Origin of the sequence: Proteus faecis, assembly GCF_030286765.1 — a bacterium.
Classification (GTDB): domain Bacteria; phylum Pseudomonadota; class Gammaproteobacteria; order Enterobacterales; family Enterobacteriaceae; genus Proteus; species Proteus faecis.
The window spans coordinates 173,015-230,685 of the sequence record NZ_JASVWV010000005.1 but is presented as its reverse complement, the minus strand read 5'-3'; the positions used below and the strand labels follow the sequence as shown (position 1 = coordinate 230,685).

Sequence of the window (57,671 nt, the reverse complement as noted above, 5' to 3'; positions counted from 1 at the left end):
CCACTTCAAGAAATGACAAAAATCTCTGCACGTTTAGAGAATACAATTTTAGTTAAGCGTGAAGACCGACAGCCTGTTCATAGCTTTAAATTACGTGGTGCTTACACCATGATTGCAGGGCTGACTCCTGAACAAAAGGCGAAAGGTGTTGTGACTGCTTCAGCGGGCAACCACGCTCAAGGTGTTGCTTTGTCAGCGAATCGAATGGGGGTAAAGGCATTAATCGTAATGCCAGTAGCAACGGCGGATATTAAAGTGGATGCTGTTCGCCAATTTGGTGGAGAAGCGCTACTTTATGGTGCCAATTTTGATGAAGCAAAAGCGAAAGCTATCGCACTGTCTGAAGAGATGGGATATACCTTTGTTCCACCTTTTGATCATCCTGCAGTAATTGCAGGACAGGCAACACTCGCAATGGAACTCTTACAACAAGATGTTCATCTCGATCGTATTTTCGTACCCGTAGGAGGGGGCGGTTTAATTGCTGGCGTGGCTGTATTAATCAAACAACTTATGCCAGAAATTAAGATTATCGGTGTTGAAGCAGAAGATGCGGCATGTTTAAAAGCAGCGTTAGAGGCTGGGCATCCTGTTGAATTAGCTCGGGTAGGCTTATTTGCAGAAGGTGTTGCTGTTAAGCGTATTGGTGATGAAACTTTTCGTTTATGCCAGAAGTATGTCGATGATGTGATTACTGTTGATAGTGATCAAATTTGTGCAGCAGTAAAAGATTTATTTGAAGATGTGCGTGCAATTGCAGAGCCTTCAGGCGCATTGGCATTAGCAGGACTTAAAAAATACGTAGAACAGCACCAGATCAAAGGTGAGCGTCTAGCTCATGTGCTTTCCGGTGCAAATGTGAATTTTCATGGGCTACGTTATGTTTCTGAACGCTGTGAGCTAGGCGAAAAACGTGAAGCGTTATTTGCTGTGACTATTCCAGAGCAAAAGGGCAGTTTTTTACGTTTTTGTCAGATCTTAGGGCAGCGTGTAGTGACAGAGTTTAACTATCGTTATAGCGATGCGGATCCTGAAAATGCACGTATTTTTGTCGGGGTACGTTTAAGCCAAGGTTTACAAGAGCGAAAAGAAATTTTACGCGAGCTAACGGCTTCAGGTTATCAAGTCGCTGATCTTTCTGACGATGAAATGGCAAAACTTCATGTGCGTTATATGGTGGGGGGACGTCCTAATAAATCGCTTAAAGAGCGTCTATTTAGTTTTGAATTTCCTGAGTCCCCGGGCGCTTTAATGAAATTTTTAAAAACATTAGGGGCTTATTGGAATATCACATTATTCCACTATCGTAGTCATGGCACTGATTACGGGCGTGTGCTGGTGGCGTTTGAACTCCCTGAAACCGAAGGTCGTTTCGAGCGACATTTAGATGCATTAGGTTATGAATATCATGATGAGACAGGAAATCCTTCTTTTCAGTTATTCCTGTCACCACAAACGACAAGTTTAGTTGTGGAGTAATCGCCAAAAAGCACTGATCACTGGCTCTTGAAGGCGTTTGTGTGATCCGCAAACGCCTAATTCGAAAGGTTCTACCATTGAAATATTATCCAATGAAGAGATGCGATTACGAACGGGCTCTGGGCAGTTATCAACGACAACTTGCGGAATAAGTGCAATACCACAACCTAACGCAACCATTGAGACAATCGCTTCATGTCCTGAAACAGTCGCATAAATTAAGGGATTATGGATGCGGTGGCGTTTAAACCATAATGCAATTCGTTGTCGTGATGGACCATGTTCAGGAATGATAAAGGGAATATTAAGCCAATCGGGGTTCTCTTGTGTTGCAAGATGGCGAACATTACAAGGCAGGGCTGGCACAATCAGTACTAATGGAATTTCCCCTATTTTTTCAAAGCAGATATTTTCAGGTAGCTTTTCAGGTTTTCCTGCAATACCTAAATCCGCTTCATCAGATAGCACTTTATCGACGGCATCAGCCGCATCTCCAGTAGTGAGTTTTATTTCAACTAATGGATTTTCTGCACGAAAACGGTCAAGAATAGGTGGTAAGTGGCTGTAAGCTGCTGTTACAGAACAAAATAGTCGTAGTTCACCAGAAAGGCTTGGGCTATTTTGGTTTAGCGTATGCTTCAGTTGCTTATATTGCAACAAAGTCTGTTGAGCATAGCGCTTTAATTGTTCGCCAGCATCAGTGAGCGTGACTTGTCGGTTATCACGTAAAAACAGTGGGTGACCTAAGCTCTCTTCAAGGCGTTGAATTTGGCGTGAGAGCGTGGAAGGGCTGACATGCATCGCTTGTGCCGTTTTGGTGAAGTGACAACTTTCAGCTAAATGTAGGAAGAGTTTGAGATCGCGAATATCCATTGTCATCCACCTTAGGTGATAAAAAAGAACGTTGCATTTTTTGCAACACTATCTTGTAAATATATCAATTTAAGCAATGGCTTTCATCCCCTATAGTAAAGTCATGTAGCACCTCACAAAGAGTGAGGATAATAATAGCAAACACATACACAACGATTTTGGAGTCCCTTATGGCAAATTATTTTAATACACTGAATCTGCGTCAGCAGTTGTCGCAATTGGGTAAATGTCGCTTTATGTCGCGTGAAGAATTTGCTGATGAAGCAAATTACTTGAAAGGCAAAAAAGTCGTTATCATCGGTTGTGGCGCACAAGGCCTTAACCAAGGTCTAAATATGCGTGATTCAGGCTTGAATATCGCGTATGCCTTACGCCAAGAAGCGATTGATGAGAAACGTGCATCATGGCGTCGCGCGACCGAAAACGGCTTTGAGGTTGGAACCTATGAAGCGTTGATCCCTCAAGCAGATTTAGTGGTTAACTTAACGCCAGACAAACAGCACTCTGCTGTTGTTCAAGCTGTTCAACCACTGATGAAATCAGGTGCAGCATTAGGTTACTCTCATGGTTTTAATATCGTTGAAGTTGGCGAAAAAATTCGCGATGACATCACCGTTGTGATGGTTGCACCAAAATGTCCGGGCACAGAAGTTCGCGAAGAATATAAGCGTGGTTTTGGTGTTCCAACACTGATTGCTGTTCACCCTGAAAATGATGCAAAAGGTGAAGGTATGGCCATCGCGAAAGCATGGGCAGCGGCAACAGGTGGTCATCGTGCGGGTGTTTTAGAATCTTCTTTCGTTGCCGAAGTAAAATCTGACTTAATGGGTGAGCAGACTATTCTGTGCGGTATGTTACAAGCAGGCTCTCTGTTATGTTATGACAAAATGGTTGCCGATGGTGTTGAACCTGGCTATGCAGGTAAATTGATTCAGTTTGGTTGGGAAACCATTACAGAAGCACTCAAGCAAGGTGGTATCACCTTGATGATGGACAGATTATCTAACCCAGCGAAAATCCGTGCCTATGCATTATCAGAGCAACTGAAAGAGATTATGGCGCCACTGTTTGCGAAACATATGGATGATATCATTTCAGGTAAATTCTCTGAAACGATGATGGTTGACTGGGCAAATGATGATAAAAACTTGCTGACATGGCGTGAAGAGACTGGAGCCAGCGCATTTGAAAATTATCCTGAATATGAGGGTAAAATCAGTGAGCAAGAGTACTTTGATCACGGTGTCTTAATGGTTGCAATGGTTAAAGCTGGTGTTGAATTAGCCTTTGATACCATGATTGAAGCAGGGATCTTTGCAGAGTCAGCTTATTATGAATCACTGCATGAGTTGCCATTAATCGCGAATACCATCGCTCGTAAGCGTTTGTATGAAATGAATGTGGTTATTTCTGATACCGCAGAATATGGCAACTATCTGTTCTCATTCGCTGTTGTTCCTATGCTGAAAGAGTTTATGACAACATTGCAATCTGGTGATTTAGCGAAGAAAGTTCAAGATAATGGAACAGATAATGCACAATTACGTGATATCAATGAAGCCATTCGTCAGCACCCAATTGAAGCGGTAGGTAAAACGTTGCGTGGGTATATGACGGATATGAAAAAGATTGCTGTCGGTAACTAATTTTTCGTCGCTCTTTACGCGATAAGTGCGTTGGCTACACTCGGTTACCCAAGCCACATACTCATGTATGCTCCTTGGGATAACCTCCTTTGCCACCTTCTTCTCTCGTAAATCGCTTAGAAAAATAAGCGTAAGATCCAAATTTATTGAAAACCGTGTTTCTTAATGAAATACGGTTTTTTGTTTTGATAATTTTAGGGAAAGTTGAAAGAGGGAATGACTCAAGACTTTGGTTGATTTCTGCTACAATTATTCCCCGTTATGTTCTTGGTTAATGAAGTTTGGAAAAAGTATGCGATTAAATCCTGGTCAGCAAAAAGCAGTGGAATATGTGTCAGGCCCTTGTTTGGTCTTGGCTGGTGCGGGCTCAGGTAAAACACGGGTTATTACCAATAAAATTGCACACCTTATTCGTCAATGCCAATACTCAGCAAAGCAAATTGCAGCGGTTACGTTTACCAATAAAGCAGCACGTGAAATGAAAGAGCGTGTTGCTCAAACCTTAGGTCGACAAGAAGCGAAGGGGTTAATGATCTCAACGTTCCATACCTTGGGATTAGAAATTATTAAACGTGAATATAAAGCACTCGGTATTAAAGCGAAATTTTCATTGTTTGATGATCAAGACCAATCCGCCTTGCTCAAAGAATTAACGGCTGATTTATTAGAAGAAGATAAAGATTTACTTTCCCAGTTAAAGAGCCAAATCTCTAACTGGAAAAATGACATGCTTACGCCAGAACAAGCAATGGGAATGGCGAGATCACAACAAGATCATACATTTGCCGAATGCTTCCGACGTTATGAACAACATTTGCGTAGTTGCAATGTGCTCGACTTTGATGACTTAATTAGCCGACCGACTATGTTATTGCGCACGAATGAAGAAGTGAGGGAGCGCTGGCAAAGACGTATCCGCTATTTGCTGGTGGATGAATATCAAGATACTAATACCAGTCAATATGAATTGGTTAAATGGTTGGTTGGCGAAAGGGCTCGCTTTACGGTTGTCGGCGATGATGACCAATCCATTTATTCATGGCGTGGCGCTCGCCCTCAAAATTTAGTGTTATTACAAAAAGATTTTCCACAACTTAATGTGATCAAGCTTGAGCAAAACTATCGCTCTTCTGGGCGTATTTTAAAATCAGCGAATATCTTGATTGAGAATAATCCCCATGTCTTTGAAAAACGACTCTTTTCAGAATTAGGTTATGGTGATGAACTGCGAGTTTTAACGGCGAATAATGAAGAGCATGAAGCTGAGCGTGTAGCTGGTGAATTAATTGCCCATCACTTTATTAATAAAACTAATTATAAGGATTATGCGATCCTTTATCGTGGTAATCATCAGTCTCGTATTTTTGAAAAATACTTGATGCAAAATCGTATTCCTTATCGTATTTCAGGTGAAACCTCTTTTTTTTCACGAGAAGAGATAAAAGATATTCTAGCCTATTTACGCGTTATTACTAATCCTGATGATGATGCCGCATTTTTACGTATTGTGAACAAGCCTCGTCGTGAAATCGGACCTATGACGATCCAAAAATTAGGTGAGTGGGCAAAAGTTCGAGATAAAAGCTTATACAATGCCTGCTTTGATTTAGGGTTAAGCCAAACATTAACAGGCCGAGGCTTGAATTCATTACAAGCATTTTCACAATGGATGTCGCGTATAGTACAAAAATCAGAACGAGAGCCACTATTAGCTGTGCGTGATTTATTGCATGAAATGGATTATGAAAGTTGGTTATATGAAACCTCAAGTAGTGCGAAAGCTGCAGAAATGAGGATGAAAAATATTAATCAGCTATTTTTATGGATGAGTGAAATGCTTGAAGGTGATGAATTACATGAGCCTATGACGCTTTCCCAAGTCGTTAACCGTTTTACCTTGCGTGATATGATGGAGCGAGGAGAAACAGAAGAAGAGTTAGATCAAGTTCAGTTAATGACGTTACATGCCTCTAAAGGTCTTGAATTTCCTCATGTGTTTTTAGTGGGAATGGAAGAGGGGATATTGCCACATCAAAGTAGCATTGATGAAGATAATGTAGAAGAAGAAAGACGTCTTGCTTATGTGGGAATTACTCGAGCACAAAAAACACTTACGTTTACGTTATGTAAAGAACGGCGTCAATATGGTGAATTAATCAAACCTGATCCAAGCCGCTTTCTTTATGAGTTACCTCAAGATGATTTGAATTGGGATACCAATAAAAAGAAAGTGTTAAGTGCAGAGGAAAAACAAGAGAAAGGGCAAAAAGGTGTTGCAGGATTAAGAGCGATGTTGGCAAGGCATAAACCGGAATAGCGTAGAGAACAGTAGATAAAATAAACCCCTTGGCATATTGATCGCCAAGGGGTTTTTATTTTTGTATAAGTAAAAAGGTTAACTTATACGAGAGCTATTTTGTTCTTCAATCATTAAAGACCAATGGACATAACTCTGAAGTTGGATCTCTTCTTGGAGATTTTCAGCACGCAATGGATGATCATTAAGCCATTGATATGGCAATGTAATAATGAGTTTTTCATCTTCAGTGCGTAATCGTAATTCTGGGAGCGTATCATCTCGGCGACGGCTAGCAAAAATGATGGCTAATCGCAGTAAACGCACTAGTCGATTGGCTTGAGTTATCGGCAGGGCATTTTGATGATTAAGGGGGGCAAGATCGATGATCCCAGTTTGGTTTTTTAGCAAAGAAGCTAATAAACGTCGTTGGGCAGGAGTATATCCTGGTAAATCAAGATGAGAGATCAGATAGCTTGCATGTGAAGGTGCTTGGCGGAAATCGACACTTAGGCCAATTTCATGTAATGCACTAGCGCTATTAAGCAATTCACGGCAACGATTATCTAACTGCCAACTTTTACTGACTTGGATAAAAAAGTGTTCTGCCAGTTGTTGAACTCGATGTGCTTGCTCAATATCAATTTGAAACCGGCGCTGGACATTACGAAGAGTACGTTGGCGGATATCTTGCTCAATAGGAAGATGCAACATTCCATAGACTAACCCCTCTCGCAATGCCCCACCTGCTAAGATCATATTGTCGATATGCAGTGTTTCAAATATGGCGATTAAGATAGCAAGCCCACTTGGAAACACTAAAGCGCGTTCAAAAGTAAGTCCTTCAATTTCCAGTTCTTCTAGTTTTCCACACTCAATGGCTTTGTATTTGAGTCGCTCAAGCTTAGGTAAAGTGATTAATTCATCCATACCTTGAGCAATCATGATCTCTTGTAATGCTTGTACAGTACCAGAGGCACCCACACACACTTGCCAGCCTTGCTCAATTAATTTATCTGCCACTGGGGCGAGTATCGCTTTGGCTGCGTCTTGTGCTTTAGCAAAATTTTCTTGGGTTAAAGAGCGATCAGTAAAATAGCGCTCTAACCAAGTGACACAGCCCATACTTAAGCTCATTAATTGCGTCGTTTTAGCACCCGTACCAGTTACCAGCTCTGTACTACCCCCACCAATATCGACGACTAAACGTTGCTCTGCACCACCAGTAGTATGTGCAACGCCACGATAGATAAGGCGCGCTTCTTCCTCACCACTGATAACATGAACAGTATTACCTAATATTTCAGACGCTTTTGCGACAAAAATATCCGCATTCTTAGCAATACGTAATGTGGCTGTTGCTACGACTCTGATTTGTTCAGCTGGAATATCACGTAGATATTCAGAAAAAAGTCGTAAACATTGCCAACCGCGTTCCATTGCCTGCTCTGACAATTCATTTTCACTGTTTAGGCCTGCAGCGAGTCGAACTTTACGTTTTACACGGGAAAGCACTTGTATAGAGCCCGCGATTTCTCGAACGACTAACATATGAAAACTGTTAGAACCTAAATCAATAGCAGCATAAAGTGATGAGGATTTCAGCATAATTTATGGATGACTCGGGCGTTTATTTCGGTTGTTACGTTGAGTATTATTTCCTCTATTATTTCGCGCAGACGCATTATTGCGACGAGGCTGACCTTGGCGAGGACGGTGACGGCGTTTAGGCTCAGGGAGATCAGTTAATAACGCATCACTATTATATTTACTCACAGGAATAGCATGTTGAATATAAGTTTCAATTGCTGGTAAATTCAGTGCATATTCTTCACATGCAAGGCTGATTGAGTTACCACTATTTCCAGCGCGTCCTGTTCTACCAATACGGTGAACATAGTCTTCACAATCATCAGGTAAATCATAGTTAAAAACATGAGTTACTGATGGAATATGAAGACCTCTAGCGGCAACGTCAGTGGCAACCAAAATATCAAGATTACCTTGGGTAAAATCTTCTAAAATGCGTAGACGTTTTTTCTGAGGTACATCACCTGTTAATAAACCAACGCGGTGTCCATCGGCGACAAGGTGTGCCCAAATGTCGTCACAGCGATGTTTTGTATTGGCGAAAATAATACAGCGATCTGGCCATTCTTCTTCAATTAATGTTTGAAGAAGACGCATTTTCTCTTCATTTGAAGGATAAAAGAGTTCTTCTTTTATGCTAAAACCTGTTTTTTGTTCAGGTTCCACTTCAACATATTCAGGATTATTCATCTGCTCAAAAGCCAGTTCTCTTACACGGTAAGAAAGCGTTGCAGAGAACAGCATATTCATACGCTCAGTGGCAACTGGCATACGGCGGAAGATCCAACGAATATCTTTAATAAAGCCGAGATCGTACATTCTGTCAGCTTCATCAAGTACCACAACTTGGATTGCGTTAAGGTTAATATGTCCTTGCTTAACGTAGTCAATTAAACGACCTGTTGTGCCAATAACAATATCGACACCATTACTTAATACTTTGAGTTGTTCGTCATAGCCATCGCCACCGTAGGCGAGACCCATTTTAATTCCTGTACTTTGCGCAAGCTCTTTAGCATCAGAATAAATCTGCACAGCTAATTCGCGTGTTGGCGCCATAATAAGTGCACGAGGTTGATTAGTTTCATGCCCTTCTTTAGCAGGGTGTGTTAAAAGATAATGAAACGTTGAGGTTAAAAATGCCAACGTTTTTCCTGTTCCTGTTTGGGCTTGCCCGGCAATGTCTTGACCTTTCACAGTGATAGGTAACGTCAATGCCTGAATTTGTGTACAATTAGAGAACCCTTTTTTTTCAAGGGCTTCTATCACTTTGGGATGCAAGGCGAAGTCGGAAAACTTCTTTTCTGTCAAATATGTTTTGCTCATAATGTAATAGAATATCAGTTATAGGTTGCATTACAAAAGTTTATCCGCTGAAATGCAGACAGACTTTTGTTATTTAATGTTACACTGGTACGGTCAATATTATTCTTTGGAGTAGAACAATGAGCGATAAAATCCTTCACTTATCTGACAGCAAATTCGATGCTGATGTATTAAATGCAACCGGCCCTGTGCTTGTTGATTTCTGGGCTGAATGGTGTGGCCCATGTAAAATGATTGCTCCTATTCTAGATGAAGTTGCAACAGAATACGCTGGTAAATTAACAGTTGCGAAGCTAAACATCGATCAAAACCCGCTGACAGCACCAAAATACGGTATTCGCGGTATTCCTACACTAATTTTATTCAAAAACGGTGCAGTTGCTGCGACAAAAGTAGGCGCATTGTCAAAAACTCAACTGAAAGAGTTTTTAGACGAAAATATCTAATTTGATTTAGATATCAAAAATAAAGTAGGACGTTTAGATCTTGTCAGTATTTCTGTTATTGACCGCTAGACGTCCGCTTCGAAGCATGGTAAGTTAGCGCCACTTACTTACATAATATATCGGATCTACTTGTCAATATGATTAGACATGATTAAATAAGTCTGAGATATTGAATATCAAGCGTGCAAAGTAATAGAATTGAATAACATGATATGATATTTAATCTAATATGATATTTAATATAAGTAATCTGAATTCATCTAACCAGTCAAGTTGCCTTAGAATAATCTATAGTATTCAAGGAATATAAATTTTTCCAAAGTATGTTCCTAACCCATAAGTTGAAAGTACACTCATGCATCACGAAAATGAATGTCACTTCTCTGGGATAAAGCAGACTGGTCTATATAGTATTAACACTCTCTAACATTATCATTTTAGTTATACCTTTATGTTAGAAAGTTATAATCTGTAATTTTACACATGACGAAACTGACAGCGATTCGCTGTTATACTATTCACGTTCATAGTTCGAGAGTTACCCCGAGTTATTAAGAACCCACCATTATGAATCTTACCGAATTAAAAAATACGCCGGTATCAGAACTGATAGCACTTGGCGAAAATATGGGGCTAGAGAACCTGGCTCGAATGAGAAAGCAAGACATTATTTTCTCTATCTTGAAGCAACACGCGAAAAGTGGAGAAGATATTTTCGGTGACGGTGTGCTGGAAATATTGCAGGATGGCTTCGGCTTCCTACGTTCCGCAGACAGTTCCTACCTTGCTGGTCCCGATGATATCTATGTTTCTCCAAGTCAAATTCGCCGTTTTAACCTTCGCACTGGTGACACCATCGCAGGGAAAATTCGTCCTCCTAAAGAAGGTGAGCGTTATTTTGCCCTCCTAAAAGTTAATGAAGTTAACTTTGATAAACCAGAAAATGCCCGCAGTAAAATCCTCTTTGAAAACTTAACACCTTTACATGCTAATAATCGTTTACGCATGGAGCGTGGTAATGGTTCAACAGAAGACTTAACCGCGCGTGTTCTTGACTTAGCGGCACCTATTGGCCGTGGTCAACGTGGTCTTATCGTTGCTCCACCAAAAGCAGGTAAAACCATGTTGCTGCAAAATATTGCAGCAAATATTGCTCATAACTACCCCGATTGTGTATTAATGGTACTTCTGATTGATGAACGTCCAGAAGAAGTGACAGAAATGCAACGCTTAGTTAAAGGTGAAGTTATTGCGTCAACCTTTGATGAACCCGCTTCTCGCCACGTACAAGTTGCAGAAATGGTGATTGAAAAAGCGAAGCGCTTAGTTGAGCATAAAAAAGACGTTATTATCCTGTTAGACTCCATCACACGTTTAGCGCGTGCTTATAACACTGTTGTTCCTTCATCAGGTAAAGTGTTAACAGGTGGTGTGGATGCAAACGCATTACATCGTCCTAAACGTTTCTTCGGTGCGGCTCGTAATGTTGAAGAAGGTGGTAGCTTAACTATCATTGCTACAGCATTAGTCGATACGGGTTCTAAGATGGATGAAGTTATCTACGAAGAATTTAAGGGTACAGGTAATATGGAATTACACCTGTCTCGTAAAATTGCTGAAAAACGTGTTTTCCCAGCAATTGATTACAATCGTTCTGGTACACGTAAAGAAGAGTTACTGACGTCTCAAGATGAGCTACAAAAAATGTGGATCTTGCGTAAAATTATTCATCCAATGGGTGAAATTGACGCAATGGAATTCCTCATTAATAAGTTAGCAATGACTAAGACCAATGAAGAGTTCTTCGACTTTATGAAACGTTCATAAAGTGTATTAACAAAGTGATTGAGCTGAGAATAGGATTAAAATAGTGTGCTCTATTACAGAATAAGTAATATCACCTCAATTTATATGCTGTTAAGCTCGTTTATTTTGTAAGAATGACGATATGATGAAAACGCCACAATAGTTGTGGCGTTTTTTGTTTTTTATGGATGTAATCCAAATTTAGATTGCAATATTTTAGTGAGATGTTGGTATATATATTGCATGTTTTGGTAATTGATAAAAATAGCGATGGCATCAATAAAAATAGTTAAGGAAAACTTATAATTGATGAGGGGTGGTGGGTTTTGAATAAACTCGTCGTGGTGAGGCTGGAAAAAGAATAAAAACACATGGAAGCGTAAAATAACCAGCTATATTTATTATAGAGAACCGTACTGTGGATATACTAAAAATGAGCACAAGCGTTTTTTATGTGTTCTTATTTTCTTTCGCATTTTTATTCTTGGCTCGTAAAATTGCAAAGAAAATTGGACTCGTAGATAAACCGAATTATCGTAAAAAACATCATGGATTGATCCCCCTAGTTGGCGGAATATCAGTCTATTTTGGTATTGTTTTCGCATTTTATATTTCAGATATCTATATTCCTCATAAGGAATTGTATCTGGCATGTGCGGGACTTCTTGTTTTTATCGGCGCATTAGATGATCGCTTCGATATAAGTGTCAAAATTAGAGCAACAATCCAAGCTTTTGTTGGGATCGTGATGATGGTGGGGGCGGGGTTAAAACTCGACACACTAGGTCATGCTTTTGGTCCTTGGGAAATGCATTTAGGGCCTTTCGGCTATATTGTTACACTTTTCGCGGTTTGGGCAGCAATCAATGCCTTTAATATGGTTGATGGTATTGATGGGTTATTAGGCGGTCTTTCTTGTGTCTCTTTTGGTGCACTTGGTATTTTATTATATCAAGGTGGCAACTCCGCTCTTGCATTCTGGTGCTTCTCATTTATCGCGGCAATTTTACCTTATATCTTTTTAAACTTAGGCGTTTGCGGTAAAAAATTCAAAGTCTTTATGGGCGATGCGGGAAGTACACTGATTGGATTTACTATTATTTGGTTATTGGTTGCATCCACACAAACTCAGCCTCGCCCAGTTAAAGCAGTAACTGCATTATGGATAATTGCTATCCCTCTTATGGATATGGTGGCAATTATGTACCGTCGTTTACGTAAAGGAATGAGTCCTTTCTCTCCAGACCGTCAACATATTCACCATTTGATTATGCGTGCAGGTTTTACCTCCCGCCAAGCTTTCATTCTGATTACATTGTCAGCCGCGTTATTAGCCGCGATTGGTATTATCGGTCAGAACCTATCATTTGTACCTGAATGGTTTATGTTGGCATTATTCTTGCTTGCATTTGTTATGTATGGTTATTGCATTAAACGCGCGTGGCGAGTCGCTCGTTTTATTAAACGACATAAGCGTCGCTTACGTAGAGCAACACAACAGCATTAATATAAGCAGAGGTTTTTTAACGTGATGAACTCGGAAAATAACGCCTCCCGACAGGGTGATCAGCCAGATAATGAACTCGATATTCGAGGTCTTTTTTGTGCACTTTGGTCAGGAAAAAGCTGGATTATAGGGTTCGCTCTGCTTTTTGCCGTGATTGCACTGGGTGCATCTTATTTGATGCAACCCAAATGGAGTGCGATCGCAATGACAGAGAAACCAACGATTAATAACTTAGGCAGTTATTATTCGCAATCTCAATTCTTGCGCAATCTTGATACACAGATTAATCCAGCGGCACAAACCTCCGCTTTAACTATTTCAGATGAAGCTTATCAAGAGTTTATTACTCAGGTTGCTGCATTTGATACACGTCGTGAGTTTTGGTTGCAAACGGATTATTTTAAACAGCGCAAAGAGAGTGATGAACAGGCTAATGCTGCATTATTGGATGAGTTAATTAACAATATTCAATTTACGCCTGCCGATGAGAAAAAATTAGTTAATGATCAACTGAAACTTATCGCAGAAACATCAAAAGAAGCGAGCCAATTATTAAATGAGTATATTGCTTTTGCTAATAAAAGAGCATCTACCCATCTTAATGATGAAGTGATAACAGCTTGGTCGACTAGAACTCAATCAATGAAAGCGCTAGTTAAACGCCAAGAAATGGCAGCTCAATCTGCGTATCAACGCCAAATTAACTTATTAGAGCAATCAATCAAAGTGGCTGAGAAACAAGGTATTTCTCAAAAACAAACCTCGATTGCGATTGATGAGTTACCGGATTCTAAACTGTTTCTGTTAGGTGTACCTCTGTTGCAATCACAGCTAGAAACTTTAATCGCCACAGGTGCTGATTTTGATAGTGATTACGATCAAAATACGGCAATGTTAGCGACCCTTACTGTGGGCGCAAAATTACAAGACAACTTCCAAACTTACCGTTTTCTACGTACCCCTGAAGATCCTGTAAAACGAGATAGCCCTCGTCGTGCCTTTATGATGGTACTTTGGGGCGCTATTGGCGTTTTAGTGGGTGCAGGTGTTGCATTAGTAAGACGCAGTTCATTAAAAAATAATAATTAAATTTTGTCATTGATGACAATAACGAGACATCAGGTGTTTCGGCACCTGATGTTGTGAGAATAAGGGCATATTGCTTTCCCAAAAATAAGCAATATAACAATGAAAAAAAGAGAGCCACTGTGAAAGTGTTGACTGTTTTTGGCACACGCCCTGAAGCGATAAAAATGGCACCTTTAGTGCACGCTTTAGCAAATGATGATTCGTTTGAAGCGAAGGTATGTGTTACGGCCCAACATCGAGAAATGCTTGATCAGGTATTAAATCTTTTTGAGATCAAACCAGATTACGATCTCAATATTATGAAACCAGGACAAGATTTAACGGATATTACCTGTCGTATTTTAGAAGGGTTAAAACCAGTATTAGCGTCATTTCAACCTGATGTTGTTTTAGTACATGGTGATACAACAACGACTATGGCTGCAAGTTTAGCCGCATTTTATCAACGAATTCCAGTCGGACATGTGGAAGCTGGATTACGTACTGGCAATCTTTATTCCCCTTGGCCTGAAGAGGCAAACCGCACCATTGCAGGACATCTTGCAATGTATCATTTCGCACCAACAGAAACTGCAAAATTAAATTTGGTACGAGAAGCGGTCGCGGATAAAAATATTTTTGTCACAGGAAATACGGTAATAGATGCGTTGTTTTGGGTAAGTGATAGAGTGATGGGCAATCAAACACTCTTAAATGAGCTTGCTGTACACTATCCATTTATTCAGCCTGACAAGAAAATGATCTTGGTAACAGGACATCGTCGAGAAAGCTTTGGTGGTGGTTTTGAACGGATCTGCCAAGCTTTAGCTGAAATTGCATTAGCACACCCAGATGTAGAAGTTGTCTATCCTGTTCACTTAAACCCTAATGTGAGTGAACCTGTTCAACGTATCCTTCATGGTATTGATAATATTAAGCTAATACAACCACAAGACTACCTCCCATTTGTTTATTTAATGAACCATGCTTACCTTATTTTGACCGACTCTGGTGGAATTCAAGAAGAAGCTCCTTCATTAGGTAAGCCAGTTCTTGTGATGAGAGACACGACAGAGCGCCCAGAAGCAGTTGAAGCCGGCTCTGTTCGTTTAGTGGGAACAGATACTAAACGTATTGTTAGCGAAGTAACCTCTTTATTGACAGACGAAAACGCTTATCACCAAATGAGTAAGGCGACAAACCCTTATGGTGATGGTCATGCCTGCCAACGTATTCTTGAAGCATTGAAAAAAAATCAGGTGACATTATGAGTTTTGAAACTATTTCTGTTATCGGCCTCGGCTACATTGGTTTACCTACAGCGGCAGCTTTTGCCTCTCGTAAAAAAAGCGTCATCGGTGTTGATGTTAATCAGCATGCAGTTGATACGATTAATAAAGGTCAAATTCATATTGTTGAGCCTGATCTTGATAAAGTCGTTAAACAAGCGGTTGAAGAAGGTCATTTAAAAGCCTATACCACGCCACAGCCAGCAGATGCTTACCTTATTGCTGTACCTACACCATTTAAAGGTGAGCACGAGCCTGATTTGGCTTATGTTGAAGCAGCCGCACGCTCTATCGCACCTGTACTGAAAAAAGGTGATCTTATTATTTTAGAATCAACCTCACCTGTTGGTTCTACTGAAAAAATGGCAGAGTGGTTAGCGGAAGCTCGTCCAGACCTAACATTTCCTCATCAACAAGGTGAAGATGCGGATATTGATGTTGCTTACTGTCCTGAGCGTGTATTACCTGGTCAAGTAATGATTGAACTTATCCGCAATGACCGTGTTGTGGGTGGTATGAACCGTAAATCGTCAGAGCGTGCAAGCGAGCTATACAAGATTTTCCTTGAAGGTGAATGTGTTATCACTAATGCGCGTACCGCGGAAATGTGTAAGCTGACTGAAAATAGCTTCCGTGATGTGAATATTGCGTTTGCTAACGAATTATCCCTGATCTGCGCTGAGCAAGATATTAATGTGTGGGAGCTAATTAGCTTGGCGAATCGCCATCCTCGCGTCAATATTTTACAACCCGGCCCAGGCGTTGGTGGGCACTGTATCGCTGTTGACCCTTGGTTTATCGTGTCACAAAATCCAAAACAATCCCGTTTAATTCACACTGCGCGTTTAGTTAATGATGGCAAACCTGTATGGGTTATTGATCAAGTTAAAGCTGCTGTTGCAGATTGCCTGACAGAGACAGGTAAACGTGCAAACGAAATTAAGATTGCCTGCTTTGGCTTAGCTTTTAAGCCTAATATCGATGACTTACGTGAAAGTCCTGCAATGAATATCACTAAACAAATCGCTGATTGGCACAGTGGTACGACATTAGCAGTTGAGCCAAATATTCATGAGCTACCAACAAAACTGAAGGGGATCACAGAGTTAGTATCAACAGAACAAGCACTGAAAGACGCTGATATTGTCTTAATGCTCGTTGATCACCAACAATTTAAAGCGATCCCAGGTAGTAAAGTGACTCAAAAATGGATTGTAGATACTAAAGGAGTATGGCGTTGAAACGCATTTTAGTTACAGGTGGAGCCGGTTTTATCGGCTCTGCTGTTGTTCGACATATTATTGAAAATACCAATGACAGTGTTGTTGTGGTAGATAAACTGACTTATGCCGGCAATTTAGAGTCATTAGCAACTGTCGCTGACAGTGAACGCTATGCCTTTGAGCACGTCGATATCTGTGATAGAGCTGAGCTTGATCGCTTATTTGCTCAATATCAGCCAGACGTTGTTATGCACTTAGCGGCAGAAAGCCATGTTGACCGTTCTATCGATGGCCCTGCTGCGTTTATTGAAACCAATATTGTTGGTACTTACACCTTATTAGAAGCGGCTCGCCATTTTTGGCAAGTCTTGCCTGAAGGGAAGAAAGCGGCATTTCGTTTCCACCATATCTCAACAGATGAAGTGTATGGCGATTTAGAAGGTACAGATGATTTCTTCACTGAAACCACACCTTATGCGCCAAGTAGCCCATATTCTGCCTCTAAAGCGTCAAGTGACCATTTAGTTCGCGCTTGGTTACGCACTTACGGTTTACCAACCGTGATCACGAACTGCTCAAATAACTATGGTCCTTACCATTTCCCTGAAAAATTAATCCCATTAATTATCTTAAATGCAATTTCAGGAAAACCATTACCTGTTTATGGTAAAGGTGAACAGATCCGCGACTGGCTCTATGTTGAAGATCATGCTCGTGCTCTCTATTTAGTCGCAACAACAGCAACACCGGGTAAAACTTACAATATTGGTGGACACAATGAGCGTCGCAATATTGATGTTGTTAAAACGATTTGTGCACTATTAGAAGAGTTATATCCAGCAAAACCGGAAGGTGTTGATCAATATGTCGATCTCATCACTTATGTGAAAGACAGACCGGGTCATGACCTGCGCTATGCGATTGATGCAGCAAAAATTGAAGCAGAATTAGGCTGGAAACCAGAAGAGACATTTGAATCCGGCATTCGTAAAACAGTTTTGTGGTATTTAAATAACGAAACTTGGTGGAAACGTGTGTTAGATGGCTCTTATGCAGGTGAACGTCTAGGGCTTGGGAACTGATTAAGTAAAGAAGGATAAATGATGAAAGGTATTATTTTAGCGGGTGGCTCTGGTACACGACTGCATCCGATAACCAAAGGGGTATCGAAGCAGTTATTGCCTATCTATGATAAGCCCATGATCTATTATCCGCTTTCAGTTCTGATGCTTGCCGGTATTCGAGATATTTTGATCATCACAACACCAGATGATATGACTTCATTTCAGCGCTTATTGGGTGATGGTTCTGCATTTGGTGTTCATCTTCAATATAAAATTCAGCCATCTCCAGATGGCTTAGCCCAAGCCTTTATTTTGGGTGAGGAATTTATTGGTGATGATCATTGCTGTTTAGTTTTAGGCGATAATATCTATTTTGGTCAAGGATTTAGTCCAAAACTGAAACAAGTTGCACAACGTGAACGTGGTGCAACAGTTTTTGGTTATCAAGTGATGGATCCTGAACGATTTGGTGTTGTTGAATTTGACGATGATTTTAAAGTGTTATCTATCGAAGAAAAACCGGAACAACCTAAATCTAATTGGGCTGTGACGGGGCTTTATTTCTACGATAACCGAGTGGTTGATTTTGCCAAACGAGTTAAACCTTCGATTCGTGGTGAGTTAGAAATTACGTCGATTAATCAGATGTATCTTGAATGTGGTGAACTTAATGTTGAACTACTGGGTCGTGGTTTTGCGTGGTTAGATACCGGAACTCATGACAGTTTAATTGAAGCCAGTACCTTTGTTCAGACCGTTGAAAAACGCCAAGGATTTAAAGTGGCGTGCCTTGAAGAGATCGCTTGGCGCAACGGTTGGCTCAGTGATGACCAAGTAAGAGAAAGTGCAAAATCACTGTCTAAAACGGGTTATGGTCGCTATCTATTGGATTTATTGCATGTCCGTCCTCGCCAATATTAATTATCTTGAGTGGGAAAGTGAGTATTTCTCCCTCAAAACAGGACGCCTTGAGTTTGATGCCCAAGCGCCTGCGTTAACAGGCGAACGGCTTGACGCTTTTGCTGTGGTTCAAGCTAAAGTCGCATCTTATGAGCTTTCTCTCATCGATAAACTCAGTCAATTAGGTTTTCAATTTGCGGAAGGTGAAATTGATTTTAAACTTTCAATTGGCACAGAAAATGCTTGTAAGAAAGCGACAGAATATTGTTTTAGAAAAGCCAATGAAGATGATATCGATTTATTGATGGCAACGGCTACAGAAGCTTTTGTACAAAGTCGTTTTAGAGCACCTTGGTATCAAGAAGGTGATAGTAGTCGTTTTTATGCATTATGGGTTAAAAAAGCGGTATTAGGTACGTTCGATGATATCTGCTTATTAACTTATGATGTTGAAAATAATGTCAGTGGTTTTGTCACGTTACGCTATCTATCTGAAAATGAAGCAAGAGTGGGATTATTAGCAGTAATGCCCAACAGAATAGGACAAGGCATTGGTAAGCAACTGATGTCGGTCGCGAAGTTTTGGTGTCAACAACAAGGTATTTCCACCTTATATGTTGCAACACAGATCAGCAATATCGCAGCTTCGCGTTTATACATACACAGTGGTGGCTTAATCGAAAGTACCACTTATTGGTTATACAGGGGATAATATGATTCCGTTTAATAAACCACCGGTTGTCGGCACCGAATTAGAATACATGAAACAGGCTATGGAAAGTGGCAAGCTTTGTGGTGATGGCAATTTCACAAAGAAATGTGAAAAGTGGTTAGAAGAACAATTTCATTGTCATAAAACGCTGTTAACACCCTCTTGTACAGCATCGCTTGAAATGGCTGCCATCTTATTAGATATCAAGCCTGGCGATGAAGTCATCATGCCAAGTTTTACCTTTGTTTCGACCTCTAATGCGTTTGTATTACGTGGAGCAACGATTGTTTTTGTTGATATTCGTCCAGATACCATGAATATCGATGAAACAAAAATTGAAGCCGCCATTACAGATAAAACCCGTGCTATTGTTCCTGTTCATTATGCTGGTGTCGCCTGTGAAATGGATACCATTATGGCGATTGCGAAAAGACATAATCTGTTCGTGATTGAAGATGCGGCACAAGGTGTTATGTCAACTTACAAGGGTAAGGCTCTTGGGACAATTGGCCATATTGGTTGTTATAGTTTCCATGAAACTAAAAATTACTCATCAGGCGGTGAGGGTGGTGCAACGTTAATTAACGATCCTGATTTAATCAATCGTGCAGAAGTTATTCGTGAAAAAGGGACTAACCGTAGCCAATTTTTCCGTGGTCAGGTAGATAAATATACTTGGCGTGATATTGGTTCTAGCTACTTAATGTCAGATTTACAAGCAGCCTACCTGTGGGCTCAACTTGAAGAAGCTGAAAAAATTAATGAGCGTCGTTTAGCATTTTGGCAAATTTACTATGATGCATTAACGCCATTAGCAGAAAAAGGCTTATTGTCACTTCCAATCGTGCCTGAAGGATTAGAACACAATGCGCATATGTTCTATATCAAACTGAAAGATATTGAGCAACGTAGTGCGTTTAATGACTATATGAAAGAGCATGGTGTCTTAACAGTATTCCACTATGTGTCATTACACACCAGCCCAGCAGGTATGAAATTTGGTCGCTTTGATGGTGAAGATATTTTTACAACACAAGAAAGTGAGCGTTTAGTGCGTTTACCTATGTTCTACAATATGACAGAAGAAGAGCAGCAGACTGTTATTGGTCATATTCGCAACTTTTTTGCTTAAATTATGTCATTAGCCAAAGCATCAATTTGGACTGCCGGATCAACCCTGATAAAAATTGGGGCTGGTCTGCTTGTCGTTAAGTTACTTGCAGTCTCTTTTGGTCCAACAGGCGTTGGGTTAGCGGGTAACTTTCGTCAATTAATTACCGTACTAGGCGTCTTGTCTGGTGCGGGTATTTTTAATGGTGTGACGAAGTTAATCGCACAATATCAAGATGATGATATTCAACGTAAAAAAGTGTTGGGTACTTCATCATCCATGATTTTGCTATTTTCCACACTATTGGCTATTTTATTTCTTCTTTTTTCTGCCCCCATTAGCCAAGTGTTATTTGGTGATGATTATCATCAATATCAGGATATTGTAAGAGCCGTTGCTTTTATTCAAATGGGGATAGCATATAGCAACTATTTTCTTGCTATATTAAAAGGTTATCGTGACGCAGCAGGCAATGCCTTATCTGTAATTGCCGGTAGCATTATTGGTGTTGTTGCTTATTATTTGTGCTATTTATTTGCGGGGTATCACGGTGCATTAATTGGACTAGCATTAGTCCCAGCACTTATTTTATTTCCTGCTACATTTTTAGTAGTAAAACGTAAACGCTTCGCTTTACGCGAGCTCAAACCTCATTGGGATAAGGCGATAGCAAGTCATCTTGGTAAGTTTACCATTATGGCAATACTGACCTCGATTACATTACCCGTCGCTTATATCATGATGCGTAACTTACTTGCTGAGCACTATAGCTGGGAAGACGTAGGGATTTGGCAAGGGGTGACCAGTATTTCAGATGCTTATTTGCAGTTTATTACCGCATCGTTCTCAGTTTATTTACTGCCAACACTCTCCCGATTAACGCAAAAGAGTGATATTACCAAAGAGATTGTTAAGTCACTGAAGTTTGTATTACCTGTGGTAGCGGTTGCGAGTTTTATGGTGTGGTTATTACGTGATTTCGCAATTTGGTTACTGTTTTCAGATAAATTTGTCGCTATGCGTGATTTATTCGCATGGCAACTTGTCGGTGATGTTTTAAAAGTAGGCGCTTATGTCTTTGGTTATCTCATCATAGCAAAAGCGGCACTGCGTTTTTATATCCTTACAGAAGTAAGTCAATTTGCTTTATTAACGCTATTTTCGCGTTGGCTTATTCCTGAACATGGCGCACTGGGTGCGGCTCAAGCCTATATGGCAACGTATATTATTTACTTCCTTCTCTGTAGTTCCGTTTTCGTGATTTATTGCAGGCGCAAATGACAACTTTGATTTACGTACTAGGTTCAGACATTGTGCATCATAACAACACAATGTTACGGTTTTTTAACGACCACCTCGTGACTGAGGCGGGGTTAACTTATAAACCTCGTTTTATCGTTGCCAGTAGAAATACTTCACTGCAAGAAAGCTACCCAGCTTTAGATATTGAGTGTTTAGCTGATAAGCAGCAGGTTGCTCAGAGAGTGGTTACATTGGCAAAAGCTGATACCCACCAACGATTCCTTTTTTTAGGTCAGTTTAATGCGCCTATTTGGTTGGCATTATTGACAGGCAAAATTAAACGTCATCAATTTTGGTGGCACATTTGGGGTGCTGATTTATATCAGGATTCTAAACAGCTAAAATTTAGACTTTTCTATCTTCTTCGTAAACTTGCTCAAAAACGTGTGGGGCGAGTATTTGGTACACGAGGTGATTTAAATTATTTTGCGCAATTTAACGTTAACATCCCTGCCAGTTTACTCTATTTTCCAACAAGAATGGATCCTGCGCTTACGGTGACAGAAAAAGCGCCTATTGATGAAAAACAACTTACCATTATTGTGGGTAATTCAGGGGATAGATCGAATCGCCACATTGAAGCTTTGCAGGCAATTTCAGAGCAATATGGAACACGTGCAAAAGTGATTATTCCAATGGGATATCCTGAAAATAATCACGTTTATATTGATGAAGTAACCCAAGCCGCTAGCCAGTTGCTTCCATATAATCAGGTTGAAATATTACGTGATAAATTGGTATTTGATGATTATTTAGCATTATTGAAAACATGTGATTTAGGTTATTTTATTTTTCATCGACAACAAGGTATTGGCACACTTTGTCTGCTTATTCAATTTGCGATCCCTTTTGTTATTAGCCGTCAAAATCCATTTTGGCAGGACTTAACTGAGCAAAATATTCCGGTTTTTTTCTCGGGTGACAAATTAGATGTTGCACTAATTGAAGAGGCTAAACGTCAATTGCTGATGCTTGATCGTCAAAATATTGCCTTCTTTGCGCCTAATTTTACTGATGGCTGGAAAGAGTTAATTGAGATGAGTACAGGAGAGCCACAATGACGTTGGCGGAACTGGGTGGCTTAACACTTGTTTATTTTATCTCTTTAAGTTTTATTTTATTACTGACTTATCAAGAGTTTCGTCGAGTTCGCTTTAATTTTAATGTTTTTTTCTCAATGCTCTATCTGCTGACGTTTTATTTTGGCTTTCCACTGACTTGTATGTTGGTATTCCAATTTGATGTCGCAGTTGTACCGGTTGACTCATTATTATACGCGCTATTAGCTTCTACCAGCTTCTATGCCATTTATTATGTAACTTATAAGGTAAGACTGAGAAAATCGGTTGGCGGCCCTTCTAGGTCGTTATTTACGATGAATAGAGTAGAAACCAACCTCACTTGGATTTTATTGGCATTAATTGCATTTATCACCGTGGGTATTTTCTTTCTACAAAATGGCTTTTTACTCTTTAAACTTAAAACGTATAGTCAAATTTTTTCAAGCCAAGTGTCAGGTGTTGCGCTTAAGCGCTTTTTCTATTTCTTTATTCCCGCAATGCTGGTGGTTTATTTCTTAAAACCTACGCAACAACGCTGGATTTTTTTCCTTTGTGCAACAGTGGGTTTCGGAATATTAACTTATGTTATCGTGGGGGGAACCCGCGCTAATATCATCATCGCTTTTGCGCTGTTTCTGTTTATCGGTATTGTTCGTGGCTGGATAACGTTGTGGATGCTGGTTGCTGCTGGGGTTATGAGTATCGTTGGAATGTTCTGGTTGGCATTAAAACGCTATGGCCTTGATGTGAGTGGTGCCGAAGCATTCTATACTTTCTTGTACTTAACTCGCGATACGTTTTCTCCTTGGGAAAACCTTGCTTTGTTACTTGATAATTATGACAAGATTGAATTCCAAGGACTAGCACCGATAATTCGTGATTTTTATGTTTTTATCCCTTCTTGGGTATGGCCAGAACGCCCAGATGTTGTGCTGAACTCAGCAAATTACTTTACATGGGAAGTGCTGAATTATCATGCGGGTCTTGCTATTTCACCAACCTTAATTGGCTCATTGGTTGTAATGGGCGGTATTGTATTCATCCCATTAGGTGCAATTGTTGTTGGGCTGATAATTAAGTGGTTTGATTGGCTATATCAACAAGGGCTTAATGAGAGCAATCGTTATAAATCAGCTATTTTGCAAGCTTTCTGCTTTGGGGCTATTTTTAATATGATTGTTTTGGCACGAGAAGGTGTTGATTCTTTCGTTTCTCGCGTTGTATTTTTCTGTTTAATTTTTGGTTTATGTTTGGTGGTCGCTAAACTACTTTATTGGTTATTTGAAAGCGCGGGGTTAGTACGTAATTACGTAACTCGCCAAATACAAAGTGAACTTCGTTGTTTAGAGAAAAAGGAAAAGTAATGGGATCCAATTCAATTCCGAAGTATTCAATCCGCGGACATAATATCTGGGGATTTCGCGATATGGCTCATTTTCTGGATTATCTCTATGAAGGAGCACAAATAAAAGGTGGCTCTCTGATTGCCATTAATGCAGAAAAAATTCTTACAGCAGAAACAGATCCCGCACTCAATGAGCTACTCAATGAAGCGGATTATCTTTATGCCGATGGTATCAGCGTCGTGCGAGGTATTCGTCGTAAGTATCCTGATGCAAATGTTTCTCGTATTGCAGGCGCAGATTTATGGGAAGCATTAATGGAAAGGGCTGGCAAAGAGGGAACGCCGGTCTTTCTTGTCGGTGGTAAACCTGAAATTCTTTCGCAAACCGAAAATAAGCTTAAAGCAAAGTGGAATGTAAATATTGTGGGTAGCCAGAATGGTTATTTTACACCACAAGATAGAGAGGCGTTATTTGAACGTATAAAGGCCTCTGGTGCGAAGATAGTGACTATTGCCATGGGATCACCTAAGCAAGAGCTATTTATTCGTGCATGTCGTGAAATTTATCCTGATGCTTTATATATGGGCGTTGGCGGAACTTATGACGTATTTACAGGCCATGTTAAAAGAGCTCCGAAAGCATGGCAAAATCTTGGATTAGAGTGGTTATATCGATTGTTATCACAACCAAGTCGAATTAAGCGCCAATTTAAGCTATTAAAATTCGTTGGTTATTACTATTCCAATAAATTGTAACAGTCATCATGCCTTTTTATGCTTTTTTGTTAGATGGGCTGATTAAATGATTTATTTATGCTTTTATCTAGCATCTTGATTGTTTACTTATTATACTAACGGGGCGTTTAGCGTGTAAAAACGCTCCATTTATCGACGAAATGCACAAACTATCGTCAAACAAACTTTTTTTTTCAAAAAGCACTAGACAGACAGAGCGTAAATCCGTACTATCCTCTCCCGCAACGGCGTGAAGCGCCCGTAGCTCAGCTGGATAGAGCGCTGCCCTCCGGAGGCAGAGGTCTCAGGTTCGAATCCTGTCGGGCGCGCCATTAAAGCGTGCTAAGAGTTACGGTGAAGAACGTTGTTGTAAGAAGTAATAAGATAGCTGTTATGGTGGCTATAGCTCAGTTGGTAGAGCCCTGGATTGTGATTCCAGTTGTCGTGGGTTCGAGTCCCATTAGCCACCCCATCTTATCTTAATTATTGTTTATGCGAGGGTGGCGGAATTGGTAGACGCGCTAGCTTCAGGTGTTAGTGTCCTAACGGACGTGGGGGTTCAAGTCCCCCCCTTCGCACCAATAAACAAGATAAGAGCAGTGATACAGACGGCGAGTAGCGCAGCCTGGTAGCGCAACTGGTTTGGGACCAGTGGGTCGGAGGTTCGAATCCTCTCTCGCCGACCAATAAGAAAAAGCCTCGATTATGTCGAGGCTTTTTTGTATCTATGATTTACCTTTTTAAAACCCGCCATACTTTTTCTACATCTACATCTACATCTACAATTTGTTGCTCTTATTCATATTTTTTATTTCGTGTTATCTGTTCCAGATAAGAAAAACTAAATGGATGTTTTTAACAGAAATGTCGTCCTTGTCACTTAAGGGTTATTAATAATTTAATTTATTGCCGAATTTTAATCTTCAAAAAAAGATGAATTGAACACATAAAATGATAGATGATAATTATATGATATATAAGTCTTTTATTTTATTTGTCGGCAAATACCAACACTCGCCACTTTTGGTGTCTCCAATAGGAGACATTTAATATATTGATTTTATGGGGTTAAATATCGGGCGTGTTTTTCTTGTCGTGAAAAAGAGACGTATATCAGACCCTATATTTTCTTTTCTATTTAGCAATAGCGTGGTGGAAGCACAGGTCATCGCTTATTTATCATTGAAAATGAGTAGAGTCAGAAAGAAAAACCAAACTTCAATAAGTTAGCTTATCTTTTTTAAGGATAAAGGGGGTTTTTAATAAAAAATGGAAAATTGGCACGATAAATGCTTTATCTATATTGTAGATGCTCATTCCACTCCTTATGACAGCATATGACTTCATAAACCTAGGAATGATGCAGAGCCGATTATTCGGTGCCTACGTCCACGTTAACGATGAACACCATTCATCATCAACAGGACGAAACGTTGAGTGAGGCACCATCCGTCTGTAGACCTGATTGTATATTTATACGCCTGTATAGTTCTATACAGGCGTTTTTTTATATACCAACCACATATCCATTTTGTATTCACCGCATTAACACGCTATTATCCAGCGCAAGGGTAGATTGGAGATAGCATCAATATGATAAATAAGCAAAAAGCATATCTTGCACAAGAAAAACTCTTTCTTATAGAGAAATTTGGCCCATTATTGTTTTTTTTGATCCCTCTTATCATGCTCATTATAGGTGGCAAATCATGGGCTAAATATGTGGCTTTCCTTTGCCAAGGGATTGCACTGATTTATATCGTAGTGTTTTATCAAGCGAGAAAGCATTACTTGTCATTTAAGCAAGAAAATGAGAAGGGAATACCCTCTCGCTTTTATCGCATTGCTTGGGTGTATATGTTTTTGACTTTATGTGTAGAAATAGTGGTGTTATTTCAACATAGTTTTTAAATCAAATAAAAAAACCCTCAATAATAAAGAGGGTTTTTTAATCAAGCATTCAAACGATTTATGATCTCGTTCTTATCGAAAGAGTTTATTGACTTTTTTTAGGCTCTTCAAAAATGACGGAATCCTTTTTCAGTGTCATTAATAAAGCATCTTTACGCACTTTTGCCGACTCTTGCGATTTTTTCTGTTTATCTAATGCATCAGCAAGCCACGCAAAATCATGAACATCAGGGCGTTGTTTTAATGCATTACGAAAAGCCTCTTCAGCTTGAACCCATTGCCCTTGTTGCATTGCTATCTGACCTAATGTGCTATTGAGTAATGGCGTTGGCCCATGCTGTTTAATTAATGAATTGAGCACTTTCAAAATAGCACTGGCATCTGTATTTTTTAAACGAGGTAATAGTAGGATCAAGCGCTCGTCATATTGGCGTTTAATACCGTCTAAGATGATCGTTTGAGCGGTATCAGGATCGTTGCATTCAATAAGGTGTTCAGCTAAAACAACACGTAATGCATTATCGTGATGTACTTTACGAGGCTGTGCTTTCCACCAATTTTTCAGTCCATCACAGCCATTTTCAGACATCTTCTGCCCCATAATACCGATATAGGCTTTTTGGCGTAATTGCGCTAGTTCATCATCTGTGTGTAATGCAATTTTTTGCATGGAAGGAATGATATCAAGCAATGCTTGCCAAGCTGCTGTTCGTGTATAAGCGACTTCTGCAAGTCGTAACACTTCTGGGTGGCGGGGAGCTTGATTTAATAGTTCATCAACTCCCGTTCGCGCTGCATGATTTTCATTTTGTGCTAATAAAATACGCACTCGTGTGATATCAACTGGAAGCTGATTAGTATCAGCAAGCTCGGCTGCGCGTTCAAGGTGTTGTTGAACTCGGAATTCATCACCTCGCTGTTGTGCGGCTTCAGCAGCTAACAGGTAGTTTACAACAGGTTGTTCTGCATAATCTGCATTACGGCTCATCAGCTTTTCAACTTCTTTAAAATCACCTTCAGCTAATTTCATTAATGCCATGCCGGTTTGTTTTCGTGCACGATTACGTTTACGGAAAGAAAACCAACTATATGCTTTTGAGCCTGTACCAATAAAACGGCGATAACTCCAACCAATCAGTAGTAGTGCTAATTGTAGTAAAATAAAAATAATGACAAGGCCAGTTACACTGGTTTCAATATCCCAATCATCAGTTTGTATAAGCACATAACCTTGATGGCCTGCCAAGAGTGGGCCAAAAATGATACCCGCAATAAGCACCACAAAAAGGAGCAGTATTTTTAACATAAGCTTATTCTCCTTGTTGTGTCACTGGTGTATCAGAAGTTGTGCTATCAGCTGCAGCATTTTGTACGCTTTCTGATGCATTATGTTCAGCTTCTACAGCTTGGGCATCTTTAGCTTCAACAGCTTGTGGCTCAGCGTACTCATTTTGTGCTAGTAAATTGCGAATTTGTTTTTCTACTCGTTTTTCTAGCAAGGTTTGGCTCTTCAATTCTGAGGGCATTGCAAGCGTAATAGGTTGTTTCTCTAATTCAGATACCGTATCTAAAAATGCGGTTGTACTTGGATCAGAGGTATCAAAATAAGCGCGAACCCAAGTAGATACGGCTTCCAGTGATTGCTGATAAGTTTCAGTTTGGTGACGAGGTACTGCTTGAGAAGCAATTAATAAACGTGAACGGATATTCTCACGTAAATAGATATCCTGATTCGGCGCTAATAAAGGAACGGCTGCAGTATCACGGCGGCGAATGGTAATAAAATCATCCATAAAGCTTTTCCAGCTTTTGCTGAGATTCTGTTTCCAATCAGAAAGTGAACCCGAAATGGTTTCGTCATTTTTATCCATGGGTGAGCCATTACGCTCCAAACCAGCTAAACGGAGATTATCAATCTGATTAGCTAACTGGTTTAATTGTAAAATGATGCCATCATTATCGATTTTAGTGAGAGCTGCTAAACTACCGATATCTTCATTAATAGCGCGACGGATCTCAAGTAAGCTCGGATCGTTCATTTCCGCTAAGCTACTATCAGCACCTTTTAGTAGACTGACTGCGGTTACGACATCTTGATCATTCCATAACTTACGACCTGCCATTTTCACCATAAAATCGGCTTGTGCTAATAGCCAACTTTTGACATCTGCACTGGAAATAGCGGCAAAGCGTGTTTGTAGATCTTGAATTTGGCGCTCTGTTGTTTGTCGCTCATTTTGTAACTTATCGATAGTCTGTTTTTGTGAGTTAAACATACTATCAATATTGTCAAAGCGTTGTTGATAAGTATTTTGGAGCTGTTGTAATTGGGCAAGCTCAGATTTGAGTGATTGATTTTCTACACTCAGCTTTGATGCTTGTTGATTGGTGTAATAGTAAAGACCACCACCGATTGCCAAAATAACAAGGATAGCAACAGCACTTCCAATTAGGCCTGAGCGCTTGTTATTAACAGGTTTGACTTCCTGATAGCGGACATTTTCATCAGCTTTAGCTGTATCTTTTGGCAAGTCATTATCATTTGTATTTTTCTGTTCCGTCATATCGGCGTCTCATTTAGGTTCTATATTAATGCATGAAATAAAGCATCATTATTGGCACTTTCAGCAACGGTGACGGTTTCCCACCCTAATGTTTTTGCTATTGTTGCTAATCGTTCACTGACCACAATTAAATGGCAGTTTAACAGCCATGCTTTTTTAGATTCAGCGACTAGATCAAAGAGTTGTTGTAACATTTCACCGCTAGTGACAACAAGCGTATCAACCTGTGCTTTTTCCCATTGAAGAGCAAACTCTTCAGAGGAATAATTAATAAATAGGCGTTGGTAACATTCGCATTCATCAACAATCGCGCCTCGTTGACTCAATGTTTTTGCGAGTAATTCACGGCCACCGTTACCCCTAAGCAGTAATATTTGTTTGTCTTTCACCTGATTAAGCGCAGGAAGGTTAAGAAGATCCTCACTGGTTTCTCCTTGCTCAGGGTAGCAAATTGGAAGACTGCTTAAATGTTGGAAATCTTTTGCTGTGCTTTGACCTATTCCATAATAGGATAGCGTATCTGGCCATGATTGTTGTAATTGATTTAGCTGCCAGTTTGCGTATGACACCGCATTTTTGGAAAGTAAAAAAACACAATCACCCGCCTTTAATCCTTTTAGTTTAGCATCTAATAAAGGGAGTTCACGACCAGCGGTGATCTCGATTAAAGGTGCTTGAAAAGCTATTTTACCCGCATCAATTAAACGCTGGGTTAATGCCTTTCCTGCTGGGTTAGGGCGAGTAACTAAAATACTCATGCAGGTGTGCTACCTTTATACACGGCAGTTAAAATAGCTCGTGCTCCTTTATCTAAGAGCTCTTCAGCCAATGAGATGCCTGCGGTTTCAGCGTTTTCAGGTGTCACTAAACGTTCACCTCGTAAAATAGTTTCACCATCAGGAGAACCGACTAAAGCACGTAACCAAATCTTGTCATCTTGCCAAATGGCATAGCTTCCAATAGGAACTTGGCAACCGCCTTCAAGACGGGTATTCATGGCGCGCTCTGCTTTAACGCAAATTGCGGTACGTGAGTGATTGAGCGCATCTAATAGCTGGCGAGTTTGATTGTCATCTAAACGACACTCAATTCCCACAGCACCTTGTCCAACCGCGGGTAAAGATTGCTCAGCTGATAATGGTGTACGAATACGTTCATTAAGACCTAAGCGCTTTAAGCCGGCAACAGCAAGAATAATAGCATCGTAATCCCCATTATCTAATTTCCCTAAGCGAGTTCCGACATTACCCCGTAAATCTCGAATAATGAGGTCTGGACGCTGTGCTTTTAATTGGCATTGGCGGCGTAAACTGGATGTACCTACAATGCTACCCGCAGGAAGTTCTTCTAACGCATTATAATGATTAGAAACAAAGGCATCACGAGGATCTTCACGTTCACAAATAGTTACTAAGCCTAAGCCTTCTGGGAAATCTATAGGAACATCTTTCATAGAGTGAACAGCAATATCTGCACGTGATTCAAGTAGCGCAAGTTCTAATTCTTTTACGAATAGTCCTTTGCCACCCACTTTAGCTAAAGGTGTATCTAAAATGATGTCACCTTTAGTGACCATCGGTACTAATTCGACGACTAAACCTGGATGAGTAAGTTGTAGTTGTTCTTTCACATAAAGCGCCTGCCACATAGCAAGAGGGCTTTGGCGGGTAGCAATACGGATGGTACTTTTTGACATAATAGTGTTATCTCTTCCGAGCGATTAGCGATATTTTTGTTTAGAAATAAGCCATTGTTTTAACACTTTAAGACCCAATTTTCCAGTTAAGGCGTTTTGTATCGTAATAACAATGAAAGAAATGAGGCCATCATCGAAAAAGAAAAAAAGAAAAAGGAAATAAAAAATAAGTAATTTATTAATGGATATTATTGGATTTAGTTATTTTTAGGATTTTATTCTTTTTATATCTATATAAAAAATGTGGTCATTTACAAAATTAAAACATTACACCATTGTTGTTAACAACTCGTGAGCGAGAAGTGATAGAAATATTATGTTTGATCTGAACGTATTGATAAAACGACTATTATTTTAAATGCACTTATCTTTCTTATTATTTTTTTAATATATAAAAGCACGATAAATTTTAACAAAATTATTATTAAATAAAAGAAAGAGAAACAATAAAAATAAAGAAAAGAATTTAATCTTAATTTAAATAAATAATTAATAAAAATTAAATATTATTTTAAATATTATTATCTCAATATTAAAAATAGAATTATTATTTTAAGTATAAAAATAAAAAACAATCAAAAAATATAAATAATTCATTATTATCAATCGGTTGTTTCTATTTCAGATTTTTTATCACTTTTTTATGTTTTGTCAAAATTTATTTTCAGTTTCATCACTAAGTAAACAGGGATTTTTATAGGCTAAAGAGAGGATTGAGAGATTTTTTTTATCATTTTTTATGTAAGTAAAATGATTTATCTTTATGATTATAAAGCTATTTATTTAATAGCTTTACACGATTAAGCGTTTAAATATCATTTTTAGATCTTGGTGCTATATTTTGAGATCCTCTTTACGCCTTGCGTTCAAGGTGTTAAATTGATCACGTTTCCGAGATTTTGTTAGTAAAGTTTTATCTATTAATATTACTTAACTCAACCTTGGTCACTTATAAACTCAGATTCTACTATCTTCTTAGTATTGTTCAGGCGAAACTCTTGTATCTTTATATTGAAACACTGAAGCAACGGCTGGATGCGATTAATCAACTCAGACTGGAACGAGCATTTGCATCGATGTGTGATGTTTTTAAACAGGTCTATGGTTTAATTCCTGTTTTATTGCATTACCACCATCCTGAGTTGCCCGGCTACATACAAGGAAATGTTCCTCACGGCACATGTTTCTTTGAACCTGATGACATGCAACGTCAATGGGCGAATAAGCTGGTTAACGCATTATGTGATGATCCGATGGATGGATACGCCAATGGAGAATTGCCAATTACTGGCATCTATTCAATGGGGAGCACTTCTTCTATTGGTCAAAGCCACTGCTCCGATATTGATATTTGGGTCTGTCATCAATCATGGCTAGATCAAGATGAACGTGCACTTTTACAACGTAAATGCCAATTGATAGAACAATGGGCTGGCGAACTAGGCATTGATGTTACGTTTTTCTTAATCGATGAAAATAGATTTCGTCACCATGCAAGCGGTAGCTTAGGTGGAGAAGATTGTGGCTCTACCCAACATATTCTTTTACTTGATGAATTTTATCGTACAGCGGTACGCCTAGCCGGTAAGCGCTTGCTATGGGCGATGGTACCTATTGAAGAAGAACATCATTATGACGAATATGTTAACTCCCTTTACGCTCAAGGAGTATTAACGCCAAATGAGTGGTTAGATCTGGGGGGATTAGGTGAGCTTTCAGCTGAAGAGTACTTTGGCGCAAGTTTATGGCAACTCTATAAAAGTGTCGATTCACCTTATAAAGCAGTACTAAAAAGTATTTTATTAGAAGCCTATTCAGCGGACTATCCTAATGGGAAGTTGTTAGCATTAGAAATGAAACAACATCTACACCGTGGCGAAATCGTTAATTATGGTTTAGATGCTTATTGTATGATGCTTGAGCGTGTTACTCGCTATTTGGTTTCTATAAATGATTTAACTCGTCTTGATCTTATCCGTCGCTGTTTCTACCTGAAAGTGTGTGAAAAATTATCTAACGAAAAAACACAAAATGAACCAGAAGGTTCTGAGGGGTGGAGACGTCAAGTCTTATCGCAATTGGTCACTCAATGGCAATGGGATAATGCGCGTTTAACCGTACTTGATACGCGTGATAGTTGGAAAATCGAGCGTGTTCGTGATGCGCACAATGAATTATTAGATACGATGATGCAAAGCTATCGTAATCTTATTCGTTTTGCTCGCCGTAATAATTTAAGTGTTAGTGCAAGCCCGCAAGATATCGGTGTTCTAACTCGTAAACTTTATGCCGCGTTTGAAGCCTTGCCTGGTAAAGTGACACTGGTTAATCCACAGATTTCACCTGATTTATCAGAATCACATTTAACCTTTATTTATGTACCACAAGGTCGAGCAAATCGTAGCGGATGGTATTTATATAATCGTGCCCCTGATTTTGAAAATATTGTAGGGCACCAACCATTAGAATATAACCGCTATTTAAATAAATTAGTGGCATGGTCTTACTTTAATGGGCTGTTAACGAAAGAGTCTCGAGTTTATATTCATCAAGGAGAATCCTCTTGTGATGAAATTAAACTGCATGAATTAGTTAGGGATATGTCGAGTCATTTCCCAATTCGTTTACCTGCACCGACACCGAAAGCACTGTATAGCCCTTGTGAAATTAGACACCTTGCGATTATTGTCAATTTAGAAACTGATCCAACAGAGAGTTTTTCTGATCAAGTGGTTCACTTTGATTTTAGAAAATTAGATGTCTTTAGTTTTGGTGAAAAAGAACAGTGTCTTATTGGTAGTATTGATTTGTTGTATCGTAACTCTTGGAATGAAGTAAGAACCCTTCATTTCAGTGGTACACAATCTATGCTGGAATCGTTAAAAACGATTTTAGGTAAAATGCACCAAGACGCGGCTCCACCTGCTTCTGTTGAAGTATTCTGTTATAGCCAACATTTGCGTGGTTTAATCCGTACTCGTGTTCAGCAGTTAGTTTCAGAATGTATTGAATTGCGATTATCAACGAATCGTTTAGAGCCGGGTCGTTTTAAAGCTTTACGTATTGCAGGGCAAACGTGGGGATTGTTCTTTGAACGACTCAATGTGTCAGTACAAAAATTAGAAAATGCTATCGAGTTTTATGGTGCGATTTCATATAACAAGCTTCATGGATTGCCGGTTAAATTAGATAAAGACGCTCGCTATTTACCCGCAGTGATTGATGGCTTTGCTTGCGAAGGAATTATTCAATTCTTCTTTGAAACTACAGAAGATAATAATGTGTTTAATATCTATATATTAGATGAAGCAAATCGGGTTGAGATTTATTCCCATTGTGAAGGAAGCAAAGAAGAGTTAGTGAAAGATGTTAGTCGTTTTTACTCCTCATCTCATGACCGATTTACATACGGTTCAAGCTTTATCAATTTTAACCTGCCACAATTTTATCAAATTGTGAAAGTGGAAGGATCAACACAAGTGTTGCCTTTTGCTGGTGGATCCTTTGGTAAATTATCCGATCTGGGTAGTAAAGAAGCTCAACCAGAGATGAATGTAATTAGCCACGGGTTTACAGATTATAAAGCAGTGCAACACTCCTAATTGAGTACAAGCCAATAAAAACACAAATGGGAGCTTTATAGCTCCCATTTGTCGTTAGTTGAGTTTTTTAGAAAGAAAACGCTTCCCCACTTTGTTCTGTTATCGCTTGTGCCAACATGGTTAAAAATTCACCACCACTTCTATCGCAAATCCATTGTTCATCTTTCCAATCAAAGTGATAGCCACCTGAACGTGTCGCTAACCAAACTTGATGAAATGCTTCCTGGCGATTAATAATAATTTTGCTATTATTTTCAAAGGTTAATGTCATTACACCGCCATTGATTTCACAATCAATATCTGCGTCACCTTCATAATTATCAATAGTTTGTTCTATTTCTGACAAGAGTTCGTCAGCTAATTGGTGAAATTCACTGTCGTTCATCTTCATTTCCTATTTGCTTTTCGAGATCTAACTGCGATTATAGAGGATATTAACCAAATAAATGACAGGCAGATTTCGAATGAAAACGTATTTACGTTGCACTCTTGCTATAATAACACTGATTTCTCTTTCTGGTTGCGGCTTGAAAGGCCCTCTTTATTTCCCACCTGAAGATACTCAGGCAAAAATGACGCAGTCATCCCAGCCAACCCAGCAAGTTGAGAGCGCCTCAACTCAGACCAATTAGTCAATCTTAGAAACGGTAATTTTGTTTCAGGCAGGGGCAAGATGCAATTTTCAAAAATGCATGGTCTTGGCAACGACTTTATGGTGGTCGATGCCGTGACTCAAAATGTTTATTTTTCACCAGAATTAATATGTCGATTAGCGAATCGTCATACTGGTGTTGGGTTTGATCAATTATTGGTGGTTGAAGCACCTTATGATCCTGAACTCGATTTCCATTATCGTATTTTTAATGCGGATGGAAGTGAGGTTGCGCAGTGTGGTAATGGGGCTCGTTGCTTTGCTCGATTTGTGAGATTAAAAGGTCTTACAAACAAAAGAGAGATAAAAGTCAGTACACAGTCTGGCAGAATGACCTTGCATGTTATGGATAATGACGATGTGTGTGTCAATATGGGCGAACCTGAATTTGAACCTCAAAAAATCCCTTTTCGTGCACAAAAGGCAGAAAAGACCTATATTATCAGGGCTATGGAACGCACTGTATTATGCGGTGTAGTTTCAATGGGAAACCCTCATTGCGTTATTCAGGTTGAAGACATTAAAACAGCAGAAGTTGAGTTGCTAGGACCTGTATTAGAGCAACATGAACGTTTTCCTGAACGTGCTAATATTGGTTTTATGCAGATCGTAGACAGAAGCAACCTTCATTTGCGGGTATTTGAACGTGGTGCAGGTGAAACCAATGCTTGTGGTAGCGGAGCTTGCGCCGCTGTTGCTATTGGTATTTCACAAGGCTTATTAGATAAACGTGTGAAAGTGACTTTACCCGGTGGTGCATTGCTAATTGAATGGAAAGGAGAGGGTAACTCTCTTTATATGACTGGGCCAGCGACACATATTTATGATGGGATCATTCAGCTATAATATTATTTTTTGAGAGGTTATCTGTATGACGGATAAAAATGAGCAGTTCTGTTGCCCTGAAACAAACGAGCTTAATGATCAACAAGTGATCCGCTACCTCAGGGAACATCCTGGTTTTTTTATCCGTAATGCAAGCTATATTGAACAAATGAAAGTTCCTCATCCCGTCAGAGGAACTGTTTCTTTAGTTGAATGGATAATGTCGCGTCAACGTAACCGCATCCATTATCTTGAAGAAGATATGCGTTTGTTGATAGAACAAGCCTCGGAAAATGAAGCGCTGTTTAACCAACTCTTATTATTAATTTCTGAACTATCCAACAGTGCTTCTCTTCACGAAATGCTAGAACGCTTAAACCTTTGGGCCAAAGGACTAGGGCTTTATTCAGTTCAATTACGCCTATTTACTGATCGCTGGCAATTGCAGCCACCTCTAGATGCGCAAGATCTCCCATTATCTCGTCAAGCATTTGAACATTTTCGGATCCAACGTATGGGCGATGATAATCACTATTTAGGTACATTAAATGGGCAAGAGATGATGCTATTGATGCCGAATGTCCGACGCTCTGGTTCAGTTGCGCTTTCATTATTAGGACATTATGGCGATTTAGGTGTAATTATTTTTAATAGCCGAGATAACCAACATTTTCAGGAAGGGATGGGAACAGTAATGCTGGATAAGCTTGCCCATATTTTACCAGAATTGTTACTTCGTTGGATTGCAAGGCAATGACTCAACCAATAGATATTCCAGAAACACTCTCCACTGCTATCGAGCAATTCCTGCGTTATATTCAAGTTGAACGCCGATTGAGTCCTGTCACCGTAGAAAATTATCATCGCCAATTGACAGCATTAGCGCAAATGATGGTGGCGATGAAAATCACACAATGGATATCACTTGAAAGCCAACATGTGCGCATGTTATTAGCGAAAAGTCATCGTAGTGGTTTACAACCGGCTAGTCTTGCTTTGCGCTTTTCGGCGTTACGTAGCTTTCTTGATTGGCAAGTGATACAAGGAATGTTAGAGGTTAATCCAGCTAAAGGCATTCGTACACCTAAATCTGGTCGTCACTTACCTAAAAATATGGATGTCGATGAAGTTAGCCAATTGATGAATATCGACTTAAAAGATCCACTCTCTGTCAGAGATAGAACCATGCTAGAAGTGATGTATGGTGCAGGATTACGTCTATCAGAATTGACCAACTTAAACATTAGCGATATCGACATGAATGAAGGTGAAGTTCGTGTTTTAGGGAAGGGAAGTAAAGAACGAAAAGTACCGTTGGGAAGAAAAGCGCTAGAGTGGTTACAAAATTGGTTTCCGATGCGAGAGCTCTATGCACCTGAGGATAAAGCTGTCTTTATCTCTACCCAAAGTGGTAAGCGTTTATCTGTGCGCAGTGTACAAAAACGGTTTGAACTTTGGGGAATTAAACAAGGACTAAGTAGCCATGTGAATCCTCATAAATTACGCCACTCGTTTGCCACCCATTTATTGGAATCTAGTGGTGATTTGCGTGCTGTACAAGAGTTATTAGGGCACGCCAATTTATCGACCACACAAGTTTATACCCATTTAGATTTTCAGCATTTAGCGAAAGTCTATGATGCTGCTCATCCGAGAGCTAAGAGAGAAAAATCATAATGCGCTTTTATAGAACTCTGACGCCAATCGCAGCGATGACTTTTGATTTAGATGATACGCTGTATGACAATGTGCCAGTGATGGACAGGACTGAAAAAGAGACACTGGATTTTATTCGTCAATATGATCTGCGTTTTAATCATTTCACAGAAAAAGATGTGAATGATTATAAAAAGCCACTTATAGAAAATGATCCGGATATTTTTCATGATATTACGCAATGGCGTTGGCTTGCGGCTAGAAATATGTTGTTAGATTACGGTTATAGTGAGGTCAAAGCACAACAAGGTGCTGATGACATTATGGCTCACTTTGCTTATTGGCGTAGCCGCATTAATGTGCCTAAAAATACTCATCATGTTCTCACCGAATTGGCACAGAAAATCCCATTAATTGCGATTACAAATGGTAATGCAAACCCATTAAGTTGTGGTTTAGGGCAGTATTTTTCACATATTTTAAAAGCCGGTCCGGATGGTCGCTCTAAGCCTTATCCTGATATGTTTGATAAAGCCGCCTCACTGTTAAATCTTCCACATGAGAAAATCCTACATGTGGGTGATCACCTTGTAACTGATGTCGAAGGGGCCGTTAATAGCGGATTACAAGCGTGTTGGATTAACCTTGATAGCCGTAGTTTGTTTGAAGAAGGTGAAACCAGAGTAATGCCGCATATTGAAATTACAGATTTAAGCAAACTAATAGAATTAGTTTAATGTGATATTTGGTAAGAATGGCGCAGATAAACGTGGCTAAAAAAGGCTTTATTTTGCATAGCGCGTAAATTCCTGTTAGTTTGTTATTTATTCTCTATTTCTGTATATATCCACAGTATTTTCTTCACTAAATGATTGGTAATTATGGACGTCTCATATCTGCTAGAAGGCCTTAACGATAAACAGCGCGAAGCTGTAGCCGCACCTCGTATTAATATGCTGGTGTTAGCTGGCGCAGGCAGTGGTAAAACACGGGTACTGGTACATCGTATCGCTTGGTTATTATCTGTTGAACAAGCTTCCCCTTTTTCGATTATGGCTGTGACGTTTACCAATAAAGCCGCTGCAGAGATGCGACATCGTATTGAAGACTTAATTGGTACAAGTCAAGGCGGTATGTGGATTGGCACGTTCCATAGCCTTGCTCATCGTTTATTACGCGCACACTATCTTGATGCAAATTTGCCACAAGACTTCCAAATTATTGACAGTGATGATCAATATCGCCTTATTCGCCGTATTGTTAAGTCAATGGATCTTGATGATAAACAATGGCCTGCACGTCAAGGTATGTGGTATATCAACGGTAAAAAAGATGAAGGTTTACGACCACAACATATTCAAACTTATGGTAATCCTGTTGAAACAACATGGTTGAAAGTGTATCAAGCATATCAAGAAGCTTGTGATCGTGCGGGGCTGGTGGACTTTGCTGAGCTTTTATTACGAGCTCATGAACTTTGGCTTAATAAACCGCAAATTTTAGAGCATTATCAAAATCGCTTTACCAATATATTGGTTGATGAATTTCAAGATACTAACCGCATTCAATATGCATGGATAAGAATGTTGGCGGGTCAAACGGGTAAAGTGATGATTGTCGGTGATGACGATCAATCTATTTATGGCTGGCGTGGTGCACAAGTTGAGAATATTCAAAATTTCTTAAATGAGTTTCCCGGCGCAGAGACGATCCGATTAGAGCAAAATTATCGTTCTACTAGCAATATTCTAAAAGCCGCGAACGCACTCATTGCTAATAATAGTGACAGATTAGGTAAAAACCTGTGGACTGAAGGTGCTGAAGGTGAGCCTATTTCGCTATATTGTGCTTTTAATGATCTGGATGAAGCGCGTTATGTCGTTGGTCGAATTAAGCGTTGGCAAGAAGAAGGTGGTGCGCTAACAGACTGTGCCATTCTTTATCGTAGCAATGCCCAATCTCGTATAATGGAAGAGGCATTATTACAAGCGGCGATGCCATATCGTATCTATGGCGGTCAGCGTTTCTTCGAGCGCCAAGAGATCAAAGATGCACTCTCTTATATGCGATTAACGGCTAATCGCCATGATGATGCTTCTTTTGAACGCGTTGTGAATACTCCAACACGGGGGATTGGTGATAGAACATTAGATATTGTTCGCCAAGTCGCAAGAGACAACCAAATTACCTTATGGGAAAGTGCATTACAGGTAATCGAACATAAAATGCTTGCAGGGCGTGCAACGGCTGCGATCCAACGATTCTTAGAACTGATTGAAACACTTGCTTCTGAAACGGCAGATATGCCATTACATGTGCAAACAGACCGAATTATTCGTGATTCAGGCTTGAAAGCGATGTATGAGCAAGAAAAAGGTGAAAAAGCACAAGCTCGTATTGAAAACTTAGAAGAGCTAGTCACCGCGACTCGTCAATTTAGTTATCAGGATGAAGACGAAGATTTAGTGCCACTGCAAGCGTTTCTTTCTCATGCCGCATTAGAATCAGGCGAAAGCCAAGCTGATGCATATCAAGATGCTGTGCAGTTAATGACACTTCACTCGGCTAAAGGGCTAGAATTTTCACAAGTCTTTATTGTGGGTGTTGAAGAAGGCATGTTCCCAAGTCAAATGTCACTAGATGAAGGTGGACGTTTGGAAGAAGAGCGTCGCTTGGCTTATGTTGGTGTGACGCGAGCAATGAAAAAGTTAACACTCACTTACGCTGAAAATCGACGTTTATACGGAAAAGAAGTCAGTCACCGGCCTTCTCGTTTTATTGGTGAGTTACCTAAAGAGTGTGTCGAAGAAGTTCGTTTGCGCGCGACAGTTTCACGTCCTGTTAATCATAACCGTTTAGGAACACCGATTATCAGCAATGATACGGGGTATTCGCTTGGGCAACGTGTGAAGCACCCCAAATTTGGTGATGGCACCATTATCAATATTGAAGGGAGTGGTGAACATTGTCGATTACAAATTGCTTTTAATGGTGAAGGTATTAAATGGCTGGTGGCAGCATTTGCTCGACTGGAATAAGCTTCAATTAGATCTCCTCTAATAAAAAAACACCCTTATTTATTTGATAGATAAGTAAGGGTGTTTTTTTAAGGGAAGCGCTATTTAGTTACTTAATAATCACGTTATCTATTCTTACTTAACGTGATTAATTGATGAAACTCTCTAGCGTATTCTTTTCTACCGACTCTTTTGTCTCACCTTACACGCGAACTTCTTCTGACTCTTTTTCAAGTAATGAATTAGAGATTGAAAATATTGAGAATATTGAGAATATCCTGCTTGATACTTATCATACGAGTAAACCAATCAATGAATTTGAAGAAGACTTGTATTGTAAATTATTGAGGTATCAGCGTGAATTTGTTCCTCGAGCCAATCCCTATTACTGCGTCGTGATCAACCATATTCAATTGGTTAATAACGCAATATCAACGTTATTTAGGCGCTCAGCTCGCCATGCAGAGAAGATCTCGAAGAGTGCGTCTTCATTGCAGAGAAAAAAACTCTCTTCCGCTTTTACACAAATCAGCAATTTAGCGGAAGAGTGAGTTTTAGAGGATTAGCTACGTCTTAAACGGCGTTGTGTATAAAGCGCATCAAGCGTAAAGAGGATCAGCGCAACCCAAATAAAGCCGAACGTGACCAACCGTTCTGCATCAATTTTTTCGCCATATACCATTGTGGCAAGAATAAACATCAAGGTGGGGCCAATATATTGGAAAAAGCCCAAAGTTGATAAACGCAGATGGTGTGCCGCTTCTGTAAAGAGCAGTAGTGGTACAGTTGTAATAATACCGGCCGCAATTAACAAGGTATTTAATGACCAACTATTTTCAAGCATATTGCTAGTCGGCGAATGTGTGAAAAATAAGATATAAACTAATGCAACGGGAAATAGCCATAATGTTTCTACCAGCATGCCTGTTTGTGCATCGACACCTAATTTTTTACGAAGTAAGCCATAAAGACCAAAAGTCACGGCGAGGCTTAATCCAATCACAGGCACTGAACCAAAGTGCCAGAGTTGAATAAATACACCAGTAAATGCTAAACCTACCGCTATCCATTGCATACGGCGGAACCGCTCGCTCAAGAAAAGCATGCCAAATAGTACGTTAACTAGTGGGTTAATAAAGTAGCCAAGGCTGGCTTCTAGCATATAACCGTGGTTAACCGCCCATATATAGGTAAGCCAGTTCGTTGCGATAATAATGGCAGTCAGTGCTAAAAGAAGAATTTTTTTAGGTTGACGTATTAATTGACGCAAATAAGGCCAATGACGACTGATAGTCATTAAAATCAACATAAAAAAGAACGACCATAAAATACGGTGCGTTAAGATCTCTTCTGCGGGCACTTCTTGAATGCTTTTAAAATAGACAGGGGCAATACCCCAGATCAAATAGGCGCCTAAGGCACATAAAACGCCTTTCATCGTGTTTTTCTGGCTCATGCTATCTCTGGAATTGATGGAAAGGAAAAGTGTGACGGGGTTATCATACCCAATGACATTATTTAATGTGTCATTAGGCATGTATTTTTACAAGTAATTAATACTAATCTTAAGCATTATCGCGCATAATGAATTTTAGCAAAGGCTTAACCTACAATATAAGTTGCTGTCCCACTCGCAATATGAATTTGTTTTTCATTATGTAATTCAACACGAGCAACAGACACTTTATTACCACTGCGTAAAATATGGCTACTTGCAGTAAAACATTCTCCACGTCCCGGTCTTAAATAATCAACACGTAAATCTATGGTGCCCATATTAGCGAGTTTTTGTTCGAGTTGCTCTTGGGATATTGGTGCTAAACGTGTTAATGCGTTACCGACACAAACTAACCCAGCACTGACATCAAGTACAGAAGCAATGAGTCCACCATGTAAGATACGTTGAGCAATATTACCAACGAGTTTGTCTTGATACCTAAATTGAATTTCAGCGTAATCTTGTTCAAAGCGAACGAGCTCTAAGCCGATTAATTGATTAAAGGGCATCTTATAAACAAAAATATGACCAATTAGTGTTTGAGCCTCTTCTAATGTTAACTGTTTTTCCATTTTTAGAACCTCTGATATCACGTCATTAAGTTAATATTATGTTAATAATACATGACATAATCGTAATTGCACATTCGTGCTATAAATATAATGATGTGAAAATATACGAGATTTAATGGCAATTACGTGTAAAATATGGACGTTAGAGTGTAATAAAGCACATATATAAGAACTAATTCTAAAGTAAGTACTAACTTCTATATTATTCAATAATGAAACAGGATAATTAACTATGCGTTACATCCGTTCTTTACTTGCGGCAGTTTTATTCTATCCAGCATGGGGATTTGCATCCGAAATACACGTATCACCATCTCCGGCTCCGCTTGTTCAGGGCAGTATCATTTCTGGTTTATTACAAGAATACGATTCACCTTTTGTTCTTTATCCTTATGAATCCAATTATATTATTTACACTGACACCTCTGATCTTAATAAAGAGGCTATTCAAAGTTATGATTGGAGTAACAAGGCTAAAAAAGATGAGGTGAAATTCCAGCTCAGTTTGGCCTTTCCTTTATGGCGCGGTATTGCGGGTGAAAACTCTGTTTTAGCGGCATCTTATACTCAACGCTCTTGGTGGCAATTAAGTAATAAGAAAGAATCCGCTCCTTTCCGTGAGACAAACTATGAACCACAACTTTTTCTAGGTTGGGCAACAGACTATAAATTTGCGGGTTGGACACTTCGTGAAATAGAAGCGGGTTTTAACCACGAATCAAATGGTCGCTCTGATCCCACTTCTCGTAGCTGGAACCGTGCTTATGCGCGTTTTATGGCACAAAAAGGTAATTTACAACTTGATCTAAAACCTTGGTATCGCTTTAGTGAAAGTGCTCAACGTGATGATAATCCAGATATTAATCGTTATATGGGCTATTACCGTTTAAAAGTGGGCTATCGACTAGGCGAAAGTGTGATCACCGCGACTGGGCGTTATAACTGGAACAGTGGTTATGGAGCGGCTGAATTAGGCTGGAGTTATCCAATTACTAAGCATGTACGCTTTTATACCCAAGTATTTAGTGGTTATGGTGAATCAATGATTGATTATAACTTCCGGCAAACACGAGTCGGTGTTGGCGTAATGCTTAATGATATGCTGTAATTTTCCCCGTTCTGGGTTAGCATAGCGCTATAATGATGATGGCACCTTCACATTGGTGCCTTTTCTTTTACTCCTCATCATAGTTTTTATCAGCAGCTTTTCAGAGGAACGGTGTGTCCACAGCAGAAGTTCTTAACTCAATGCCATCAGCACAGGCTATTTTGCGAGAAACCTTTGGTTATCAGCAATTTCGTCCTGGTCAGCAAGAAATCATCCATACCATTACAACTGGGAGAGATTGCCTAGTAGTGATGCCAACGGGGGGAGGAAAATCTCTTTGTTATCAAATTCCTGCCTTATTGCTTGATGGGCTGACCGTGGTTGTTTCACCACTTATCTCATTGATGAAAGATCAGGTTGATCAACTTTGCCTTCATGGTATTGAAGCAACTTATTTAAATTCAACCCAAACGCGTGAAGAGCAGCTTGATGTTCAAACACGTTGTCAAAAGGGTGAAATAAAACTGCTGTATATTGCCCCAGAACGTTTAATGATGGAGAGTTTTCTTCATCAATTAGTACAATGGAAACCTGTATTGTTGGCTGTTGATGAAGCGCACTGTATTTCACAATGGGGACATGATTTTCGTCCTGAATATCGCGGGATAGGGTTATTAAGACAATATTTGCCTGATGTTCCCATTATTGCATTGACAGCAACAGCTGATAATACAACACGTTATGATATTATTAATCAGCTTGTGTTGCGTGATCCGTTAATTCATATCAGCAGTTTTGATCGACCCAATATCCGCTACACTTTAGTTGAGAAATACAAACCGCTTGATCAGCTTTGGCTATTTATTCGTGGTCAAAAAGGAAAATCAGGCATTATTTACTGTAATAGTCGCAGTAAAGTCGAAGAAACCGCAGAACGCCTGAGTAAACGAGGGTTAAGTATTGCGGGTTATCACGCCGGAATGGAAATTGCACAACGAGCTAAAGTACAAGACGCTTTCCAGCGAGATGATTTGCAAATTGTGGTTGCCACTGTTGCATTTGGTATGGGCATTAATAAACCTAATGTCCGATTTGTGGTTCACTTTGATATTCCACGAAATATTGAATCTTATTATCAAGAGACAGGACGAGCAGGGAGAGATGGGTTACCTGCAGAAGCGGTATTATTTTACGATCCGGCCGATATGGCGTGGTTGCGTCGTTGTTTAGATGAAAAGCCAGAAAGTGACCAAAAAGCTATTGAAATGCATAAGCTTAATGCCATGGGGGCGTTTGCTGAAGCACAAACATGCCGACGCTTAGTGTTACTAAATTACTTCGATGAACATCGACAAAATGCTTGTGGTAACTGCGATATTTGTCTTGATCCTCCTAAGCAATATGATGGTTTAGTGGATGCACAAAAGGCATTGTCCTGTATTTATCGTACTGGTCAGCACTTTGGTATTGGTTATATTGTTGAAATCTTAAGAGGCGCAAATAATCAACGTATTCGAGATTCGGGACACGATACATTACCTGTTTATGGTATTGGTAAAGCACAAAGCCATGAACATTGGGTAAGTGTGATCCGTCAGCTGATTCATTTAGGTATGGTGACACAAAATATTGTCCATCGTTCTGCATTACAACTGACAGAGATGGCTAGACCAATCTTGCGTGGTGAAGTGCCATTACAATTAGCCGTACCTAGACTATTAAGCCCGACAAAAAGCCGTAATCAACAAACAAAAAATACTCATAGACAGTATGATAGAAAATTATTTGCGAAACTGCGTAAATTGCGTAAGTCTATTGCTGATGAAGAAAATATTCCGCCATTTGTTGTCTTTAATGATGTCACATTGATTGAAATGGCAGAGCAGTGTCCCGTTTACCCTGATGAATTATTATTAATAAACGGTGTAGGACAACGAAAATTAGAACGATTTGGACCTGCTTTTATGACACTCATTCGTGACCATATTGAGGGCTTCGAATAACATCAATAAGGAGAGTCAATGACAACCACTCTGTTTAAATATTCGTGGTTATCGCGTGAAAAGCAGTTTTCTGCATTTACGAACGGCGTCTTATTGGATTTTTGGGGGCAACGCGAAGAAGGTGAGTTTGTTGGTGTTGATGGTGTCAAAATTCGCTATGTTTATTGGCGTTCACCATCGCACAATAAAGCTCTAGTTATTGCTTCGGGCCGTAGTGAAAGCTATGTAAAGTACCCTGAAGTGGCATTCGATTTCTTTCACTCAGGTTATGATGTTTTTCTTCTCGATCATCGAGGACAAGGCCTTTCTGACAGACTGTTAGAAGATACGCAAAAAGGGCATGTAGAGAAATTTAGTGATTATATTGATGATTTCTCGACGTTTGTCGATACGATAGTGCTGCCTTTTCAATACCCGCATTATTTTGCATTAGCTCACTCAATGGGAGGGGCTATCTTAGCGGGATATCTTCTAAAACAAACTCATGTTTTTAAAGCAGCCGCATTAAGTGCGCCGATGTTTGGTATTAAATTACCTATACCTCGCTGGGTGGCTAATTTTTTAGTTAACCGAGCAGAACAAAGTCAATCTGAAAGAAATAATTACGCGGTATCAACAGGTAAATGGTTTCCACTGCCATTTATTCTTAATGTGTTAACACATAGCCATGAGCGATATCGCCGGTATTTACGTTATTATGCTGATTTTCCAGAACTACGATTAGGCGGACCTACTTATCATTGGATGGGGGAAAGTCTAAAAATGGGAGATTGGTTAATTGAACATGCGGGAGAGATTAATACCCCTCTATTAGTGCTCGAAGCAGAGCTTGATAAGGTGGTAGATAATCAAGAGCTAAGGGCTTTCTGTGAACGTTATAGTCAGTCCAGAACAAGAGAAGAAAAACAAAAATTGCCACTGGTGATTGAGGGTGCGCACCATGAAATCTTGTTCGAAATAGATAAGCTACGCTCACAAGCATTAAATGAAATCTGTGAGTTTTATGATAAGCATTTATTTTAATCAGGAATGTGTATGTATTCGATAGTCGCTTCAGATCTTGATGGCACACTGTTATCACCTAATCATGTATTAACTCCCTATACGCAAGAAACTCTGCACCTACTTATTAATAAAGGTGTGCATTTTGTATTCGCAACAGGTCGTCATCATGTTGACGTTGCTCAAATTCGTGATGGATTAGGCATTAACGCTTATATGATAACCTCTAATGGTGCACGAGTGCATAACACTCATGGCGACCTTATTTTTAGCCAAGATCTTGAGCCTGAAATTGCTTATGACTTGGCGCTTATGGTTTTTGATCACCCTGAAATTGAAACTAATATTTATGCAGGTGATTACTGGTATGTTAATAAGGAGATGCCAGGGGCTTGTGAGTTTTTTCGAGAATCAGACTTTGGCTATGAGTTATATTGTAAAACAGGATTCCCAACCACCAATGTCTGTAAGGTATTCTTTACCTCTGATGATCATGAGTTATTACTGAAACTAGAAAATGAAATTAATCAGCGTTGGGGTGATAAGGTTAATGTGAGTTTCTCACTGCGTAATTGCTTAGAAGTGATGGCAGGAGGAGTATCTAAAGGTGAGGCATTAGAAAAAGTGGCTGAGCTGATGCAGCACTCTGCGAAAGATGCTATCGCGTTTGGTGATGGTATGAACGACAAAGAGATGCTACAGATGGCGGGTAAAGGTTGTATTATGGAAAATGCACATCAGACATTAAAAGATCTGCTACCGAATATGGAAGTGATTGGCACTAATGCCGATGACGCCGTTCCTCATTATTTACGTAAGCTATATCAAGTGTGATCCCTCCTAAAGAAAAAGACGAATAAAAAAGAATGAAGCCATTATCTTCTGGAAAAATAATGGCTTTTTATCAAATTAATTGATGTAGGGCTTATAATCCACCCACTTCTCTTGGTGTTGCTCGCATTGAGCTACGAATTGTATTGCCCATCATGTCTACTCTTGCTTGGAATGGTGGGAACGGTAATGGAATACTGTGTTCTGCAAAAGCTAAGAGAATATTTTGGTGGATCTCATGTCTTGCTGGCATTCTATGCCCCATCTCTGCTGCATAAACACGTAGTTCGAAAATTTGAATACCTTGTTGTAAATCGACCAGATAAACCTCTGGCGCAGGGTTTTCTAAAATCATCGTAGAGCGTTTTGAGGCTTCTAATAACACATTTGTCACTTGCTCACTGTTGCAGTCTGCAGGTGCTGGGATTGTCATTACGATACGAGTAATTGAATCTGATAGTGACCAGTTAATAAATTGCTCTGTAATAAAGGCCTTGTTCGGTACGATAATTTCTTTTCTATCCCAGTCGGTTAACGTTGTTGCCCGAGTGTTGATCTTAGAGATATTTCCGGTCAAATTACGAATGGTAACGGTATCGCCAATACGAATTGGTTTTTCGAATAAGATCATCAAACCTGAAATGATGTTGGCAAAAATTTCTTGTAAACCAAAACCTAATCCGACCCCCATTGCGGCCACTAGCCACTGTAATTTTGACCATTCAATCCCTAATAAAGAGAAACCCACGATACTACCAATTAAGGTGATGGTGTATTTGGTCATGGTGGTAATGGCGTAACCTGTACCAGGTGTTAAATCAAGATGCTGCAAAATGGCCAACTCAAGTAAAGCGGGGAGATTTCGAACTAATTGCGTTGTAATAATAATGACGAGGATCGCCACTAAAATAGAGCCCATCGTGATTGGTTGTACTGTGTTAACGCCATTCACTGATGAGGTGACATCCCAAAGTCGAATATTGTCGACGAAAGAGAATGCAGTGTTTAATTCAGACCACAATAAGATCATCGAGACTAATGCAATCATAGTTAGAATAGAACGAACTAAACCAATAGATTGCGCACTAATCGCATCAAGGTCTATTTCTTGCGCTTCAATTTCAAGTCCTACTGTGCTTTCACCACTGCTTCCGACAATCGTATTTTCATCTTCACCTTTTGCGCGCTGAGCCAAAATTTCTGCACGCTTTTGTTTAGCACGTTCAAAGGCTAATTTTCGGCGCTGAATAAGCATCCATCGCTGAATAATATGGTAGATAATCAGCAGAGCAAACCAAATGGCGACAGACATTTCTAAACGACCGAGTAAGACAATCGAGGTAGAAAGGTAACCTAAGATAGCGGCTAAAGCAGCAATAACAGGAGCAACCAGTAAGAACCACCATAAAATGGTGTTGATCAGGTTATCACCCGATCCATGTTTATCGAGATAAAGTGGGACGTGAGCTTTTTTAAGGCTAGAGGTAATAAAGCTTAGGGCGATACAGAGTAGTAAGAAACAAAAGCGACCGACTGTTGGCGCAAATTCTCTATCACTATAATATTCAAAGGTAATTAATGACATCATCAGCGGAACGATGACAAAAATAGAAAGCTGATAAAAGCGCATCGCTTTTTTAACCCGGCTCTCTTTCCATTTAAATTGAGCAATAAACAGACCGTTATGACGTGCAAACGTTGCACTGATCATAAATAGCCATAGCACTGGTGCTGCTGCTGTGACCCCATATCCAATAGCTCCCGCCATTGGATAACGCCATTCAACACTTTGTAAGCCATAGCCTACGGCAGACCACAACAGAGGTAATGGTAACGCAATTAAAATAGACCAAAAGACAGTGCGTATCGTTAGTGAAAAGTGATCTTGTGTGACTTTACCAATACGGTTGCTGACTCTTTCAAGAAATGCGTTGTAATGTTTTCGAGTACGCAAACTAAAGCCTACAATCGATAAAGTAGCAAATAGGAATAGGAACGTATCTTGATTTTTAAGCATACTGACAGCTGCATGACCTAATTGTGAGAAGGTATCTAGCGAAAGCAGCCGAGTGATATCTTTGACTAATAAAACCGGATAATTAAATTTGATAGGGCTGATATCGGCAACCCAGAACATATAACGGTTTGTCGCGTCTTTTGTCTCTTTTAAAGCGTCGGCTAATTGTGTTGTCGCAACTTTTAGTTTTGTTAATTCAAGAATTTGAGAATCATAACCAGATAGCAATGAATTCAATAATTCATGGCGTGCTTGGATCAGAGAATCAAAAATATATTGCTGAGCTTCAGGTAATTTAGAACCATCGGCAGTTTCTGGTGGCTGGATTTTGCTTAAGTTTTCCAGCATATCTTCATAGCCTAAACGCTCGACACGTAATTGAATGATATCTCTATCAAGCTCTTGTGAACGAGGCATTTCAGGTAGGCGAGATAGTTGTGTTCTTAATGCTTCACCTAATGCTGTTGATCCGCTTAACCACTGTGCTTGTTCTCGGATCGTGGTGAGTGTTTGACGGACTTGTTGTGTCTGCTGTGTGGTAATGCGCTGTTTTTCTGACAGCTCACTCATTTCCTGAGTTTGTTTATTCAGGATTTGAGAGAGTTCTCGGTTAGTTTGGATCTGCTTTGTCAGAAACTCAGGAAGTTCACCACCTTTCTCCGCTAACATCTCTGTTTTTTCTAATGCGAGATCAGCCACTTCTTGGCGCTTTATATTTAATAAGCTGCGCAATTGTTGTAGCTGTACATCCAGACGCTGATAGCGTTTTTTAAACAACTCTAAGCGAAGGCGAGCGATTTCTTGGCGATTATTAGCTGAAAGTTGTGCCATTTCTAGCTCATTAACCATCGCTTTACGTGCGGTAACCTCAGCTTGTGTGAGCTTATTTTGTGCTTCTGTTAATGGTGTTGTTGATGCACTGACAGAGGCCAGTCTTGCTGTCGCATCACTAAGTAAACGACGCGCTTCTGAAAGTTGTTGGGGTAATAAGTTTAACGACTCACTGATTTCACGACTTTTATCTTGTTCTTGTTGCTGGAGTCGTGCTTGTTCCATTAGTTGACTACTGACTTGAATAATTTTCTGTTCTAAATCAGGAATACTAATTTTTTCAGGGATAGTTGGAACCGCATGGCTCTCTTCAAGCAGTTTTGTTCTCAGCTCTTGTGTGATTTGCGGATAATCATCAATGGCTTTTTGATAATTATCTGCATTTGCTTGCGCTTTTTCACCATCATTAATCCAATTGATAGTGCCTTGTAGCGCCTGAACTGCCTCAATATCTTGAGGATTGGTACTTCCTTCAAGTTGTTTTATATCTTGACGCAATTTCTCTACATCTGCTGATATTGCAGATGTACTTAAAGAAAGCGTCAAAAAGAGAGAGAAGAAAAGAGTGATTATCAGGCGCACAAAGGTTACTCCGAATTACGTGTTATTCACTGATGGCATTGTTGTCATTACCAGCGACATTAATGATGGAACCCAGTTGTTCCCCCATTAAGGTAACGGAGCCATTCATAAGATCTTTATTCAATTGAACGGTGTTTTCTGGGAAAAGATTGATGACTGTTGAGCCTAATTTGAATCGGCCCATCTCTTCACCTTTTTTCAAGAATATCGCTCCTGCTTTATCTGCTTGAGGATATGTCCAACGCTTAATAATACCTTCGCGAGGTGGCGTTACCATGCCACACCAAACCGTTTCAATACTACCGACAATTGTTGCACCAACCAGAATTTGTATCATTGGACCAAATTGTGTTTCAAATAGGCAGATAATACGTTCATTACGTGCAAATAAGTTAGGGACATTAGCCGCTGTTAATGGATTAACAGAGAAGAGATCACCTGGAACATAAATCATCTCTTTTAATAAGCCATCGTAAGGCATGTGAACACGGTGGTAATCACGAGGTGAAAGATACGTCGTAATAAACTGCCCATTACGGAACTTATCCGCCAACATAAAATTACCAGCAAGTAATGCTTCAAGGGTGTAGTGATGTCCTTTGGCTTGCAAGATTTGATCATCTTGAATTAGACCAAGTTGGCTTACTGCACCATCTGCCGGTAATGCAAGTTTGTCATTACCTTCAACAATAGGACGAGCACCGTCTTTTAAGGCACGAATAAAAAAGTCATTGAATGTAGAATAAGCTTGGAACTGGCTGTCTTTCGCTTCATTCATATCGACTTTATAAGCTTTCGCAAATGTCTTGATAACAAACTGGGTGATGGCACCTGCTTTTTTATTTGCGAACCAGCCTGCTAACTGTGTTAGCCATAATTTAGGCAATAAATACTGTAGTTTAATTTTTAGCTTGTCCAAAATGGCAACCTCTGGGATTAAACGATAAAAAATAGACAAAAGGGGTCTATTGTACCTACCCTTATTAGGGTTGTCAGTGAATCAATTATTAAGAGTCTAAATTAATGTTCTTACGAACCTTAACTTGGCTCATACTTTCTAAAATTCGGTGGTAGTTTTCAAATCGTGTTTCTGCTATTTCGTTGTTTCTCACCGCTTCACTTATTAAGCAACCAGGATCGTCTAAGTGCTTACAATCGCGGAATTTACATCCACCAAGGTACGGTCTGAATTCAACAAAACCTTTTGTTACTTGCTCTGGCGTTAAGTGCCATAAACCAAATTCACGTACACCAGGAGAGTCAATGACATCTCCGCCTTGTGGGAAATGGTACAGGCGTGACGCTGTTGTGGTATGTTGGCCTAATCCTGAGTTATCAGAGACTTGATTAACAACGATGCTTTCTTCCATTGGGGGTAACAGCGTGTTAAGTAAACTTGATTTACCCACACCAGATTGCCCTGCAAAAATAGAGATGCGTCCGATAAGTTCTTGAGTCAGTGCTTCTAACCCTTCTTTAGTATAGCTAGAGACTTCAAGGACGCGATAACCAATATCTTTATAAATTTGCATCCATTCACTCACAGTCTTACGACCTTCTTCATCTAACATATCGATTTTATTGAGTACAATCAGAGGCTCAACATTTAAGGTCTCACATGCAACAAGGTAACGATCGATAATATTTAAAGATAATTCAGGTAAAATAGCCGAAACGATAATAATTTGATCGATATTAGCGGCAATAGGCTTAATGCCATCATAATAGTCAGGACGAGTAAGCACTGAAGTTCGTTCGTGTACGGCTTCAACAATACCATTTACGCGGACATTTTCTTGTGTTTGTAGCGCAGGGCGCCAAACAACTTTATCACCCGTTACCAGTGATGAAATTGTGCGTCGAATATTGCATCGTGTAATTGTGCCGTCTGCAGCTTCGATATCTGCATGTTGACCAAAACGGCTGATCACTAAACCTTCTGTCGCTTCGCCTAATTGCGCATCGTCTAATTCAACGTGGTTTTTTTTCTCTTTGCTCTGCAAACGCTTTTTATGATTTTCTTGTACTCGGCGTTGCTGGCCTTTAGATAATTTACGTTTTGTCACCGATCCTCACTTGTATTATTCGGTTAGATGTTCTTCTGTCGTGCTTATTGAGTAAACGCGCTATGATAAATACTAAAATATCATGTCTCACACTTAGAAACAGCTAGGATATATTATGTCAAAAAGCGAGAACAATCTGATCTGGATAGATCTGGAAATGACAGGCCTTGATCCTGAACGTGATCGTATCATCGAAATTGCCACTATCGTGACAGATCCTCAACTTAATATTTTAGCCGAAGGCCCTGTTATTGCAGTCCATCAATCTGATGAACAATTAAGTTTAATGGATGAATGGAATACACGTACCCATACAGGTAGTGGCTTAGTTGAGCGCGTAAAAACCAGTTCATATGATGATAATTCAGCACAAAAAGCGACAATTGAATTCCTAGAAAAATGGGTACCAAAAGGTGTATCACCTATCTGTGGTAATAGTGTGGGGCAAGATAGACGTTTTCTATACCGTTATATGCCAGAATTAGAGCAATATTTTCACTATCGTTATCTTGATGTGAGCACATTAAAAGAGTTAGCACGTCGTTGGAAACCTGAAATTTTAGAAGGATTTGAGAAAAAGAATACTCATCAGGCATTGGATGATATTCGTGAATCCATTGCAGAACTTGCTTATTATCGTAAAACCTTTATTAAAGAGTAAAAAGCGTGCATTGATGATTGATATTACATCATTATGATGATTTTATCGGCATGTAATCAAAAAAACGTATTTTTTTGTTGATAAAGGCTTGCGGTTAAGCATTTTTCTCGTATAATGCGCTTCCCGTACCGATGAAGAATTTTATTTGTACGGGTGTAAGAAAGACGCGGGAATAGCTCAGTTGGTAGAGCACAACCTTGCCAAGGTTGGGGTCGCGAGTTCGAGTCTCGTTTCCCGCTCCAATCTTTCTTAGACAGTTATTAGTAGTGTTATGCGACGCGGGAATAGCTCAGTTGGTAGAGCACAACCTTGCCAAGGTTGGGGTCGCGAGTTCGAGTCTCGTTTCCCGCTCCAAATCTTTTACTAGTGATTGTCAAAACTTACCAAATGCGGGAATAGCTCAGTTGGTAGAGCACAACCTTGCCAAGGTTGGGGTCGCGAGTTCGAGTCTCGTTTCCCGCTCCAAGTTTTTCTCTTCTGTTTTATCAAATCTCATTTTTAACCCCCATAAAGAAATTTTAAGTTTTTTCTCTCACTTTTTTTAATATCGACTACACTGTTTTAGGGTGAAGATTAAGTGACTTTACTTAATACGCGTAAAAAGAGTGTGCTGGATTTTTGTTCAAAAAAGAAGATGTCATTACTACATGTAAGATCAAGCTATTTTTTTGTGATCTATCTTTGATCTTTACTTGCATTTCTAATTTGACAGCACTAGAATGTGCGCCTTTCCTCATTTAGAGGGGAAATCAGAGGCAAGATCATTTTTTAGGTTTTAGGCCTTTATTCTGTTAAACAGGCATTGAATAGTATTTTAGAAAAAGGAAAGGGTTTCTCAGGCTTTTCTTTAAAAAAATGTGATATATATTCTACTATTCTTAAAATCTTTCCAAATCAATTTATCCACAGTGAGATGCTAATAACCACCGCATCTAAGCACTATTTATTTTTTTACTGCACAGAGTTATCCACAAGTACGTATCCTTAAGTGATCAGGATATTATTCTCTTCAATAAATTGATTGGATTTTATATCTAGTTGATAACTAAGTTTATTTTATTTTTTTTAATTTTGAGTCTTAGTTCGCTTGAATTTTTTGTTCATGTTGATAGGCAAGGGATTTTTATTTTATTCACAGAGGAAATTAATGGTTACTCGTAATCTGTTTATTCTGTTAAAAATTAAGCATCACGAGGTAAGCCTTTAGTTATTGCCCTTACTAAGCGTTTTTGTTGTGAAGTCTGTATTTTTATCTCTTTTTCATTTCTTTTCGCTATCTGTTGTGCAATCGCCCAGTTTAAATGTTCATCTAAAACATCACTCAATCCAAAGCGTTCTTGCAAGGCAAGTATAATTTTATCTTGATAAGGCGCATTTCCTAACGCCACACTAATATTTCTAAGCCAACGTAAATAACCAATACGGCGGATCGGCGAACCTTCTGTAATACGCAGAAATTTATCTTCACTCCATTGAAACAGATCGAGTAATTCAGGGGTATGAAGCGCTTTCCTTGGGGAGAAATTTTCTTCGTTAGTCAGTGATGAAAAACGATTCCAAGGACAGATAAGTTGGCAATCATCACAACCATAAATGCGATTACCCATGAGAGAGCGAAATTCTTCAGGAATAGCACCATCAAGTTCGATAGTGAGATAAGAAATACAGCGACGAGCATCGATAGTGTAAGGCGCAACAATGGCACCTGTCGGACAGGTTGTTATACAGGCAACACATTTACCGCATTGTTCTTCAACTGGGCTATCAGTAGGTAATGGCAAATCAATCAGTAGTTCACCAAGGAAAAACCAAGAGCCAGCTTGATTGTTAATAACAAGTGAGTGTTTACCAACCCAGCCAAGCCCTGCCTTAACGGCTAATGGGCGTTCCATAATCGGTGCTGAATCAACGAAAGGACGAAAGTTGACGACTCCTTGATATTCAAATTGTTGGCAATATTGTGAAATTCTTTCACCGAGTTTTTTAAGACGCTGTCTTAATACTTTGTGATAATCCCGACCAAGTGCATAACGACTGATATAGCCTTGTTCTGGATTATTTAAGGTTCGTGCAAAAGCTGCATCCGTGGGGAGGTAATTCATTCTGACACTGATAACACGTAATGTACCTGGAACCAATTCATGAGGTCTGGCTCGTGTCATTCCATATTTTTCCATCCATGCCATTTCACCATGATATTGCTTATCTAACCACGCTTGCAGGCGAGGCTCTTCAAGTGATAAGTCCGTATCACATATTCCTGTTTGTTGAAAACCGAGCTCAGAACCCCATAATTTTATGTTTTGAGCGAGAAGATCAAGATCAAGTGATGACATGAATAAACCAAATCAATAAATAGGTAAAAGGTGAGTCCTAAGAGCGCGCAGTGTATCATAGTGAGGCAGTAGGAAAAATCCTCGTAATAAATAGATTTATGGTATGTTATTCGATATTGATTTCGATAACTATTTGCCTTAAGAAAACATATAAAGCTTAGTATTTGATATTCTCCAACGATCTCACTTTATTAAGCCGTTATAACTTAACAATAGATTATATAAATATGAAAGAATGGGTTGTTAAATTAGAAGATGAAGCGGCAACAGTTGAACTAGGGCGTACTGTTGCAATGGCGACGGAGCATCGCGGATTGATCATTTATTTATACGGCGATCTTGGTGCGGGAAAAACAACCTTTTGTCGCGGCTTTTTACAAGCGCTGGGTCATCAAGGACATGTAAAAAGCCCAACGTATACATTAGTTGAGCCTTATATGCTGTCGCCAAATCCGGTTTATCATTTTGATCTTTATCGTTTAGCTTCTGCTGAAGAGCTGGAATTTATGGGAATACGCGACTATTTTGAGCAAGACGCGTTATGCCTTATTGAATGGCCATCGCAAGGCGAAGGCTTTTTACCTAACGCGGATTTAGAACTTCATTTAAGTTACGAAGATGAAGGTCGAAAAGCGCGTTTTGTTGCCCTTTCACAAAGAGGGAATACTGTTTTATCCCGTATTCAGTCTGCATAAAGGAATATTGATTATGTCGAGTCTCATTACTATTGTGAGTCAAAGTCAGCGCTATGTTGTTGCCTTTTTGTTGGTTGCTTTGTCTTTATTTTTTGTGCAAATAGCACAAGCCGCTACTGTGACAGAAGTGAAAGCAGAAAACGGTATTTCAGCAACAACCCTCACATTTACTTTTAGTGATGGGAAGCCGAGTTATCGATATTATTCATTAAAAAGCCCTGACCGTTTGGTGATGGATTTTAAACAGAGCACAAAAATTACAGGATTACCTGCAACACTGGGTAATGGGCTGTTAGTCCATAAAATTCGCTCAACGCAATCAAAAGATAGCCAATACCAAAGTATGGTCGTGGAACTTGCTCAGCCGGTTGTGGTGACGGAGAGTTTGGTGAATGTAGGTGCTGGATACAAGTTAGTACTTACTATCAAGGCTATGAGCGGCCGAACAAATAGCAATGCACAATCAACAGTCACTGTTGTTGCGTTATCACCGACAGCAATGACATCAAATTCAAGCGTAAATACAGCTGCAAATATAAATAGGGAAATGGCACCTTTAATTACCAAGTCGACACCAGATGCAGCGCCTATTGTGAAACCACGCGTCACACCTGCAAAACCACAAGCCGGCTCTCGCCAAATTATTATTGCGATAGATGCAGGACATGGTGGGCAAGATCCGGGTGCGATTGGTCAAAAAGGTAATCGTGAAAAAGACGTGACGTTAAGTGTAGCAAGAAAGTTGGAAGCTCGATTACGTAATGATCCTATGTTTAAACCTGTTCTAACACGTAGTGGTGATTATTTTATCTCAGTTGCGGGGCGTT

Annotated in this window: 47 protein-coding genes and 7 tRNA genes (2 of these 54 running past the window's edge); 40 read left to right on the top strand and 14 right to left on the bottom strand. The window is 39.6% G+C overall.

Translation table 11 applies throughout. The annotated features are described in order from the left end of the window. On the top strand, positions 1-1,479 hold the 3' portion of the coding sequence (ilvA, locus tag QSH13_RS09420; protein ID WP_109396583.1) for a threonine ammonia-lyase, biosynthetic. It extends 96 nt beyond the left edge of the window; the window shows 1,479 of its 1,575 coding nt (coding positions 97-1,575); its start codon lies beyond the left edge, outside the window; the stop codon is at positions 1,477-1,479. On the opposite strand, the gene ilvY is transcribed toward ilvA, so the two are convergent. After that, positions 1,465-2,352, bottom strand: a complete 888-nt coding sequence (gene ilvY, locus QSH13_RS09415) for an HTH-type transcriptional activator IlvY (RefSeq protein ID WP_109396584.1) — start codon at positions 2,350-2,352, stop codon at positions 1,465-1,467. The two genes, ilvA and ilvY, sit on opposite strands and share 15 nt — an antisense overlap. Positions 2,353-2,522: 170 nt before the next feature. On the opposite strand from ilvY, the gene ilvC reads away from it, so the two are divergent. Continuing rightward, entirely contained in the window at positions 2,523-3,998 is a 1,476-nt protein-coding gene (gene ilvC, locus QSH13_RS09410; protein WP_286039073.1) for a ketol-acid reductoisomerase, read from the top strand. 292 nt (positions 3,999-4,290) lie between these two features. Then, positions 4,291-6,315, top strand: coding sequence for a DNA helicase Rep (gene rep, locus QSH13_RS09405; RefSeq protein WP_109396590.1), 2,025 nt, complete (start codon positions 4,291-4,293; stop codon positions 6,313-6,315). 78 nt (positions 6,316-6,393) lie between these two features. Here rep and gppA read toward each other — a convergent pair whose 3' ends face one another. Together gppA and rhlB are read right to left on the bottom strand one after the other, a co-directional pair. Beyond that, on the bottom strand, positions 6,394-7,902 hold the full coding sequence (gene gppA / locus QSH13_RS09400; RefSeq protein WP_286039072.1) for a guanosine-5'-triphosphate,3'-diphosphate diphosphatase: 1,509 nt from the start codon (positions 7,900-7,902) through the stop codon (positions 6,394-6,396). 3 nt (positions 7,903-7,905) lie between these two features. Next, complete coding sequence (gene rhlB / locus QSH13_RS09395) at positions 7,906-9,210, bottom strand: ATP-dependent RNA helicase RhlB (protein ID WP_109396593.1); 1,305 nt, start codon at positions 9,208-9,210, stop codon at positions 7,906-7,908. A gap of 119 nt (positions 9,211-9,329) precedes the next feature. On the opposite strand from rhlB, the gene trxA reads away from it, so the two are divergent. The 19 genes from trxA to QSH13_RS09300 all read left to right on the top strand — a co-directional run bounded on the left by trxA (position 9,330) and on the right by QSH13_RS09300 (position 26,690). Then, positions 9,330-9,656 carry a thioredoxin TrxA gene (trxA, locus tag QSH13_RS09390; RefSeq protein ID WP_006535838.1) on the top strand — a complete coding sequence of 109 codons (327 nt, stop codon included), beginning with the start codon at positions 9,330-9,332 and terminating at the stop codon, positions 9,654-9,656. A gap of 567 nt (positions 9,657-10,223) precedes the next feature. Then, a complete protein-coding gene (gene rho, locus QSH13_RS09385; RefSeq protein ID WP_023583649.1) occupies positions 10,224-11,483 on the top strand; it encodes a transcription termination factor Rho in 1,260 nt (419 codons plus the stop codon). A 397-nt stretch (positions 11,484-11,880) separates the two neighbouring features. Next, on the top strand, positions 11,881-12,969 hold the full coding sequence (gene wecA, locus QSH13_RS09380) for a UDP-N-acetylglucosamine--undecaprenyl-phosphate N-acetylglucosaminephosphotransferase (RefSeq protein ID WP_072064615.1): 1,089 nt from the start codon (positions 11,881-11,883) through the stop codon (positions 12,967-12,969). A gap of 24 nt (positions 12,970-12,993) precedes the next feature. Then, positions 12,994-14,058, top strand: coding sequence for an ECA polysaccharide chain length modulation protein (wzzE, locus tag QSH13_RS09375; protein ID WP_109396595.1), 1,065 nt, complete (start codon positions 12,994-12,996; stop codon positions 14,056-14,058). Between the two features lie 119 nt (positions 14,059-14,177). Next, the gene (gene wecB, locus QSH13_RS09370; protein ID WP_109396596.1) at positions 14,178-15,308 is read left to right on the top strand and encodes a non-hydrolyzing UDP-N-acetylglucosamine 2-epimerase; all 1,131 of its coding nucleotides are present in this window, start codon (positions 14,178-14,180) and stop codon (positions 15,306-15,308) included. Continuing rightward, positions 15,305-16,567: a UDP-N-acetyl-D-mannosamine dehydrogenase gene (gene wecC, locus QSH13_RS09365; protein ID WP_072064613.1), complete on the top strand. Its 1,263-nt coding sequence runs from the start codon at positions 15,305-15,307 to the stop codon at positions 16,565-16,567. The genes wecB and wecC overlap by 4 nt, the downstream gene beginning before the upstream one ends. Further along, positions 16,564-17,631: a dTDP-glucose 4,6-dehydratase gene (rffG, locus tag QSH13_RS09360; RefSeq protein ID WP_109396800.1), complete on the top strand. Its 1,068-nt coding sequence runs from the start codon at positions 16,564-16,566 to the stop codon at positions 17,629-17,631. Before wecC ends, rffG begins: the two co-directional genes overlap by 4 nt. 21 nt (positions 17,632-17,652) lie before the next feature. After that, a complete protein-coding gene (rfbA, locus tag QSH13_RS09355) occupies positions 17,653-18,534 on the top strand; it encodes a glucose-1-phosphate thymidylyltransferase RfbA (RefSeq protein ID WP_075674228.1) in 882 nt (293 codons plus the stop codon). Continuing rightward, positions 18,512-19,225, top strand: a complete 714-nt coding sequence (gene rffC, locus QSH13_RS09350; RefSeq protein WP_109396598.1) for a dTDP-4-amino-4,6-dideoxy-D-galactose acyltransferase — start codon at positions 18,512-18,514, stop codon at positions 19,223-19,225. The genes rfbA and rffC overlap by 23 nt, the downstream gene beginning before the upstream one ends. A 1-nt stretch (position 19,226) precedes the next feature. Further along, a complete protein-coding gene (gene rffA, locus QSH13_RS09345) occupies positions 19,227-20,357 on the top strand; it encodes a dTDP-4-amino-4,6-dideoxygalactose transaminase (protein WP_109396600.1) in 1,131 nt (376 codons plus the stop codon). Between the two features lie 3 nt (positions 20,358-20,360). Further along, entirely contained in the window at positions 20,361-21,617 is a 1,257-nt protein-coding gene (wzxE, locus tag QSH13_RS09340; protein ID WP_109396602.1) for a lipid III flippase WzxE, read from the top strand. Next, on the top strand, positions 21,614-22,699 hold the full coding sequence (locus QSH13_RS09335; RefSeq protein ID WP_196544820.1) for a TDP-N-acetylfucosamine:lipid II N-acetylfucosaminyltransferase: 1,086 nt from the start codon (positions 21,614-21,616) through the stop codon (positions 22,697-22,699). The genes wzxE and QSH13_RS09335 overlap by 4 nt, the downstream gene beginning before the upstream one ends. Then, positions 22,696-24,063 carry an ECA oligosaccharide polymerase gene (gene wzyE / locus QSH13_RS09330; RefSeq protein WP_286039071.1) on the top strand — a complete coding sequence of 456 codons (1,368 nt, stop codon included), beginning with the start codon at positions 22,696-22,698 and terminating at the stop codon, positions 24,061-24,063. Before QSH13_RS09335 ends, wzyE begins: the two co-directional genes overlap by 4 nt. Continuing rightward, on the top strand, positions 24,063-24,800 hold the full coding sequence (gene wecG / locus QSH13_RS09325) for a lipopolysaccharide N-acetylmannosaminouronosyltransferase (RefSeq protein ID WP_109396608.1): 738 nt from the start codon (positions 24,063-24,065) through the stop codon (positions 24,798-24,800). Before wzyE ends, wecG begins: the two co-directional genes overlap by 1 nt. Before the next feature lie 234 nt (positions 24,801-25,034). After that, positions 25,035-25,111, top strand: a tRNA-Arg gene (locus tag QSH13_RS09320). Between the two features lie 64 nt (positions 25,112-25,175). Beyond that, positions 25,176-25,251 (top strand) — tRNA-His (locus tag QSH13_RS09315). A 22-nt stretch (positions 25,252-25,273) separates the two neighbouring features. Further along, a tRNA-Leu gene (locus QSH13_RS09310) sits at positions 25,274-25,360 on the top strand. Between the two features lie 28 nt (positions 25,361-25,388). After that, a tRNA-Pro gene (locus QSH13_RS09305) sits at positions 25,389-25,465 on the top strand. Between the two features lie 907 nt (positions 25,466-26,372). Further along, a complete protein-coding gene (locus QSH13_RS09300) occupies positions 26,373-26,690 on the top strand; it encodes a hypothetical protein (protein WP_109396610.1) in 318 nt (105 codons plus the stop codon). 85 nt (positions 26,691-26,775) lie between these two features. On the opposite strand, the gene hemY is transcribed toward QSH13_RS09300, so the two are convergent. From hemY to hemC, 4 genes are read right to left on the bottom strand one after another with little or no spacing between them, the layout of a single operon-like run. Next, entirely contained in the window at positions 26,776-27,996 is a 1,221-nt protein-coding gene (gene hemY / locus QSH13_RS09295; RefSeq protein ID WP_286039070.1) for a protoheme IX biogenesis protein HemY, read from the bottom strand. A gap of 4 nt (positions 27,997-28,000) precedes the next feature. Further along, entirely contained in the window at positions 28,001-29,254 is a 1,254-nt protein-coding gene (gene hemX / locus QSH13_RS09290) for a uroporphyrinogen-III C-methyltransferase (protein ID WP_109406891.1), read from the bottom strand. Positions 29,255-29,274: 20 nt separating this feature from the next. After that, positions 29,275-30,012, bottom strand: a complete 738-nt coding sequence (hemD, locus tag QSH13_RS09285) for a uroporphyrinogen-III synthase (RefSeq protein WP_109396616.1) — start codon at positions 30,010-30,012, stop codon at positions 29,275-29,277. Then, entirely contained in the window at positions 30,009-30,950 is a 942-nt protein-coding gene (gene hemC, locus QSH13_RS09280; protein ID WP_109396618.1) for a hydroxymethylbilane synthase, read from the bottom strand. Before hemC ends, hemD begins: the two co-directional genes overlap by 4 nt. A gap of 998 nt (positions 30,951-31,948) precedes the next feature. On the opposite strand from hemC, the gene QSH13_RS09275 reads away from it, so the two are divergent. Beyond that, positions 31,949-34,552 (top strand): class I adenylate cyclase, encoded by a 2,604-nt coding sequence (locus QSH13_RS09275; RefSeq protein ID WP_109396620.1) that lies wholly within the window; start codon positions 31,949-31,951, stop codon positions 34,550-34,552. Between the two features lie 67 nt (positions 34,553-34,619). On the opposite strand, the gene cyaY is transcribed toward QSH13_RS09275, so the two are convergent. Further along, entirely contained in the window at positions 34,620-34,937 is a 318-nt protein-coding gene (gene cyaY, locus QSH13_RS09270; protein WP_088494024.1) for an iron donor protein CyaY, read from the bottom strand. Between the two features lie 79 nt (positions 34,938-35,016). Between cyaY and lptM the strand changes: the two genes are divergently transcribed. From lptM to QSH13_RS09235, 7 genes are all read left to right on the top strand, one after another. Further along, on the top strand, positions 35,017-35,184 hold the full coding sequence (gene lptM / locus QSH13_RS09265; protein WP_071788576.1) for an LPS translocon maturation chaperone LptM: 168 nt from the start codon (positions 35,017-35,019) through the stop codon (positions 35,182-35,184). A 41-nt stretch (positions 35,185-35,225) separates the two neighbouring features. After that, positions 35,226-36,050, top strand: coding sequence for a diaminopimelate epimerase (dapF, locus tag QSH13_RS09260; protein ID WP_109396622.1), 825 nt, complete (start codon positions 35,226-35,228; stop codon positions 36,048-36,050). 25 nt (positions 36,051-36,075) lie between these two features. After that, a complete protein-coding gene (locus QSH13_RS09255) occupies positions 36,076-36,786 on the top strand; it encodes a DUF484 domain-containing protein (protein ID WP_109396624.1) in 711 nt (236 codons plus the stop codon). Next, positions 36,783-37,706 (top strand): tyrosine recombinase XerC, encoded by a 924-nt coding sequence (gene xerC / locus QSH13_RS09250; protein WP_109406890.1) that lies wholly within the window; start codon positions 36,783-36,785, stop codon positions 37,704-37,706. The genes QSH13_RS09255 and xerC overlap by 4 nt, the downstream gene beginning before the upstream one ends. Then, positions 37,706-38,422, top strand: a complete 717-nt coding sequence (gene yigB, locus QSH13_RS09245) for a 5-amino-6-(5-phospho-D-ribitylamino)uracil phosphatase YigB (RefSeq protein ID WP_286039069.1) — start codon at positions 37,706-37,708, stop codon at positions 38,420-38,422. Before xerC ends, yigB begins: the two co-directional genes overlap by 1 nt. A gap of 144 nt (positions 38,423-38,566) precedes the next feature. Then, positions 38,567-40,723, top strand: a complete 2,157-nt coding sequence (gene uvrD, locus QSH13_RS09240) for a DNA helicase II (protein WP_286039068.1) — start codon at positions 38,567-38,569, stop codon at positions 40,721-40,723. Positions 40,724-40,857: 134 nt separating this feature from the next. Then, complete coding sequence (locus QSH13_RS09235) at positions 40,858-41,253, top strand: hypothetical protein (RefSeq protein ID WP_286039067.1); 396 nt, start codon at positions 40,858-40,860, stop codon at positions 41,251-41,253. A gap of 11 nt (positions 41,254-41,264) precedes the next feature. Here QSH13_RS09235 and rarD read toward each other — a convergent pair whose 3' ends face one another. Then, on the bottom strand, positions 41,265-42,158 hold the full coding sequence (gene rarD / locus QSH13_RS09230; protein ID WP_109396633.1) for an EamA family transporter RarD: 894 nt from the start codon (positions 42,156-42,158) through the stop codon (positions 41,265-41,267). A gap of 146 nt (positions 42,159-42,304) precedes the next feature. Then, the gene (locus tag QSH13_RS09225) at positions 42,305-42,772 is read right to left on the bottom strand and encodes a thioesterase family protein (protein ID WP_109396635.1); all 468 of its coding nucleotides are present in this window, start codon (positions 42,770-42,772) and stop codon (positions 42,305-42,307) included. Positions 42,773-43,004: 232 nt separating this feature from the next. Here QSH13_RS09225 and pldA point away from each other — a divergent pair, with 232 nt between their 5' ends. The 4 genes from pldA (at position 43,005) to yigL (ending at position 47,659) form a co-directional block, all read left to right on the top strand. Continuing rightward, the gene (gene pldA, locus QSH13_RS09220) at positions 43,005-43,880 is read left to right on the top strand and encodes a phospholipase A (protein ID WP_109396637.1); all 876 of its coding nucleotides are present in this window, start codon (positions 43,005-43,007) and stop codon (positions 43,878-43,880) included. 113 nt (positions 43,881-43,993) lie between these two features. Then, positions 43,994-45,823, top strand: coding sequence for an ATP-dependent DNA helicase RecQ (gene recQ, locus QSH13_RS09215; RefSeq protein ID WP_109406886.1), 1,830 nt, complete (start codon positions 43,994-43,996; stop codon positions 45,821-45,823). 18 nt (positions 45,824-45,841) lie between these two features. Beyond that, complete coding sequence (gene pldB / locus QSH13_RS09210; protein WP_286039066.1) at positions 45,842-46,846, top strand: lysophospholipase L2; 1,005 nt, start codon at positions 45,842-45,844, stop codon at positions 46,844-46,846. 12 nt (positions 46,847-46,858) lie between these two features. Next, complete coding sequence (gene yigL / locus QSH13_RS09205; protein ID WP_023583620.1) at positions 46,859-47,659, top strand: sugar/pyridoxal phosphate phosphatase YigL; 801 nt, start codon at positions 46,859-46,861, stop codon at positions 47,657-47,659. A gap of 91 nt (positions 47,660-47,750) precedes the next feature. Here yigL and mscM read toward each other — a convergent pair whose 3' ends face one another. The 3 genes from mscM to rsgA all read right to left on the bottom strand — a co-directional run bounded on the left by mscM (position 47,751) and on the right by rsgA (position 53,152). After that, a complete protein-coding gene (mscM, locus tag QSH13_RS09200; RefSeq protein ID WP_286039065.1) occupies positions 47,751-51,086 on the bottom strand; it encodes a miniconductance mechanosensitive channel MscM in 3,336 nt (1,111 codons plus the stop codon). Positions 51,087-51,108: 22 nt separating this feature from the next. Beyond that, positions 51,109-52,005, bottom strand: coding sequence for an archaetidylserine decarboxylase (gene asd / locus QSH13_RS09195; protein ID WP_109396801.1), 897 nt, complete (start codon positions 52,003-52,005; stop codon positions 51,109-51,111). Positions 52,006-52,093: 88 nt separating this feature from the next. Further along, the gene (gene rsgA / locus QSH13_RS09190) at positions 52,094-53,152 is read right to left on the bottom strand and encodes a small ribosomal subunit biogenesis GTPase RsgA (RefSeq protein WP_109396643.1); all 1,059 of its coding nucleotides are present in this window, start codon (positions 53,150-53,152) and stop codon (positions 52,094-52,096) included. Between the two features lie 115 nt (positions 53,153-53,267). Between rsgA and orn the strand changes: the two genes are divergently transcribed. The 4 genes from orn to QSH13_RS09170 all read left to right on the top strand — a co-directional run bounded on the left by orn (position 53,268) and on the right by QSH13_RS09170 (position 54,278). Continuing rightward, positions 53,268-53,813 (top strand): oligoribonuclease, encoded by a 546-nt coding sequence (gene orn, locus QSH13_RS09185; protein ID WP_109396645.1) that lies wholly within the window; start codon positions 53,268-53,270, stop codon positions 53,811-53,813. A 166-nt stretch (positions 53,814-53,979) separates the two neighbouring features. Continuing rightward, positions 53,980-54,055: transfer RNA gene (locus QSH13_RS09180), tRNA-Gly, on the top strand. Positions 54,056-54,091: 36 nt separating this feature from the next. Continuing rightward, a tRNA-Gly gene (locus tag QSH13_RS09175) sits at positions 54,092-54,167 on the top strand. Between the two features lie 35 nt (positions 54,168-54,202). Continuing rightward, positions 54,203-54,278: transfer RNA gene (locus QSH13_RS09170), tRNA-Gly, on the top strand. Positions 54,279-54,994: 716 nt separating this feature from the next. Here the strand turns inward: QSH13_RS09170 and queG are convergent. Next, complete coding sequence (queG, locus tag QSH13_RS09165; RefSeq protein WP_286039064.1) at positions 54,995-56,149, bottom strand: tRNA epoxyqueuosine(34) reductase QueG; 1,155 nt, start codon at positions 56,147-56,149, stop codon at positions 54,995-54,997. Between the two features lie 227 nt (positions 56,150-56,376). Here queG and tsaE point away from each other — a divergent pair, with 227 nt between their 5' ends. Both tsaE and QSH13_RS09155 read left to right on the top strand, forming a co-directional pair. After that, on the top strand, positions 56,377-56,844 hold the full coding sequence (tsaE, locus tag QSH13_RS09160) for a tRNA (adenosine(37)-N6)-threonylcarbamoyltransferase complex ATPase subunit type 1 TsaE (protein WP_109396649.1): 468 nt from the start codon (positions 56,377-56,379) through the stop codon (positions 56,842-56,844). 13 nt (positions 56,845-56,857) lie between these two features. After that, positions 56,858-57,671: the 5' portion of an N-acetylmuramoyl-L-alanine amidase gene (locus QSH13_RS09155; protein WP_109396651.1), read on the top strand. It continues 515 nt past the right edge of the window; only the first 814 of its 1,329 coding nucleotides appear in the window; it begins with the start codon at positions 56,858-56,860; its stop codon lies off the right edge, out of view.

What these genes read in the sequence shown, in the direction of transcription:
- ilvY (WP_109396584.1), bottom strand. Translation starts at nt 2,352, where the DNA reads ATGGATATTCGCGATCTCAAACTCTTCCTACATTTAGCTGAAAGTTGT.
- wecC (WP_072064613.1), top strand. Translation starts at nt 15,305, where the DNA reads ATGAGTTTTGAAACTATTTCTGTTATCGGCCTCGGCTACATTGGTTTA.
- queG (WP_286039064.1), bottom strand. Translation starts at nt 56,149, where the DNA reads ATGTCATCACTTGATCTTGATCTTCTCGCTCAAAACATAAAATTATGG.
- QSH13_RS09335 (WP_196544820.1), top strand. Translation starts at nt 21,614, where the DNA reads ATGACAACTTTGATTTACGTACTAGGTTCAGACATTGTGCATCATAAC.
- tsaE (WP_109396649.1), top strand. Translation starts at nt 56,377, where the DNA reads ATGAAAGAATGGGTTGTTAAATTAGAAGATGAAGCGGCAACAGTTGAA.
- QSH13_RS09235 (WP_286039067.1), top strand. Translation starts at nt 40,858, where the DNA reads ATGAAACTCTCTAGCGTATTCTTTTCTACCGACTCTTTTGTCTCACCT.
- trxA (WP_006535838.1), top strand. Translation starts at nt 9,330, where the DNA reads ATGAGCGATAAAATCCTTCACTTATCTGACAGCAAATTCGATGCTGAT.
- rffC (WP_109396598.1), top strand. Translation starts at nt 18,512, where the DNA reads ATGTCCGTCCTCGCCAATATTAATTATCTTGAGTGGGAAAGTGAGTAT.
- rarD (WP_109396633.1), bottom strand. Translation starts at nt 42,158, where the DNA reads ATGAGCCAGAAAAACACGATGAAAGGCGTTTTATGTGCCTTAGGCGCC.
- pldB (WP_286039066.1), top strand. Translation starts at nt 45,842, where the DNA reads ATGACAACCACTCTGTTTAAATATTCGTGGTTATCGCGTGAAAAGCAG.
- uvrD (WP_286039068.1), top strand. Translation starts at nt 38,567, where the DNA reads ATGGACGTCTCATATCTGCTAGAAGGCCTTAACGATAAACAGCGCGAA.
- wzzE (WP_109396595.1), top strand. Translation starts at nt 12,994, where the DNA reads ATGAACTCGGAAAATAACGCCTCCCGACAGGGTGATCAGCCAGATAAT.
- gppA (WP_286039072.1), bottom strand. Translation starts at nt 7,902, where the DNA reads ATGCTGAAATCCTCATCACTTTATGCTGCTATTGATTTAGGTTCTAAC.
- rhlB (WP_109396593.1), bottom strand. Translation starts at nt 9,210, where the DNA reads ATGAGCAAAACATATTTGACAGAAAAGAAGTTTTCCGACTTCGCCTTG.
- wzxE (WP_109396602.1), top strand. Translation starts at nt 20,361, where the DNA reads ATGTCATTAGCCAAAGCATCAATTTGGACTGCCGGATCAACCCTGATA.
- wzyE (WP_286039071.1), top strand. Translation starts at nt 22,696, where the DNA reads ATGACGTTGGCGGAACTGGGTGGCTTAACACTTGTTTATTTTATCTCT.
- QSH13_RS09300 (WP_109396610.1), top strand. Translation starts at nt 26,373, where the DNA reads ATGATAAATAAGCAAAAAGCATATCTTGCACAAGAAAAACTCTTTCTT.
- rho (WP_023583649.1), top strand. Translation starts at nt 10,224, where the DNA reads ATGAATCTTACCGAATTAAAAAATACGCCGGTATCAGAACTGATAGCA.
- hemC (WP_109396618.1), bottom strand. Translation starts at nt 30,950, where the DNA reads ATGTCAAAAAGTACCATCCGTATTGCTACCCGCCAAAGCCCTCTTGCT.
- xerC (WP_109406890.1), top strand. Translation starts at nt 36,783, where the DNA reads ATGACTCAACCAATAGATATTCCAGAAACACTCTCCACTGCTATCGAG.
- dapF (WP_109396622.1), top strand. Translation starts at nt 35,226, where the DNA reads ATGCAATTTTCAAAAATGCATGGTCTTGGCAACGACTTTATGGTGGTC.
- rfbA (WP_075674228.1), top strand. Translation starts at nt 17,653, where the DNA reads ATGAAAGGTATTATTTTAGCGGGTGGCTCTGGTACACGACTGCATCCG.
- hemX (WP_109406891.1), bottom strand. Translation starts at nt 29,254, where the DNA reads ATGACGGAACAGAAAAATACAAATGATAATGACTTGCCAAAAGATACA.
- pldA (WP_109396637.1), top strand. Translation starts at nt 43,005, where the DNA reads ATGCGTTACATCCGTTCTTTACTTGCGGCAGTTTTATTCTATCCAGCA.
- wecG (WP_109396608.1), top strand. Translation starts at nt 24,063, where the DNA reads ATGGGATCCAATTCAATTCCGAAGTATTCAATCCGCGGACATAATATC.
- yigB (WP_286039069.1), top strand. Translation starts at nt 37,706, where the DNA reads ATGCGCTTTTATAGAACTCTGACGCCAATCGCAGCGATGACTTTTGAT.
- cyaY (WP_088494024.1), bottom strand. Translation starts at nt 34,937, where the DNA reads ATGAACGACAGTGAATTTCACCAATTAGCTGACGAACTCTTGTCAGAA.
- QSH13_RS09225 (WP_109396635.1), bottom strand. Translation starts at nt 42,772, where the DNA reads ATGGAAAAACAGTTAACATTAGAAGAGGCTCAAACACTAATTGGTCAT.
- yigL (WP_023583620.1), top strand. Translation starts at nt 46,859, where the DNA reads ATGTATTCGATAGTCGCTTCAGATCTTGATGGCACACTGTTATCACCT.
- rffA (WP_109396600.1), top strand. Translation starts at nt 19,227, where the DNA reads ATGATTCCGTTTAATAAACCACCGGTTGTCGGCACCGAATTAGAATAC.
- hemD (WP_109396616.1), bottom strand. Translation starts at nt 30,012, where the DNA reads ATGAGTATTTTAGTTACTCGCCCTAACCCAGCAGGAAAGGCATTAACC.
- orn (WP_109396645.1), top strand. Translation starts at nt 53,268, where the DNA reads ATGTCAAAAAGCGAGAACAATCTGATCTGGATAGATCTGGAAATGACA.
- lptM (WP_071788576.1), top strand. Translation starts at nt 35,017, where the DNA reads ATGAAAACGTATTTACGTTGCACTCTTGCTATAATAACACTGATTTCT.
- rep (WP_109396590.1), top strand. Translation starts at nt 4,291, where the DNA reads ATGCGATTAAATCCTGGTCAGCAAAAAGCAGTGGAATATGTGTCAGGC.
- ilvC (WP_286039073.1), top strand. Translation starts at nt 2,523, where the DNA reads ATGGCAAATTATTTTAATACACTGAATCTGCGTCAGCAGTTGTCGCAA.
- QSH13_RS09255 (WP_109396624.1), top strand. Translation starts at nt 36,076, where the DNA reads ATGACGGATAAAAATGAGCAGTTCTGTTGCCCTGAAACAAACGAGCTT.
- hemY (WP_286039070.1), bottom strand. Translation starts at nt 27,996, where the DNA reads ATGTTAAAAATACTGCTCCTTTTTGTGGTGCTTATTGCGGGTATCATT.